The sequence below is a fragment of the Blastococcus capsensis genome (assembly GCF_030165005.1).
Taxonomy (GTDB): domain Bacteria; phylum Actinomycetota; class Actinomycetes; order Mycobacteriales; family Geodermatophilaceae; genus Blastococcus; species Blastococcus capsensis.
The window spans coordinates 455,558-506,955 of the sequence record NZ_JASNNW010000001.1 but is presented as its reverse complement, the minus strand read 5'-3'; the positions used below and the strand labels follow the sequence as shown (position 1 = coordinate 506,955).

General features: G+C 74.7%; 55 protein-coding genes (1 of these 55 cut by a window edge). 19 read left to right on the top strand and 36 right to left on the bottom strand.

Annotated elements, in window-relative coordinates:
- A partial coding sequence (locus QOZ86_RS02340) for a DUF222 domain-containing protein (RefSeq protein ID WP_284490333.1) occupies positions 1–1,284 on the bottom strand: 1,284 nt, incomplete at its 3' end.
- Between the two features lie 222 nt (positions 1,285–1,506).
- Here QOZ86_RS02340 and QOZ86_RS02335 point away from each other — a divergent pair.
- A complete protein-coding gene (locus QOZ86_RS02335; protein ID WP_284490332.1) occupies positions 1,507–2,025 on the top strand; it encodes a Fic family protein in 519 nt (172 codons plus the stop codon).
- A gap of 95 nt (positions 2,026–2,120) precedes the next feature.
- On the opposite strand, the gene QOZ86_RS02330 is transcribed toward QOZ86_RS02335, so the two are convergent.
- The 9 genes from QOZ86_RS02330 to QOZ86_RS02290 form a co-directional block, all read right to left on the bottom strand.
- Positions 2,121–3,293 carry an SRPBCC family protein gene (locus tag QOZ86_RS02330; protein WP_284490331.1) on the bottom strand — a complete coding sequence of 391 codons (1,173 nt, stop codon included), beginning with the start codon at positions 3,291–3,293 and terminating at the stop codon, positions 2,121–2,123.
- A gap of 156 nt (positions 3,294–3,449) precedes the next feature.
- Positions 3,450–4,307: an FAD binding domain-containing protein gene (locus QOZ86_RS02325; protein ID WP_284490330.1), complete on the bottom strand. Its 858-nt coding sequence runs from the start codon at positions 4,305–4,307 to the stop codon at positions 3,450–3,452.
- Positions 4,304–6,769 carry a xanthine dehydrogenase family protein molybdopterin-binding subunit gene (locus QOZ86_RS02320; protein ID WP_284490329.1) on the bottom strand — a complete coding sequence of 822 codons (2,466 nt, stop codon included), beginning with the start codon at positions 6,767–6,769 and terminating at the stop codon, positions 4,304–4,306. Before QOZ86_RS02320 ends, QOZ86_RS02325 begins: the two co-directional genes overlap by 4 nt.
- Positions 6,766–7,317 (bottom strand): (2Fe-2S)-binding protein, encoded by a 552-nt coding sequence (locus tag QOZ86_RS02315; RefSeq protein ID WP_284490328.1) that lies wholly within the window; start codon positions 7,315–7,317, stop codon positions 6,766–6,768. Before QOZ86_RS02315 ends, QOZ86_RS02320 begins: the two co-directional genes overlap by 4 nt.
- Positions 7,318–7,593: 276 nt before the next feature.
- On the bottom strand, positions 7,594–8,841 hold the full coding sequence (locus QOZ86_RS02310) for an MFS transporter (RefSeq protein ID WP_284490327.1): 1,248 nt from the start codon (positions 8,839–8,841) through the stop codon (positions 7,594–7,596).
- A gap of 192 nt (positions 8,842–9,033) precedes the next feature.
- Entirely contained in the window at positions 9,034–10,341 is a 1,308-nt protein-coding gene (locus QOZ86_RS02305) for a sigma-54-dependent transcriptional regulator family protein (RefSeq protein WP_284490326.1), read from the bottom strand.
- A gap of 68 nt (positions 10,342–10,409) precedes the next feature.
- Positions 10,410–11,675 (bottom strand): multidrug effflux MFS transporter, encoded by a 1,266-nt coding sequence (locus QOZ86_RS02300; RefSeq protein ID WP_284490325.1) that lies wholly within the window; start codon positions 11,673–11,675, stop codon positions 10,410–10,412.
- Between the two features lie 102 nt (positions 11,676–11,777).
- Positions 11,778–13,187, bottom strand: coding sequence for a mycofactocin biosynthesis glycosyltransferase MftF (mftF, locus tag QOZ86_RS02295; protein WP_284490324.1), 1,410 nt, complete (start codon positions 13,185–13,187; stop codon positions 11,778–11,780).
- Positions 13,184–13,738 (bottom strand): cysteine hydrolase family protein, encoded by a 555-nt coding sequence (locus QOZ86_RS02290; RefSeq protein ID WP_284490323.1) that lies wholly within the window; start codon positions 13,736–13,738, stop codon positions 13,184–13,186. The genes mftF and QOZ86_RS02290 overlap by 4 nt, the downstream gene beginning before the upstream one ends.
- Positions 13,739–13,874: 136 nt before the next feature.
- Here QOZ86_RS02290 and QOZ86_RS02285 point away from each other — a divergent pair, with 136 nt between their 5' ends.
- Positions 13,875–14,876, top strand: coding sequence for an iron-siderophore ABC transporter substrate-binding protein (locus QOZ86_RS02285; RefSeq protein ID WP_284490322.1), 1,002 nt, complete (start codon positions 13,875–13,877; stop codon positions 14,874–14,876).
- Here the strand turns inward: QOZ86_RS02285 and mftE are convergent, their stop codons facing one another.
- Positions 14,877–15,572 (bottom strand): mycofactocin biosynthesis peptidyl-dipeptidase MftE, encoded by a 696-nt coding sequence (mftE, locus tag QOZ86_RS02280; RefSeq protein ID WP_284490321.1) that lies wholly within the window; start codon positions 15,570–15,572, stop codon positions 14,877–14,879.
- A gap of 90 nt (positions 15,573–15,662) precedes the next feature.
- On the opposite strand from mftE, the gene QOZ86_RS02275 reads away from it, so the two are divergent.
- Together QOZ86_RS02275 and QOZ86_RS02270 are read left to right on the top strand one after the other, a co-directional pair.
- Complete coding sequence (locus tag QOZ86_RS02275) at positions 15,663–16,052, top strand: YchJ family protein (protein ID WP_284490320.1); 390 nt, start codon at positions 15,663–15,665, stop codon at positions 16,050–16,052.
- Positions 16,053–16,090: 38 nt separating this feature from the next.
- Positions 16,091–16,570 carry a pyridoxamine 5'-phosphate oxidase family protein gene (locus QOZ86_RS02270; RefSeq protein ID WP_284490319.1) on the top strand — a complete coding sequence of 160 codons (480 nt, stop codon included), beginning with the start codon at positions 16,091–16,093 and terminating at the stop codon, positions 16,568–16,570.
- 9 nt (positions 16,571–16,579) lie between these two features.
- On the opposite strand, the gene mftC is transcribed toward QOZ86_RS02270, so the two are convergent.
- From mftC to mftA, 3 genes are read right to left on the bottom strand one after another with little or no spacing between them, the layout of a single operon-like run.
- On the bottom strand, positions 16,580–17,806 hold the full coding sequence (gene mftC, locus QOZ86_RS02265) for a mycofactocin radical SAM maturase (RefSeq protein WP_284490318.1): 1,227 nt from the start codon (positions 17,804–17,806) through the stop codon (positions 16,580–16,582).
- Positions 17,803–18,120: a mycofactocin biosynthesis chaperone MftB gene (gene mftB, locus QOZ86_RS02260; protein ID WP_284490317.1), complete on the bottom strand. Its 318-nt coding sequence runs from the start codon at positions 18,118–18,120 to the stop codon at positions 17,803–17,805. Before mftB ends, mftC begins: the two co-directional genes overlap by 4 nt.
- A gap of 8 nt (positions 18,121–18,128) precedes the next feature.
- Positions 18,129–18,260, bottom strand: a complete 132-nt coding sequence (mftA, locus tag QOZ86_RS02255; RefSeq protein ID WP_284490316.1) for a mycofactocin precursor MftA — start codon at positions 18,258–18,260, stop codon at positions 18,129–18,131.
- A 117-nt stretch (positions 18,261–18,377) separates the two neighbouring features.
- Between mftA and QOZ86_RS02250 the strand changes: the two genes are divergently transcribed.
- Together QOZ86_RS02250 and mftD are read left to right on the top strand one after the other, a co-directional pair.
- The gene (locus QOZ86_RS02250; RefSeq protein ID WP_284490315.1) at positions 18,378–18,974 is read left to right on the top strand and encodes an acyl-CoA-like ligand-binding transcription factor; all 597 of its coding nucleotides are present in this window, start codon (positions 18,378–18,380) and stop codon (positions 18,972–18,974) included.
- Positions 18,975–19,105: 131 nt separating this feature from the next.
- A complete protein-coding gene (gene mftD, locus QOZ86_RS02245) occupies positions 19,106–20,338 on the top strand; it encodes a pre-mycofactocin synthase MftD (protein WP_284490314.1) in 1,233 nt (410 codons plus the stop codon).
- A gap of 22 nt (positions 20,339–20,360) precedes the next feature.
- Here the strand turns inward: mftD and QOZ86_RS02240 are convergent, their stop codons facing one another.
- On the bottom strand, positions 20,361–21,890 hold the full coding sequence (locus QOZ86_RS02240; protein WP_284490313.1) for a bifunctional 3-(3-hydroxy-phenyl)propionate/3-hydroxycinnamic acid hydroxylase: 1,530 nt from the start codon (positions 21,888–21,890) through the stop codon (positions 20,361–20,363).
- Positions 21,891–22,061: 171 nt separating this feature from the next.
- On the opposite strand from QOZ86_RS02240, the gene QOZ86_RS02235 reads away from it, so the two are divergent.
- Entirely contained in the window at positions 22,062–23,189 is a 1,128-nt protein-coding gene (locus QOZ86_RS02235; RefSeq protein WP_284490312.1) for an NDMA-dependent alcohol dehydrogenase, read from the top strand.
- A gap of 132 nt (positions 23,190–23,321) precedes the next feature.
- Here QOZ86_RS02235 and QOZ86_RS02230 read toward each other — a convergent pair whose 3' ends face one another.
- The 7 genes from QOZ86_RS02230 to QOZ86_RS02200 form a co-directional block, all read right to left on the bottom strand.
- Positions 23,322–25,205: an AAA family ATPase gene (locus QOZ86_RS02230; protein WP_284490311.1), complete on the bottom strand. Its 1,884-nt coding sequence runs from the start codon at positions 25,203–25,205 to the stop codon at positions 23,322–23,324.
- 138 nt (positions 25,206–25,343) lie between these two features.
- A complete protein-coding gene (locus QOZ86_RS02225) occupies positions 25,344–26,012 on the bottom strand; it encodes a lipoprotein (RefSeq protein WP_284490310.1) in 669 nt (222 codons plus the stop codon).
- A 200-nt stretch (positions 26,013–26,212) separates the two neighbouring features.
- Entirely contained in the window at positions 26,213–26,932 is a 720-nt protein-coding gene (locus tag QOZ86_RS02220) for a hypothetical protein (protein ID WP_284490309.1), read from the bottom strand.
- Between the two features lie 184 nt (positions 26,933–27,116).
- Complete coding sequence (locus tag QOZ86_RS02215) at positions 27,117–27,695, bottom strand: MOSC domain-containing protein (RefSeq protein ID WP_284490308.1); 579 nt, start codon at positions 27,693–27,695, stop codon at positions 27,117–27,119.
- 66 nt (positions 27,696–27,761) lie between these two features.
- Positions 27,762–28,883, bottom strand: a complete 1,122-nt coding sequence (locus QOZ86_RS02210) for an XdhC family protein (RefSeq protein ID WP_284490307.1) — start codon at positions 28,881–28,883, stop codon at positions 27,762–27,764.
- Between the two features lie 95 nt (positions 28,884–28,978).
- Positions 28,979–30,088 carry a vWA domain-containing protein gene (locus QOZ86_RS02205; RefSeq protein ID WP_284490306.1) on the bottom strand — a complete coding sequence of 370 codons (1,110 nt, stop codon included), beginning with the start codon at positions 30,086–30,088 and terminating at the stop codon, positions 28,979–28,981.
- Between the two features lie 79 nt (positions 30,089–30,167).
- The gene (locus QOZ86_RS02200) at positions 30,168–31,055 is read right to left on the bottom strand and encodes an AAA family ATPase (RefSeq protein WP_284490305.1); all 888 of its coding nucleotides are present in this window, start codon (positions 31,053–31,055) and stop codon (positions 30,168–30,170) included.
- 76 nt (positions 31,056–31,131) lie between these two features.
- Here QOZ86_RS02200 and QOZ86_RS02195 point away from each other — a divergent pair, with 76 nt between their 5' ends.
- On the top strand, positions 31,132–32,427 hold the full coding sequence (locus QOZ86_RS02195) for a M18 family aminopeptidase (protein ID WP_284490304.1): 1,296 nt from the start codon (positions 31,132–31,134) through the stop codon (positions 32,425–32,427).
- Positions 32,428–32,618: 191 nt separating this feature from the next.
- On the opposite strand, the gene QOZ86_RS02190 is transcribed toward QOZ86_RS02195, so the two are convergent.
- Positions 32,619–33,440: a DUF2382 domain-containing protein gene (locus QOZ86_RS02190; RefSeq protein WP_284490303.1), complete on the bottom strand. Its 822-nt coding sequence runs from the start codon at positions 33,438–33,440 to the stop codon at positions 32,619–32,621.
- A 350-nt stretch (positions 33,441–33,790) separates the two neighbouring features.
- Between QOZ86_RS02190 and QOZ86_RS02185 the strand changes: the two genes are divergently transcribed.
- A complete protein-coding gene (locus QOZ86_RS02185; RefSeq protein WP_284490302.1) occupies positions 33,791–34,600 on the top strand; it encodes a DUF3097 domain-containing protein in 810 nt (269 codons plus the stop codon).
- On the opposite strand, the gene QOZ86_RS02180 is transcribed toward QOZ86_RS02185, so the two are convergent.
- The 5 genes from QOZ86_RS02180 to QOZ86_RS02160 form a co-directional block, all read right to left on the bottom strand.
- On the bottom strand, positions 34,587–35,126 hold the full coding sequence (locus QOZ86_RS02180; RefSeq protein ID WP_284490301.1) for a hypothetical protein: 540 nt from the start codon (positions 35,124–35,126) through the stop codon (positions 34,587–34,589). The genes QOZ86_RS02185 and QOZ86_RS02180 overlap by 14 nt on opposite strands.
- Complete coding sequence (locus tag QOZ86_RS02175) at positions 35,108–35,701, bottom strand: hypothetical protein (RefSeq protein WP_284490300.1); 594 nt, start codon at positions 35,699–35,701, stop codon at positions 35,108–35,110. Before QOZ86_RS02175 ends, QOZ86_RS02180 begins: the two co-directional genes overlap by 19 nt.
- 108 nt (positions 35,702–35,809) lie before the next feature.
- Entirely contained in the window at positions 35,810–36,349 is a 540-nt protein-coding gene (locus tag QOZ86_RS02170; RefSeq protein WP_284490299.1) for a PRC-barrel domain-containing protein, read from the bottom strand.
- Between the two features lie 139 nt (positions 36,350–36,488).
- Entirely contained in the window at positions 36,489–37,340 is an 852-nt protein-coding gene (locus QOZ86_RS02165; protein WP_284490298.1) for an aldo/keto reductase, read from the bottom strand.
- Between the two features lie 63 nt (positions 37,341–37,403).
- Positions 37,404–38,654, bottom strand: coding sequence for an MFS transporter (locus QOZ86_RS02160; protein WP_284490297.1), 1,251 nt, complete (start codon positions 38,652–38,654; stop codon positions 37,404–37,406).
- Between the two features lie 136 nt (positions 38,655–38,790).
- On the opposite strand from QOZ86_RS02160, the gene moaA reads away from it, so the two are divergent.
- The 4 genes from moaA to QOZ86_RS02140 all read left to right on the top strand — a co-directional run bounded on the left by moaA (position 38,791) and on the right by QOZ86_RS02140 (position 40,967).
- Entirely contained in the window at positions 38,791–39,846 is a 1,056-nt protein-coding gene (gene moaA, locus QOZ86_RS02155) for a GTP 3',8-cyclase MoaA (protein ID WP_284490296.1), read from the top strand.
- Positions 39,843–40,091 (top strand): MoaD/ThiS family protein, encoded by a 249-nt coding sequence (locus QOZ86_RS02150; protein WP_284490295.1) that lies wholly within the window; start codon positions 39,843–39,845, stop codon positions 40,089–40,091. Before moaA ends, QOZ86_RS02150 begins: the two co-directional genes overlap by 4 nt.
- A gap of 141 nt (positions 40,092–40,232) precedes the next feature.
- Positions 40,233–40,427, top strand: a complete 195-nt coding sequence (locus QOZ86_RS02145) for a hypothetical protein (RefSeq protein WP_284490294.1) — start codon at positions 40,233–40,235, stop codon at positions 40,425–40,427.
- 72 nt (positions 40,428–40,499) lie between these two features.
- Positions 40,500–40,967 carry a GAF domain-containing protein gene (locus QOZ86_RS02140; protein WP_284490293.1) on the top strand — a complete coding sequence of 156 codons (468 nt, stop codon included), beginning with the start codon at positions 40,500–40,502 and terminating at the stop codon, positions 40,965–40,967.
- 83 nt (positions 40,968–41,050) lie between these two features.
- Here the strand turns inward: QOZ86_RS02140 and QOZ86_RS02135 are convergent, their stop codons facing one another.
- Complete coding sequence (locus QOZ86_RS02135) at positions 41,051–41,698, bottom strand: TetR/AcrR family transcriptional regulator (protein WP_284490292.1); 648 nt, start codon at positions 41,696–41,698, stop codon at positions 41,051–41,053.
- 57 nt (positions 41,699–41,755) lie between these two features.
- Here QOZ86_RS02135 and QOZ86_RS02130 point away from each other — a divergent pair, with 57 nt between their 5' ends.
- The gene (locus tag QOZ86_RS02130) at positions 41,756–42,256 is read left to right on the top strand and encodes a quercetin 2,3-dioxygenase (protein ID WP_284490291.1); all 501 of its coding nucleotides are present in this window, start codon (positions 41,756–41,758) and stop codon (positions 42,254–42,256) included.
- Positions 42,257–42,265: 9 nt separating this feature from the next.
- Here QOZ86_RS02130 and QOZ86_RS02125 read toward each other — a convergent pair whose 3' ends face one another.
- The 6 genes from QOZ86_RS02125 to QOZ86_RS02100 form a co-directional block, all read right to left on the bottom strand.
- Complete coding sequence (locus tag QOZ86_RS02125; protein ID WP_014378492.1) at positions 42,266–42,676, bottom strand: molybdenum cofactor biosynthesis protein MoaE; 411 nt, start codon at positions 42,674–42,676, stop codon at positions 42,266–42,268.
- Entirely contained in the window at positions 42,673–43,284 is a 612-nt protein-coding gene (locus QOZ86_RS02120; protein ID WP_284490290.1) for a nucleotidyltransferase family protein, read from the bottom strand. The genes QOZ86_RS02125 and QOZ86_RS02120 overlap by 4 nt, the downstream gene beginning before the upstream one ends.
- 65 nt (positions 43,285–43,349) lie before the next feature.
- Positions 43,350–44,396 carry an ABC transporter ATP-binding protein gene (locus QOZ86_RS02115; protein ID WP_284490289.1) on the bottom strand — a complete coding sequence of 349 codons (1,047 nt, stop codon included), beginning with the start codon at positions 44,394–44,396 and terminating at the stop codon, positions 43,350–43,352.
- 73 nt (positions 44,397–44,469) lie between these two features.
- The gene (locus QOZ86_RS02110; RefSeq protein ID WP_284490288.1) at positions 44,470–45,267 is read right to left on the bottom strand and encodes an ABC transporter permease; all 798 of its coding nucleotides are present in this window, start codon (positions 45,265–45,267) and stop codon (positions 44,470–44,472) included.
- Complete coding sequence (modA, locus tag QOZ86_RS02105; protein WP_284490287.1) at positions 45,264–46,010, bottom strand: molybdate ABC transporter substrate-binding protein; 747 nt, start codon at positions 46,008–46,010, stop codon at positions 45,264–45,266. Before modA ends, QOZ86_RS02110 begins: the two co-directional genes overlap by 4 nt.
- Complete coding sequence (locus QOZ86_RS02100; protein WP_284490286.1) at positions 46,007–46,399, bottom strand: TOBE domain-containing protein; 393 nt, start codon at positions 46,397–46,399, stop codon at positions 46,007–46,009. The genes modA and QOZ86_RS02100 overlap by 4 nt, the downstream gene beginning before the upstream one ends.
- 191 nt (positions 46,400–46,590) lie before the next feature.
- Between QOZ86_RS02100 and QOZ86_RS02095 the strand changes: the two genes are divergently transcribed.
- Together QOZ86_RS02095 and QOZ86_RS02090 are read left to right on the top strand one after the other, a co-directional pair.
- A complete protein-coding gene (locus QOZ86_RS02095) occupies positions 46,591–46,860 on the top strand; it encodes a hypothetical protein (RefSeq protein ID WP_284490285.1) in 270 nt (89 codons plus the stop codon).
- 178 nt (positions 46,861–47,038) lie between these two features.
- A complete protein-coding gene (locus QOZ86_RS02090) occupies positions 47,039–48,388 on the top strand; it encodes a phospholipid carrier-dependent glycosyltransferase (RefSeq protein WP_284490284.1) in 1,350 nt (449 codons plus the stop codon).
- Here the strand turns inward: QOZ86_RS02090 and QOZ86_RS02085 are convergent.
- A complete protein-coding gene (locus QOZ86_RS02085; RefSeq protein WP_284490283.1) occupies positions 48,326–49,570 on the bottom strand; it encodes a glycosyltransferase 87 family protein in 1,245 nt (414 codons plus the stop codon). The two genes, QOZ86_RS02090 and QOZ86_RS02085, sit on opposite strands and share 63 nt — an antisense overlap.
- Positions 49,571–49,683: 113 nt before the next feature.
- On the opposite strand from QOZ86_RS02085, the gene QOZ86_RS02080 reads away from it, so the two are divergent.
- The 3 genes in view from QOZ86_RS02080 to QOZ86_RS02070 are tightly spaced (at most 53 nt apart) and all read left to right on the top strand, a layout consistent with a single transcriptional unit that may run on beyond the window.
- Entirely contained in the window at positions 49,684–51,048 is a 1,365-nt protein-coding gene (locus QOZ86_RS02080) for a DUF2786 domain-containing protein (RefSeq protein ID WP_284490282.1), read from the top strand.
- Between the two features lie 53 nt (positions 51,049–51,101).
- On the top strand, positions 51,102–51,338 hold the full coding sequence (locus tag QOZ86_RS02075; protein ID WP_284490281.1) for an AbrB/MazE/SpoVT family DNA-binding domain-containing protein: 237 nt from the start codon (positions 51,102–51,104) through the stop codon (positions 51,336–51,338).
- Between the two features lie 8 nt (positions 51,339–51,346).
- Positions 51,347–51,398: the beginning of a type II toxin-antitoxin system VapC family toxin gene (locus QOZ86_RS02070; RefSeq protein WP_284490280.1), read on the top strand. 350 nt of this gene lie beyond the right edge of the window; 52 of the gene's 402 nt are visible here — the first part of the coding sequence; the start codon lies at positions 51,347–51,349; its stop codon lies off the right edge, out of view.

Genomic DNA, 51,398 nt, shown 5'->3' with positions numbered 1-51,398 from the left:
GGTGCGGTCGCGGACCTCCAGGAAGCGGTACTGGGCGGCCGAGGGGCGGTAGCGGTCCACCGCCGCGGGTGGGCCGAGCAGCGGGCAGCCGCATGCGGTGTCGGGGTGGTCGGGGCAGCCCCGTCGGGCCAGGCGCGCCAGCTCGCCGCGGCCGGTGACGGCCAGCAGCGCCCCGGTGGCATCGGTGATGGCGATGTCCAGGCTGCCGCCGGCCGGTGCCTGCAGGCCGCCGGGGCAGGATGCGTCGAGCTGGGCGAGCAGCTCGCGCAGGTGCGCGGCGGTGATCGGCTCTCCGTCGACCTCGCCGACCGGCGCAGGCGCGCCGGGCGGGGTGCCAGGTGCGGTGAAGGCGGCCGGTCTCGGGGCGCCGGAGGCCAGGAACCGGGCGGGGGTGAGCGCGTCGAGCGGGGCGAGCACGGTCAGGTGCGCGGTCACCGCCGGCCGGTCCTGCCAGGGGCGCAGGATCAGGTCTGCGGCGGCGCCGGCCCGCAGCATCCCGATCGGCCGGTCGTCACCGGCGGCCTTGGCGGCGCGGGCGTGGGCGTCGACCGCGTCCCGGCAGGCCCGGGCCTCCGGATGCGGCATCAAGGCGCGCAGCTCGCTCATCCCGTCCCCGACCGGGCGCACGGTCACATCCGCCCCGCGCCGTCGCTGCTCGCGGCGCCGGTCGGCCGCGGCGGCGTCCCGGGCCACCAGCTCGGCGCGCACCGCCTCGCGCAGCCGGCGCACCGACAGCTCGGCGGCACCGGGCAGCACCGCGGCCTCCATCCCGGCGATCACCGCCGGATCGGTCTCCCGCCCGGTGACGGCCACCTCGGCGGCGATCGCCCGGGCACGGGGCCAGTCCAGCCGCCCCAGGCACAGCTCCGCATAGGTGGCCGGCAGCACGGTGGTCAGCACCTCGGCGTGCTCCAGCAGGGTGACCGCCGCCGCCCTACTGCAGTTCTGCACCAACGCCAGCTCATCGGCCACGAACTCACTGACCCCCGCGGCGCCGACCGCACCCGCGCCCTCCCCACCGGGTAACGGGTCCGGCGGCGCCGGGCGGGCCGCGGCCAGGTCCATCACCAGCTCCGCCCGCAACGCCGCCAACTGCGCCTCGGCCACCACGATCTGCTGGAGCAGCGCCGCCGCCTCACCCGCGCTCCGCCGGGCCGGCAACCACGCCGACAACGGCTCGCCCAACCGCGGCAGCGGATCAGGATCGGCCAGCTCCCACTCCGAAGGCACGCCACCGACCGGCATCACGGTCACCCCGACCGCGAACCCGACACCCGACGACATGCCCCGACCATAGGGACGGGGTCTGACACTTTCCGCGCCCGACGAGGACGCCGGCGTCCGGTCAGATCGACCCCGACACATTCACCGGCCACAACAAGCGGCAGTGGGAGCGACAGCGCGACCTGCCCAATTTCATCTACACGAACGGCACAGAGTGGCGGCTCTGGCGGGACGGCGAACCAGTCGTGGCTCCGGTGCACCTCAGCGGAGGTCCGCTGGAGCGTGCGGGCGCTGCGCTCATCGCCCCCCGCGACACTCCCACGACCACCGGGGCCCGAGTTCGACACTCAGGTGAGGGACTGGCTCGACTGGGTCTGTCGCGACCACGGCGAGGAGATCGACCCGGTCGTGGCGGCGGCGATGGGGCACTACCAGTTCGAGACCCTGCATCCATTCAACGACGGCAACGGCCGCATCGGGCGGTTGTCCGTCGTCCTGCAACTGCTCCAGGCGGGCGTGCTCACTGAACCCAGCCTGACGGTGTCTCCGTGGTTCGAGGCACGCCGAGCCGACTACTACGACCGCCTGTACGCCGTGAGCGCCAACGGTGACTGGAACTCCTGGGTCCACTTCTTCGCGAGCGGGCTCGCAGCAGCCGCGACGTCCACCGCGACACAGCTGGAGGACCTCCTCACCCTCGTGGACTTCTCGCTGGCGCGACCGATCTTCACCGTTCGTCAGGTCGAACGCCGGTTGGGCGTCGGCTACGTGCGCCGAACAAGCTCGTTGCACAGCTCGTAGGGGCCGGAGCGCTGGCCCAGTACGACGAGAGCACCTACGACCGTAGGTTCGCTGCCCCTGACGTCCTCGCCGTGCTGCTCCGTCGACCCGGTGGGTCAGCGGCGGCGGCGCCGCCGCACGATCAGCGAGATGACCAGGACCACCGCGGCCACGCCCGCGGCCGGCGCGGCGTAGCGGGACAGCGCGGCGCCGCCGGCGACCTCGAGCAGGTCGATCGGCTCGGGCTCGGCCGGCTTCGGCTTCGGCGCGCCCGACGACGGCCCACCCGCCGACGGGCCGGTGCCCGGCACGCTGCGCAGCGGGGCGCCCGTGGCGGGCCGGTTCGGCGGGGCGGTGGGGCCCTTCGGCGGCGTGCTCGGCGCCTTCCCGGCGGGTGCGGTGTCGCGGGCAGCGGGAGGCGTGTCGGCGTGCTCCGCCTTGGCCGCGGTCACCTTCGCCGCGGTCTCCTTGGCCGGGGTCTCGGTGGTCGCCGACTCCTTGCCTGCGGCACCCTTGCCGGCCGTCGCCTTCTTGGCCGGCGTGGCCTTGGCTGCGGTCGCCTTCGCCGCGGTCGCCTTCGCCGGGGTCCCGGTGGTCGCCGACTCCTGCCCCGCGGCCGCGGTTCGATCCCGGTCGGCGCCGGAGACCTTGTCCGTGGCCGACGCGGCTGCCTTCTTGGTGGCGGCCGCCGCCTTCTTGACGGTCCTGCCCGTCGTGCTGTCGCCCGCGGCCTGCTCGGCCGACGCGGCGATCTCCTCGACCGCACCCGTGGCCGTCGCCGCCGCCTTCGCCGCCGGGCCGGCCTCCGCCGCGGCGGAGGCCCGGTCGGCGTCGCCCTGCGCGTCGCCCTCGCCGAGCTGGGCGGCGAGCTTGTCGGCGAACTGGCCGAGCAGCTTGTTCCCGACGTCGGTCATCACGCCCCGGCCGAACTGCGCCGGCCGGCCGGTGATGTTCAGGTCCGTGTGGACGTCGACCCGCGTGACCGCCCCCTCGGCCTCGAGCTGCGCGGTCACCGTCGCGGCCGCCGTCCCGTTGCCCCGCTGGTCCTTGCCCCGCGCGTCGATGACCGCCCGGTGCGCCGCCTCGTCCTTCTCGATGAACGACGCCTTGCCCTGGTAGGTCAGGTTGATCGGGCCGAGCTTCACCTTGACCCGGCCGGTGAAGTCGTCGCCGTCGACGGAATCCAGCGCCGCACCGGGCATGCACGGCGCGATCCGCTCGATGTCGAGCAGCACCCGCCAGGCCTCGTCGACGGGCACCGGGACGGTGAACGAGTTCTCCAGCTGCACTGCAGGACCTCCGAGGACGGCGGTGCGGGACGGGCGGTACCGGGTGCGGCCCCGTCCAGGGCACCGCCCCGAGCTTCGTGACGTACTGGAACGGCCCCCGTGCAGGGATCCAGCACGAGCCTGCGAGTGCTGGGGGCACGGGGGTCCTTCGTCAAGCTACAGCCCGGCGGCGGTGCTCACCGCGCGGCGCGTCAGGACCGTGGCCAGGTGCTGCCGGTAGTCGGCCTGCGCGTTGAGGTCGCTGCTGGGTTCGGTGCCCTCGGCGGCGTGCGCGGCAGCCGCCGCGACGGCCTCGGGGGTCGCCTCCGCGCCGGCCAGCGCCTCCTCGACCTGCCGGGCGCGCAACGGCGTCGGGCCCATGTTGGTCAGCCCGATCCGCGCCTCGGCGATCCGCCCGTCCTCGCGGCGGACCGCGGCGGCCACCGCGACGATCGACCAGGCCTGGGCGACCCGGTTGAACTTCGCGTAGTGCATGCCCCAGGACCCGGCGAGCTTGGGCAGCCGGACCTCGACGAGCAGCTCCCCCTCCTGCACCGCCGTCGTCAGGTAGTCGACGAAGAACTCCGACGCCCCGATCGTGCGCCGGCCCTCCGGGCCGGCGATGACGAAGTCGGCGTCCAGGGCCAGCGCCACCGCAGGCAGGTCACCGGCAGGGTCGGCGTGCACCAGCGCGCCGCCGAACGTGCCGCGGTGGCGCACCTGGCGGTCGGCCACCGTCGCGGTCGCCTCGGCGACCAGGGGCGCGTACTGCCGGATCAACGGATCGGCGAGAACGTCGGAGTGCGTGGTCATCGCGCCGACGACGATCGCGTCATCCTCTTCCCGCACGCCCCGCAGCTCCGCGACCCGGCCGAGGTCGACGACGGTCTCCGGCGCGGCCAGCCGCAGCCGCATCACCGGGATCAGCGACTGCCCGCCGGCCAGGACCTTCACGTCCTCGCCCCCCTCGGCGAGGGCCTGCAGCACCTCGTCGACAGTGGTGGGTCGGGCGTACTCGAACGGCGCGGGGATCACCGGGCACCTCCGGTCGTGGACGGGGCGTCCGAGGAGTCGACGGCCTGGGCGTTGGTGCGGGCGCTGGCGCGATCCCCGCCGTCCCCTCCGGCATGGATGGCGCGCCAGACGCGTTCGGGCGTCAGCGGCATGCGGATGTCGCTGACCCCGAGGTGCCGGACGGCGTCCAGGGCGGCGTTCACCACCGCCGGGGTCGAGGCGATGCAGCCGGCCTCGCCCACCCCCTTGGCGCCGATCGGGTTGCCCGGCGCGGTGTGCACGGTGTTGCCCGTGTCGAAGTGCGGCAGGTCGGAGGCCGCCGGCACCAGGTAGTCAACGAAGGTGCCGGTGGTGAGGTTGCCGTCGGCGTCGTAGACGGCCTCCTCGTAGAGCGCCTGCGCGATGCCCTGGGCCAGGCCGCCGTGCACCTGCCCCTCGACGATCAGCGGGTTCACGATCGTGCCGACGTCGTCGACGCAGGCGTACTTGCGGATCTTGACGAACCCGGTCTCGGTGTCGACCTCCATCGCGCACAGGTGCGTGCCGTGCGGGAAGGAGAAGTTCTCCGGGTCGAACGTCGCCTCGGCGTCGATCGATGGCTCGATGCCCTCCGGGTAGTTGTGCGCGGCGAAGATCGCCAGCGCGATCTCCTGGATGCCCAGGGAGGCCCCCGGCGTCCCCCGCACGGAGAACTTCCCGTCCGCGAAGTCGAGGTCGTCCTCGCTCGCCTCGAGCAGGTGGGCGGCGATCCTCCGCGCCTTGGCGATCACCTTGTCCGCCGCCTTGACCACCGCCGACCCGCCGACGACCAGCGACCGGGAGCCGTAGGTGTCCAGCCCACGCGAGGAGATGGCGGTGTCGCCGTGCAGCACCTCGACGTCCTCGAACGGGACGCCGAGGGAGTCGGCGACCAGCTGGCTCCACGCCGTCTCGTGACCCTGGCCGTGCGGCGTCGAGCCGGTCACGACCTCCACCTTGCCGGTGGGCAGCATCCGGATGGAGGCGTGCTCCCAGCCGCCGGCACCGAAGGAGAGCGAGCCGAGCACCCGCGAAGGGGCCAGACCGCACATCTCGGTGAAGGTGGAGATGCCGATGCCCAGCTGGACGGGGTCGTTCGACTCCCGCCGGCGGCGCTGCTCCTCGCGCAGCTCGTCGTAGCCGAGCAGCTCCAGCGCCTGCTGGGTCGCCGTCTCGTAGTCGCCGCTGTCGTACTGCAGCCCGGCGACCGTGGTGAACGGGAACTCCTCGGCCCGGATCCAGTTCTTCCGCCGCAGCTCGAGCGGGTCCATGCCCAGCTCGGCGGCGAGCTCGTCCATGATCCGCTCGATCGCGAACGTCGCCTCCGGGCGGCCGGCACCGCGGTAGGCGTCGGTCGGCACCTTGTTGGTGAAGATGCCGTCGCACTCGAACCGGTAGGCCGGGAACTTGTAGATGCCGTTGAACATGAACGCGCCGAGCACCGGGACACCCGGAGTGACCAGCCGCAGGTAGGCGCCCATGTCGGCCAGCAACCGGACCTTGAGACCCGTGACGTTGCCCTCGCGGTCGGCGGCGATGTCGATGAACTGGATCTGGTCGCGGCCGTGGTGGGCGGTCATCAGTGACTCGCTGCGCGTCTCCGTCCACTTGACCGGCTTGCCGAGCCGGCGGGCGACCAGGAGGCTGAGCACCTCCTCCGGCGTGGGCGTGATCTTGCCGCCGAACCCGCCGCCGACGTCGGGCGCGATGACCCGCAGCTTGTGCTCGGGCACGCCGGTCACCATCGCCAGCATCACGCGCAGGATGTGCGGGATCTGGGTGGCCGACCACATCGTGTAGTTGTCGCCCTGGGGCTGGACGACGACCGAGCGCGGCTCCATGAACGCCGGGATCAGCCGCTGCTGGACGAACCGGCGGCTGACGACGACGTCGGCGTCGGCGAACGCCTGCTCGGTGTCCGCCCCGGTGCCGGCCTCGCCGGCGTCGAAGACGAAGTGGTAGCTGGTGTTGGACTCGAGGTGGTCGTGGACGAGGTCGGCGCCGTCCTGCACCGCCTGCTCCATGTCGAGCACCACGGGCAACGGCTCGTAGTCGACGTCGGCGAGCTCGACCGCGTCCTGGGCGGCGGCCTTGCTGCGCGCGACGATCACCGCGACCGCCTCGCCGACGTGGTTGACCTGGTCGACGGCGATCGACGGGTGACCGGGGTTGACCATGTCCGGCGTCACCGGCCAGGCGCACGGCAGCGAGCCCTGCTCCTCGGCCAGGTCGCGGCCGGTGAGGACGGCGACGACGCCGGGCGCCTCCTGGGCCGCCGAGACGTCGACGTGCGCGATCCGGGCGTGCGCGACCGGGCTGCGGACGACGGCCAGGTGCAGCATGCCCGGCAGCACCATGTTGTCGGTCCAGGTCGTGCGGCCGGTGATCAGCCGGGCGTCCTCCTTGCGGCGGCGCGCCTTGCCGATCTCCTTCTCCGTCCCGGTCCGCTCCTCGACCGCGGTCATGCCTGCCCCACCACGTGCGGAGCGGCGGCGGTGTCCACCTCGGCCGGCGCGACGTGCCCGTTGGCGGATGGGCCGGAGCCATTGCCGCGCATGTCGGCGGCGGCGTGCCGCACGGCCCGGACGATGTTCTGGTAGCCGGTGCAGCGGCAGAGGTTGCCCTCGATGCCTTCGCGCACCTCGTCGTCACTGGGGTCGGGGTTCTCCCCCAGCAGGTCGATCGACGCCATGATCATGCCGGGGGTGCAGTAGCCGCACTGGAGCCCGTGCATCTCGTGGAATGCCTTCTGGACCGGGTGCAGTTCCCCGCCCTGGCCCACCCCCTCGATGGTGGTCACCTCCGCGCCGTCGGCCTGGACGGCGAAGACGGTGCAGCTCTTCACGGCCTCGCCGTCCACGTGCACGGTGCACGCGCCGCAGTTGCTCGTGTCGCAGCCGACGACCGTGCCGACCTTGCCGAGCTGCTCGCGCAGGTAGTGCACCAGCAGGGTCCGGGGCTCGACGTCGTCGTCGTACGACGCCCCGTCCACCCGCACGCTGATCCGGGTCATCAGTCCTCCGCTTCGTTGCAGGGGCCCCTCGTTGCAGGGGAACTGCGCCCACGGCCGACCGTGGACCCGGTGCGGAGTCTGACCCGAAAGGAGTGACTTAGGCCACGCTAACCTCGATGAACCGGCTGCTCAGCGTCGGATCTCGCGGTACAGGCGCGCCTGGCGACGTTGCAATCCCGTTGCAGCGAGATGCTGCGGAGCCGCGCCACGTCCGCGCGGCCAGTGCGCGCTCAGCGTGGTCATGCGGCGGCGGGAACCACGATCAGCACGCAGTGATCACACCCGGACGAGTCCGTCGGTGGCAACGACACCCGTGACCTCGGCGCGGAGCTCCCTGCGCCGCAGGACGGCGGAGATCGCGAGCGGGATCAGTCCGGCGGCCGCCAGCCCGGCGCCGACGGCACTGGGCGCCCGGTAGCCGAGGCCCGCGGCGATGACCAGCCCGCCGACCCAGGCGCCGAGGGCATTCGCCAGGTTGAGGGCCGAGTGGTTGAGCGCGGCCCCGAGCATCTGGGCCTCCCCCGCGGTCTCCATCAACCGCAGCTGCAGCAGGATCGCCAGGGTCGAGCCGCTGACCGAGACCAGGAAGACCCCGACCACCAGGCCGGGCACCCAGGACGCCACCACGGCGACTGCGGCGAGCAGCGCCATCAGCGCAACCAGCGCGCCGATCAACGAGCGGAACAGCGACCAGTCGCCCAGCCGCCCGGCCAGCGCCGTTCCGATGACCCCGCCGATCCCGTAGACCAGCAGGACCACGGGCAGGGCGCCCCGGGAGAGCTCCGCGACATCCGTGACGACCGGGGCGATGTAGCTGTACAGCGCGAACATGCCGCCGAAGCCGACGACGCCGACCGCCAGGGTGAGCAGCACCTGCGGCCGGCGTAGCGCACCCAGCTCGCCGCGGACCGTGGCGTCGGGCCGCCCCGGCGACGACGGGACGACGACCAGCACGGCCGCCACGGTGGCCGCGGCCAGGACGACGACCAGCCAGTACGCCGAGCGCCAGCCGGCCGCCTGCCCCAGCCACGTCGCGGCGGGGACACCGGCGACCAGCGCAACGGCCAGCCCGAGCATCACCGAGCTGACCGCGCGACCACGGAGCCGAGGCGCGACCAGCGAAGCGGCGACCAGCGAGGCCACGCCGAAGTAGGCGCCGTGCGGCAGACCGGCGAGGAACCGGGCACCCAGCAGCGTCGGGTACCCGGGCGCCAGCGCGGTGAGCACGTTGCCGACCAGGAAGGCCCCCATCAGGCCGACCAGCAGCGCACGCCGGGGCAGGCGGGCGCCCATCGCCGCGATCACCGGGGCGCCGACCACGACCCCGAGGGCATAGGCGGAGATGACGTGGCCGGCCGAGGGGATGTCGACTCCCACGCCCTCGGCGATGTCCGGCAGCACCCCCATGGTCACGAACTCGGTGGTGCCGATCGCGAACCCGCCGAGCGCCAGGGCCACGATGGCCACCACGACCCGGGCCGGGCTGAGGGGCGGGACGTCGGTCGTGGGGGGCAGCGCACTCACGGGACTGCCAAGAGCCCGTGGCGGACGGGCATTCCCGCCGACGGTGCGTCACCCGTCCGATCAGCGCGGGCAGGCAGCGTTGCATGCACCGAGATACGCATGAGCGCGGTGATACGGGCCGCGACAACCGCATCCATGCGCATATCGACGGTTCAGCGAGCGGCAACCGACCGGCGGGGTCGGCGGAGCCGGTCACCTGAGGTGGCCGGCGCCTCCGCGCAGCCGCTGCAGGTGCGCGGCGGCCGCCGCCCGGCGCGTCGAGCCCACCGGCAGCGTCTCCAGCAGCGCGTGCCACACCCCGGCGTCCCCCTGCGCACCCGGCAGCTGCGCGTAGCGCAGCAGGTGCTCGGGACGGCGGCCGGAGAGCACGGCGCGGCGCAGCTGCGCGGCGAGCCGGTCGCGTGCCAGCACCACCCCGGGCGCGAACGAGCCGGGCAGGACCGGCCCGCGGTAGCGCTCCAGCGCCGGTCCGACCTCACCGCGCGCGACCAGCCGGCGGACGAGTTCGGCGTCGGTGCCCAGCCGGCCGACCAGCCGGTACGGGCGGGAACCGAGCAGGTCGGCCCCGACCAGCCGGCGCAACCGGGAGAGCTCCGCGCGCACCGTGACCGTCGCAGCCGCGCCGGCGTGGCACTCCGCGGCCAGCTCCGCCGCGGTGCGGCCCCGCCCGGTGGCGCCGGCCTCGGCGAGCAGGAACAGCAGCTCCGAGTGGCGCACCGAGAGCTCCAGCGGGCCGCCGGGCAGGGAGAGCCGGGCCCGGTCGTGCCCCAGCACGTCCAGCCGCGCGAGAGCGCGGGCCGGCGACGCGCCGGCCGGCCGCTCCCGGTGCAGCCAGCGCAGCTCGGCCTCGACGGCGGCGACCGTGGCCCGCACCAGCGTGAGGACGTGCGGGCCGGCCACGGAGTCGCCCCCGGTGACGTCGATCGCACCGAGCAGCGCGCCGGTGACCGGGTCGTGCACCGGCGCGGCCGAGCAGCTCCAGGGCTGCACCTGGCGGCGGAAGTGCTCGCTGCCGTAGACCTGCACCGCGGAGTCGACGGCCAGCGCGGTGCCGGGCGCGTTCGTGCCCGCCACGTCCTCCGACCACCGGGCGCCCTCGACGAAGTTCATCCCCTCGGCGCGGGCGCGCAGCTGCCGGTCACCCTCCACCCACAGCATCCGCCCCCCGGCGTCGGTGACGGCGACGATCATCCGGCCCGCCTCGGCGTCCTGGACCAGCAGCCGGCGGATCACCGGCAGCACCGGGGCCAGCGGGTGCGCCGCGCGGTAGGCGAGCAGATCTGCGTCGAGCAGCTCCACCGGCGGCAGCCCGCCCTCGGGGTCCACCCCGCTGCCCAGGGAGCGGCGCCAGGACTCCACGACCACGCTGCGGACGGCGCCGTCGGCGGGCAGGTCGCTGGTGGTGACCAGGCGCTCGTGCGCCGCGCGCAGCCGTCGGGTGCGCGCGGCGGTGGGCGCGCCGTCCGGCAGCGCCAGCCAGGGGTTGACGGCGGTGGTCACCGGCCGGTCCGCGGAAGGGAGCTCATGTCCCCGCCATCGTGGCCGGTGGCGCGGCTTTCCACCAGAGATCAGCCGGCCGGCACCTCGTCGGCGGCCGGCAGCTGCCACGGCCGGACGACGGTGACCAGCACGACGATCGCCAGGGCCAGCGCGGTGACGACCACCAGGCCGATCGCGACGGCGTCGTTGCCGAGCAGCCCGACGACCGGCGAGACCAGGGCGCCGACGCCGAACTGGATGGCGCCCAGCAGCGCCGCGGCGCTGCCGGCGGCGTCGCCGTGCCGCGAGAGCGCCAGCGCGGGAGCGTTGGGAAGGGCCAGTCCGCAGGCGAACAGCACCGCCCACAGCGCGCCGGTGACGGCGACCAGGCCGCCGGTGCCGGTGCCCGCCAGCGCCACGAGCGCGGCGCCGGCCAGCGCGCCGATCACCGTGCCCGCCACGAGCAGCTGCTGGGGTGACCAGCGGCGGAGCAGCAGCGGGTTGAGCTGGGTGGCCGCGATCAGCCAGAAGGCGCCGGCACCGAACAGCAACCCGAACTGCTGCTCGTCGAGCCCGAACTGGCCCTGGTAGACGAAGGAGGAGCCCGACACGTAGCTGAACAGGCCGGCCATCGTCAGCCCCGCCACCAGGACCAGCCCCACGTAGGTGCGGTCGTGCAGGAGCCGGCCGTAGGTGCGCAGCGTGCCGCGCACGCCGCTGCTCCCCCGCCGCTCCGGCGGAAGGGTCTCCGGCAGCGTCTGCCACCCGACGGCCACCATTGCCGAGCCGTACGCGGCGAGCAGGACGAAGACGCCGCGCCAGTCGGTGAACCGCAGGATCTCCCCACCGATCGTCGGCGCGAGCACCGGCGCGGCGCCGAGCACGAGGAACAACCGGGAGAGCATCGTGGCCGCGGCCCGGCCGACGTACAGGTCGCGCACGACCGCGAGGGCGATCACCGACCCCGCGGCGGCGCCCACCCCCTGCAGCAGGCGCAGCGAGCCGAGGACGGCGATGTTCGGCGCGACCAGCACGAGCAGGGACGCCAGCACGTGCAGCGCGGTGCCGGCCAGCAGCGGCCGCCGGCGGCCGAACGCGTCGGACAGCGGGCCGATGACCAGCTGGCCGAGCGCGAGCCCGATCAGGGTGCCGGTCAGCGTGAGCTGCACCGTGGCCGAGGTGGTCAGCAGGTCGTCGGCGATGCGGGGCAGCGCCGGCAGGTACATGTCGATCGTCAGCGGGCCGAGGGCGACGAAGGCGCCCAGCGTCAGCGCGATCCGTGCGGCCCCGGGACGCGCGACGGCAGCGGCCGGAGCGACCGCGGGCGCGTCGGCGCGGTCGTGGAGGGCGGTCATGTGCTGGTCCTCGTCGAGCTGGGGAAGGAGCGGAACCGGTGGGGACCGCAGTACGGAGGCGACAAGCGCGCAGCCGCCCCGGGCATTCCGGACGACGGCGCCTCAGCGCGGTGGGCGGACCGGCAGGAGTGCCCGCAGGTCGCGGGCGCGCAGCGCACCGGCCCACAACCCGACCCCGTACGCCAGGTCGTCCAGCCGCCGCGCGAGGACGGAACGGACCGGTCCGACCACTGCCCGGTGCGGCCACCAGGCCAGCAGCCCGTCGGCCAGGGCCACGGCGAGCAGCCGGGAACGGGCCCGCCGGGAGACGACCGCCGCCGCGACCGCCACCGGCCAGTGGTGCCGGGTCGCCGACCGGGCCAGCCCCCGGCCCGCCGCCGCCATCCCGCGCACCGCCAGCGCCGCGGCGAGGCCGACCGGGGTCCGCTCCCCCGGCCTGGCCAGCCGGCGCGCCAGGCGGCCGGTGATGACCACGACGACGCCGCACGCGGCCCACCGCCCCCGGCGGCCGCCCGCCAGGAGCAGCGCCCACGCCGCGGCGGCCTCCGGTGCGATGACCAGCGGGGAGACCGCAGCCCCGTGCCGGGTGGCCAGCAGCGCGGCCCCGGTGCCGTAGAACGCGCGCCGGCCCAGCCACCGGGCCGTGCGCGCCGGGTGCTCGTGCGCCACCGCGGCGGCCGGCTCGTACCGCACCCGCCAACCCGCGCCGGCGAGCCGCCAGACGAGGTCGACGTCCTCCGCCACCCGCATGTCCTCGTCGAACCCCGCCCCCAGGGCGGAGCGACGCACCAGCAGCGCCGCGCTGGGCAGGTAGGACAGCCGGGACAGGGGACGGACCGCCGCCGGGGCGGTGCCCATGTCCAGGGCGCCTGCGACGTCCTCGTACGGGCTGGTCCAGCCGCGGGCGGCGCCGGCCAGCGGCACGATCCGCGGGCCGACGGCGGCGAGGCGGGGATCGGCCAGGTGCGGGCGCAGCCGGGCGAGCCAGCCGGGGAGCGGCACGCAGTCGGAGTCGAGGAAGGCGACGAGTCCGGTGCCGGCCGCGGCGAGACCGGCGTTGCGCGCGGCGGCGGGCCCGCGCGCGGTCGCGTGCCGCAGCACCCGGACGCCGTCGGGGGCGGTCACCGGCTCGGCCGAGCCGTCGTCGACCACGACGACCGGCAACGCGGCCGTTCCCGGATCGGCCCGCAGCGCCGCCAGCAGCCGGGCCAGCCCGTCCGGGCGGTCCTTGACCGGGACGACGACGGTGACGTCGCCCGTGCGCGGGTCCGGCGGCAGATCAGGGTGCGCGAGCCCCGCGTCCAGCAGCCGGCCGGCCAGCGCAGCGCTCGTCGCGTCGCGGGCCACGAGCCGCTCCCCGCGCAACAGGCCGGCCGCGCGCGGCGCAAGCCGCAGCAGCCGCAGCGGTGAGCCCCCGAGCAGGGTCGCGCCGGCGTCGCGGCGACGGACGCGCGGGTCCAGCCGGACGGCGAACCCGTCGGGCAGCCGGCCGGCCGGCGCCGCCGGGATCACCTGCCCGCCAGGACCTCGTCGGTGGTCGCAAACGTCACCAGCGGGGCGTACCCGCCCATCACCTGGAGCGCCCTCTCGTGCTCCTCGTCGCCGGCGCCCGCGCAGGCGTCGGTGACCACGCGCACGTGCACGCCGGCGTCCGCGGCCGGCAGCACGGTGGAGATGACGCAGCAGTCGGTGGCCACCCCGGCCACGGTGATCGGTCCCTCGCCGACGAGGCCGGCGAGCTGCGGACCCCACTTGCCGAAGGTGGTGGCGTCCACGACAGGATGCTCGCGCGGGTCCTCGACCAGCTGGTAGCACCGCGCGTCCGGGGGCTGCAGCGCGAAGTCGTACTGCTCGTAGTACTCCTTCCACGCACCGACGGGCTCGGCGGGCGCCAGGAAGCGGGTCCACACCACCCGGTCGCCGAACGCCTCGACCAGCCGGCGGATCCGCGGGCGGACCTCCTCGAACCGCGGCGCCGTCCAGGGCGAGTCCTCGTCGCCGAAGATCTGCTGCAGGTCGACGACGACCAGCCAGCCCTCCTGCTCTGCGGCGCCAGCGCCCATCGGCTCGCTCCCGTGCTCCCGTAGCGGTCGGACCGGTGGCCCCGGTCCCGGCAGACCCTAGCGGCGACGCCCGGCAGACCCGCGCCGTGCGCCTCTGTGATTAGGTGAGCCTTACCTGATCTACCGAGGAGTTCCCATGCTGTTCCGTCCTGCCCTCCGCGGCGCCGCCACCGTCGCGGCCGCCGCCCTCGCCGTCACCGGCTGCGCCTCGGCCGACGAACCCGCCGACTCCAGTGGCGAGACGACCGGGAACTCGTGGTCCTCGGCGTTCCCGGTGACGGTGGAGACCGCCTTCGGCGACGTCACCGTCGAGGAGGAGCCGACCCGGGTCGTGGCGCTCGGCTGGTCCGACGCCGAGACCGCCCTCGCACTCGGCGTCGAGCCGGTCGGCGCCAGCGACTGGCTCGGCGTCGGCGGCGACGACGGCCTCGGCGACTGGGTCGAGCAGGGGTACGACGAGGCGCCGGAGCTCATCGAAACCCTCGAGCCCAGCTACGAGGCGATCGCCGCGTTGGAGCCCGACCTCATCCTCGACACCCGCTCGGCCGGCACCGAGGAGCGCTACGAGCTGCTCAGCGCGATCGCCCCGACCATCGGCCAGCCCGAGGGCGTCGGGCCGTACCAGACGACCTGGCAGCAGCAGCTGGAGATGGTCGGCCAGGCGCTCGGCAAGACCGACGAGGCCGACGAACTGGCCGCCGAGGTCGAGCAGGCCTTCGCCGACGCCGCGGCCGAGCACCCGGAGTTCGACGGCACCGAGGTCGCCGTCGGCGCCTACACCTCCGAGGGCTTCGGCGCCTACGTCAGCGGGGACTCACGGGTCCAGTTCATGGAGCAGCTCGGCTTCGAGAACAAGCAGGCCATCGAGGACCTCGCCACCGAGAACTTCTTCATCCCGGTGAGCGAGGAGCAGCTGGACCTCCTCGACGCCGAGCTGACCGTGGTCTTCCCGATCTTCGTGGAGGCCGCCGAGTTCACCGGCAACCCGCTGTGGCAGGCGCTCCCGTCGGTGCAGGAGGGTCGCGCCGTCGTCCTCGACGACCTCACGGTGCTGAACGCCTTCTCCAGCGCCTCGGCACCCGGACTGCTGTACGCCATCGACCGGACCGTGCCGCAGTTCGCCGACGCGCTCGGCTGATCAGCCGCGCAGCCGCCCGGCCCCGTCGACGTCCCAGGTGCGGACGGCGGCGGCCAGCCGGGCGGTCAGCGCCCCCAGCAGGCCGGCTCCCTCGTCGGCGCTCGCGCCGGCCGGATCGCCGAGCACCCCGTTCGGGCTGACCGCCCGCACCCCGTCGGCCCGCAGCCGCGGCAGCAGCTCCCCGATCGGCGCGGTCTCGCCGGGCACGGCCCGGTCGCGGCGGACCGCACGCGGTTCCACGTGCAACATCAGCGACGTCTCCGTGCGCCCGGCGTGCGCGTCGGCGCCGGAGAACCCGCAGGGGAACCAGGCCACATCACGCCCCTCCGACCGCAGCCGCGGCACCGCCCCACGGAGCGCCTCGAGGTTGCCGCCGTGGCCGTTGACGATCAGCAACCGCCCCGCCCAGCGGCAGGCCGAGCGCCCGTACTCCACGAGCAGGCCGGCCAGCGCCTCCGTGCCGAGCGACACGGTGCCGGGGAAGTCCTCGTGCTCACCGCTGGCCCCGTACGCCAGCGCGGGAGCCAGCACGGCGTCGTCCACCAGCTCCACCGCCGCCTCGGCGGAAGCCGTGGCGATCACGGTGTCGGTGCCGAGCGGCAGGTGCGGACCGTGCTGCTCGACCGCGCCCAGGGGGACGACGAGCAACGGCCGGTCGGGCAGCTCCGGCCACGCGGCGCCGGCCAGGGAGGGCATCGCCGCAGCGTAGTAAGAGGACCGCCTGCCCCCCACCACTCGCAGGCTCGCGGCGGGACCCTGCAGGGGGCCACGGGCAGACTCGGCGGCATGACCCCTGCGACTCCCCCGCGTCGCTGCCCCTGCGGAACCGGCCTCCCCTACGACGAGTGCTGCCGACCCCGGCACGACGGATCGTCCCCGGCGGCGACCGCCGAGCAGCTCATGCGGTCGCGCTACAGCGCCTTCGCCGCCGGCGACGCCGGCTACCTGCTGGCCACCTGGCACTCCACCACCCGGCCACCGTCCGTGGAGCTCGATCCGGCGGTGCGCTGGACGGCACTCGACGTGCTCCGCACCGCCGGGGGCGGCTTGCTCGACCGCGAGGGCACGGTGGAGTTCCGGGCGCACTGGCAGGCGGGCGGGACGTCCGGCGACCAGCACGAGGCCAGCCGGTTCGTCCGGGAGGACGGCGCCTGGCGGTACCTCGACGCGCGGTGAGGTGTGTCGGGAACGTCCGCGACGGGCACCGGACGGCCATGAGCGCAGAGGACACCCGCAAGGTCGCCGAGCTGATCGAGGGGGAACGCTTCGGCTTCCTCACCACCATCGCCCCCGGTGGGAAGCTGACCAGCCGGCCGATGACGCTGCAGGAGGTCGAGTTCGACGGCGACCTGTGGTTCTTCGCCGAGCGCGGCTCGCACCCCGTGACGCACGTGACGGCGACCCCGCAGGTCAACGTGGGCATCGGCTCGGGCGGTACCTGGGTGTCGCTGACCGGTCAGGCCCGCGTGGTCGACGACCTGGCGAAGAAGAAGGAGCTGTGGAACGGCGGCGTCGAGGCGTGGTTCCCGAACGGCGCCGAGGACCCCGACGTCGTGCTGATCAAGGTGGAGGGCGACTCAGCGGAGTACTGGGACAGCCCCGGCGGCCGCCTGGCCACCGCGTTCAGCTTCGTCAAGGCCAAGGCGACCGGCGAGCGGATCGACGCCGGCGACAACGCCAAGGTCGACCTGTAGGCGGCCGGCTCAGCGCAGGTCGAGGCCGGCCAGCGGGGACTCGTCGCAGGCCTTCGCAGGCGGCAGTGCCGGCATGCCCAGCAGCGTGGGCTGCCCGCGCACCGGGCCGGTGTGCGAGTGGTCGACGTGGCTGCGCGGGGCGATCAGCTCGAGGTCGCGGGCGGCGAGCGCCGTCTCCCCGTAGCCCTGCACGCACTCGGGGTCCGGACCGTCCAGCGGCAGGCCGGTGAAGAACTTCGCCGCCATGCACCCGCCCCGGCAGGCGTCGAAGTGCGCGCACTTCGTGCAGGCGCCGCCGGTCTGCGGGCTGCGCAGGTCGGCGAACAGCTCCGAGGACTGCCACACCCGCTGGAAACCGCCCTCGTCGCGCACGTTGCCGGCCAGGAAGTTCTCGTGGATGGCGAACGGGCAGGCGTAGACGTCGCCCACCGGGTCGATCAGGCAGACCACCCGCCCGGCGCCGCACAGGTTCAGCCCCGGCAGCGCCTCGCCGAACGCCGAGAGGTGGAAGAAGGAGTCGCCGGTGAGGACGTCGTCCCCGTTGGCGAGCAGCCAGGTGTAGAGCTCGCGCTGCTGGGCCTGCGTCGGGTGCAGCTGGTCCCAGACGTCGGCCCCGCGGCCGGACGGGCGCAGCCGGGTGATGCGCAGCTGGGCGCCGAAGGAGTCGGTGAGCGCCTTGAACTGGTCCAGCTGGCCGGCGTTCTCCCGGGTGACGACGACGGAGACCTTGAAGTCCTCCATCCCGGCCTCGGCCAGGTTCTCCAGCGCGCGGGTAGCGGTGGCGAACGAGCCGGCGCCACGGACCCGGTCGTTGACCTCCGCGGTGGCGCCGTCCAGGGAGATCTGCACGTCGACGTAGTCGGTGGCCGCCAGCTGCGCCGCCCGCCTCTTGTCCAGCTTCACGCCGTTGGTGGAGAACTTGACGCCGACGTCGTGGCCGATGGCGTAGTCGAGCAGGTGCCAGAAGTCCGGCCGGACGGTGGGCTCGCCGCCGCCGACGTTGACGTAGAAGACCTGCATCCGCTGCAGCTCGTCGATCACCGCCTCCGCCTCGGCGGTGGAGAGCTCCCGCGGGTCGCGCCGTCCCGAGGAGGACAGGCAGTGCACGCACGCCAGGTTGCAGGCGTAGGTGAGCTCCCAGGTGAGGCAGATCGGGGCGTCCAGGCCGTACTCGAACTGGTCGATCAGCCGGCCGCCGGTGGGACGGGCGGGTCGCTCGGGCAGGACTGCTGTCACGGGGTGTCCCGCCTTTCGATCATCTGCGAGCGGGCGAGGTCGGCCAGCGCCTTCACGTAGGCACCGCGCTGGGCGTCGGGGACGCCGCAGGCGGTCAGCGTCGCCTCCGCGCTGGGGTGCTCGCCCAGCGCCTCGACGACGGCGACCAGCGTCTTCGACTTGAGGAAGGACAGCTTCCGGTTGCCGAAGTGGTAGACGAGCGCGCCGAACGGCTCCGGGCGCAGCGCGACGGAACGGGCCCGCCGCCAGCGGAGCTCGGCGTCGAACGCGGGTGCCGCCTGGACGGCCGGACCGGCTCCGTTCGTCGACGGCACGGCGTCGATCAGTACACCCCGCACATGCCGTCGATCGAGACCTCCTCGACGAGCGACTCCTCGACGAGTGCCTCGTCGGTGGCGGGCGCCTCGGGGGCGACCGGGAGGACGGCGCTGTCGGTCTGGGTGGGCTCGGGCATGAAGGCCTCCGTGAACGCGGTCACATGGACCAGCCGGACGTTAGTGACACCGGGTGTCAGGAGCAACACCGGGTCCGGGCGAGTCGGAAGGCACGGGCCGCCGGGCAGAATGCGCCCGTGACCGAGACGAGGACGGCGCCGGCCGCCGGTCCGCCCGGACGGGCCCGGGTGGAGCGGGCGGCGCTCGACCTGTTCCGGACCCGCGGGTTCGTGAACGTCACCAGCGACGAGGTCGCCGACTCCGCGGGCATCAGCCGGCGGACGTTCTTCCGCTACTTCCCCACCAAGGCCGATGCCGTCTGGGGCGACTTCACCACGCACGTCGCCCGGCTCGAGGAGCTGCTCTCCGCCGCCGACCCCGCCCAGCCGGTGCTGACCTCGGTGTGCGCCGCCTACGTGGACGTCAACGACTACCCCGACGGCGAGCTGCCGCTCCTGCGCGAGCGCATGCGGCTGATCCTCACCGAGCCGGCGCTCCTGGCACACAGCCAGGTGCGCTTCGCCGAGATCGACCGGGTGGTCGCCGAGCACGTCGCGGCCCGGACCGGCGGCTCCCCCACCGGCCTGCTGCCCCGGCTCGTCGCCGCCGGCACGCGCGCCGCTGCCACGACCGCGTTCGAGACCTGGCTGGGCGAGGAGGGCACACCGCTCACCGAGCACCTGCACCTGGCGTTCGCCGAGCTGTCCGGGGGGTTTCCCAGCCTGCGGCGCTGACCCGTCCGGGTGCTCGCGCGACGCTCTTGTGGCGGAGGTCTCCATCCGGACCGCTAGCCTGGCACTGAGTGCCACCGGTCGTCGGGACCGGTCCAGCGCCCGGGAACGCCCGGGCCATCGAGGAGGTCCGCATGGCCAACGCGTGGTTCGAGTCCGTCGCCGAGGCCCAGCGCCGGGCCAAGAAGCGGCTGCCCAAGGGCGTCTACGGGGCGCTGGTCGCCGGCTCCGAGCGGGGCCTGACCCTGGAGGACAACCTCGCCGCCTTCGCGGAGGTCGGCTTCTCCCCGCACACCGCCGGCCTGGCCAACGAGCGGAACATGGCCGTGACCGTCATGGGCCAGCCGATGTCCATGCCGATCCTGATCAGCCCGACCGGAGTGCAGGCGGTCCACCCCGACGGCGAGGTCGCCGTCGCCCGCGCGGCCGCCGCCCGCGGCGTGGCGATGGGGCTGTCGTCGTTCGCCAGCAAGCCCGTCGAGGAGGTCGTCGCGGCCAACCCGCAGACGTTCTTCCAGATGTACTGGGTCGGCACCCGCGAGGAGATGCTCGGCCGCATGGAGCGGGCGAAGCGGGCCGGCGCCGTCGGCCTGATCGCCACGCTCGACTGGTCGTTCGCCTACGGCCGCGACTGGGGCAGCCCGTTCATCCCGGAGAAGATCGACTTCCAGGCCGCCCGGAAGTACGCGCCGCAGGTGCTGGTCAAGCCCCGCTGGCTGCTGGACTTCGCGCGGACCGGTCAGATCCCCGACCTCACCGTGCCCAACATGGTGGCCGCACCGGGCGACCCGGCGCCCACGTTCTTCGGCGCCTACGGCATGTGGATGCAGTCGCCCATGCCCACCTGGGAGGACGTCGCCTGGCTGCGCGCGCAGTGGGACGGACCGTTCCTGCTCAAGGGCGTCATGCGGGTCGACGACGCCAAGCGCGCCGTCGACGCGGGCGCCACCGCGATCTCGGTGTCCAACCACGGCGGGAACAACCTCGACGGCACGCCCGCCTCGATCCGCGCCCTGCCGGCGGTCGCCGACGCGGTGGGCGACCAGATCGAGGTGCTGCTGGACGGCGGCGTCCGCCGGGGCGGCGACGTCGCCAAGGCCCTCGCCCTGGGCGCCAAGGCCGTGCTGATCGGCCGGGCCTACCTGTGGGGCCTCGCGGCCAACGGCCAGGCCGGCGTGGAGAACGTGCTGGACCTGCTCCGCGACGGGCTGGGCTCGGCCATGGTGGGCCTCGGCCGCCCGGACGTCGCCGACCTGTGCCGCGACGACCTCGTCGTCCCCCCGGGTTTCGAGCGGGCCCTCGGGGACACCGCCGTGGAGAACGCGCTCCTCGCCACCTCCCCCGCCCGGCGGCGCCGCGAGGCCTGACCCCGCGGGCAGGGCCCGAGGATCACCACTGACTCGTCTCCGGGCCAGCCGGAGAGGCCCGTTCCGTCCCCGGTGCACCCGTCCGGGTGCACCGGATCGGGCCGCGGCGGGGATCGGCCGCCCGCACCCGGGCGGACCGGACGATGCGGTCGGGGCGGATCCGCACGGCCGTGGCCGGGCCCAGCCAGCGGCGCAGCGTGCCGCCCGCGTCCTCGACCCGGACCGCCGTGCCGTCCGCGCGGCGCACCACCAGGTCCGCGGTCAGCTCCGCCTCCCCCTCGCCCAGCACCTCGTCCAGCCGGCACCACCGGCCGTCGACCAGCACCTCCGGCTGCGGCACCAGCGTGCCGGCCAGCCGCCGCCCGGCCCGGCCGCGGCGGTCCACCAGCGGCCCGCGGCGCAGGGCCGGCGTGCGGCTGCCGGTGGCCAGCCGGGCCACCGCCGGTACCCGGCGGACCGCGGCCAGCACGGCCCGGCGGGCGACGGCACCACTGCGCCCACCGCCGGTCATGAGCGCGCCCAGTAGCAGCGCCACCCGGATCAGCGCCCGCGCGTGCGGCTCCCGCTCGGCCTGGTAGGTGTCCAGCAGCTCGTCGGGCACCTCCCCGCGGAGGACGGCGGCCAGCTTCCAGACCAGCTGGTGCACGTCGCGCAGTCCGAGCCCCAGCCCCTGACCGACGAACGGCGGTGTGAGGTGCGCCGCGTCCCCGGCCAACAGCACCCGCCCGTCCCGCCACCGGTCGGCCACCTCCGCCCGGAACGTGTACTCCACGGTCCGCACGACCTCGACGTCGGCCGCGCGCGCGACCGGCGCCAGCAGCGACACCAGCCGCTCCGGGTCGGCCGGCTCCCCCGGCGCCAGCCGGAACTCCCAGCGGTACCGGTCGCCGGTCACCGGCATGAACGTCGCCGCACGGCGGGGATCGCAGACCTGGTGCACCCCCGGCCAGACCGGCAGCGGCTCCGGTGACCGGGCGTCCACGACCAGCCAGCGGTCCGCCGGGCCGAGCACGCGCATGCGGGCCCCGATCAGCTCCCGGACGGTGCTGTTGGCGCCGTCGCAACCGAGCACGGCGGCCGCGCGGACGGACCGGTCCGCACCGGAGCCCCGGTCGACGGCCGCGACGGCCACCCCGTCCCGGTCCTGCTCCAGCCCGGTCACCTCGACGCCCCGGTGCAGCGCGATGCCCGGCGTGGCCGCCACCGCGCCGGCGAGCACGTCCTCCAGGTCGGGCTGGTGCACGAACGAGCCCTGCGGCCAGCCGTTCGTGCCGGCGCCGGGCGCCCGCCGGAACTCGGCCAGTACCCGGTGAGCACCGTCGAGGAGCCGGAGACCCGCCATCGGGCGGCACATTTCCGCCAGCCCTTCGGCGACACCGGCGGCCTGCAGCACCCGGAAGACCTCGTCGTCCAGGTGCACCGCCCGCGGCAGGCCGTAGGGCACCAGGTGCCGCTCGAACACGACGACCCGCAACCCCCGCCCGGCGAGCAGCAGCGCCGCGGTCAGCCCCACCGGGCCGGCGCCCACCACGACCACCGGCTCGTCGGACATGCGCGGAGTCTCCACGACGCGGCCGCGCCGCCGTGCAGCACGTTGCAGCCGGCCCGGCCCTCCCTTGACGTGCCCGCCCTGGCTCCGCAGGCTGTGCCGCGGTGCACACGCCGCAGCGGCGTGTGGCTCGAGCACCCGCGGGCACGCGGGCCGACGGAAGGAACATCCCGGGTGAAGACCAAGGGCGCGATCCTGTGGGGCGTGGGCGAGGACTGGTCGGTCGAGGAGATCGAGCTGGGTGATCCGCGGGAGGGCGAGGTCCAGGTGCAGCTCGCCGCCTCGGGGCTGTGCCACAGCGACGAGCACCTGGTCACCGGCGGGACCCCGGTCGCCTCCTACCCGGTGATCGGCGGCCACGAGGGCGCCGGGATCGTCACCAAGGTGGGGCCGGGGGTGACCGGGCTCAAGGAGGGCGACCACGTCGTCACCGCGTTCATCCCCGCGTGCGGGGTCTGCCCGCCGTGCTCGCGCGGGCAGCAGAACCTGTGCGACCTCGGCGCGAACCTGCTGGCGGGCACGTCGATCTCCGACGGCACCTACCGGGTGCAGGCCCGCGGCAAGGACGTCATCCCGATGTGCCTGCTCGGCACGTTCTCCCCGTACATGACCGTGCACCAGGCATCGGTGGTCAAGATCGAGCCGGACATCCCGCTGGACATCGCCGCGCTCGTCGGCTGCGGCGTCACCACCGGCTGGGGCTCGGCCACGAAGGTCGCCGACGTCCGCCCCGGCGAGAACGTCGTGGTCATGGGCGTCGGCGGTGTCGGCATGAACGCCGTGCAGGGCGCGGCCGCGGCCGGCGCCAAGCGGGTCATGGTCATCGAGCCGGTGGCCCAGAAGCGCGAGTGGGCCATGGACATGGGCGCCACGCACACCTTCGCCGACATCGAGGAGGCGACCCCGGCGATCAACGAGCTCACCTGGGGCCGCATGGCGGAGAAGACGATCATCACCGTCGGCGACATCCAGGGCGAGGACGTCGCCGCCGCGCTCAGCGTCACCGGCAAGGGCGGTCGCGCCGTCGTCACCGGCATGGGCAACGCGCTGAACATCGACGTCAAGCTCAGCCTCTTCGAGCTGACCCTGCTGCAGAAGGACCTCCAGGGCGCCATCTTCGGCGGTCTGGCCCCGCGCAACGCCATCCCCGAGCTGCTCTCGCTCTACCAGGAGGGGCAGCTGAAGCTCGACGAGCTGGTGACCACCCGGTACTCCCTGGAGGAGATCAACCAGGGCTACCAGGACATGCGCGACGGCAAGAACATCCGCGGGATGATCGTCTACACCGACGCGGATCGCTGACAGCACCGTCGTCCTCCGGACGGCACCGCAGCCGGGAGCCGTCCCCGAGGTGCGTGGAGCTGTTGCCCACCCACCTCGGGGAGGCCTCCGGCCCCCCGCTCGGCGGGCGACATCCAGCTCAGGGAAGCCCCGTCACGCCAGCAGCCTGGTGAGCGCCGGGCCCAGAGCGGTCAGCGACCGCACGGGGGCCACCGATCCGCCCCCACGGGCGGCCAGCGACCGGGACGCCGCCAGCGCCTCGGCCTCGGCGGCGCCGTCGGGCAGCGGGCACAGCACGTCGAGCCGGTCGATGCCGGCCAGCGCCGAGCCCGCGGGGCCGCCGGTGGTCGCCAGGCAGTCCGACAGCAGGACGACGACCCGCTCGTCGGCGTGCGCCGCCGTCCGCAGCTGGGCCGCGGCCGCCCGGAGCGCCGCCGCCAGGTCGGTCGTGCCGTGGCCGCGCAGGCCCACCAGCGCCAGCACCAGGTCCTCCGGTGACCGGTGCCGGCCGTGCTGCTGCAGCACCTCCACCCGGTCGGCGAAGGCGAGCACGCTGGTCTGCAGCCGCTCCCCCGCCGCCAGGACCACCCCGGCCGCGGCCACCGCCGCGATCGCCACGCCCAGCCCGCCCATCGACCCCGACCGGTCCACGACGAGGCAGACCGCCCGGCGGGAACCGGTCCAGCGCCGGGTCACCACGTCCTCGGGCAGCGGCGGCCACGGCCCGGTCCAGCGGTCCAGCGTCCGGTCGAGGTCCAGCTCGCCGTCCCCGCCGCGGGCCGCGGCCAGCCGCCGGGTGCCCCGCGCGCGTGCGCTGCCCACCCTGCCGACCTGCACGAACACCCGCGCCGCCAGGCGACGAGCGGCCGCGCGCAGCTCCCGGTCGGTGGCCAGCGCCAGGTCGGCCAGCAGGGCCGCCGCCGCGTCCGGATCCGCGCCCATCAGCGCGGCGAACGCCTCCTCGTCGAGCTCGCCGACCTCGGGACTGACCTCGTCGAAGGAGGCGTGCCGCAGCTGCAGCTCCCGGCGGGCGGTCTGCCGCGGGCCGCGCCGGCCAGGCCGCTCGCGCCGCTGCGCACCGGCATCAGGGCCTGCCGCCTCAGGCGGCAGGCCCCCCGCTTTTCCCGGGCCGTCCCCGGAGGGCGCCGGAGGTGCGTCGGGCGGTCCGTCGGCCGGTGGCCCGGCGTCGGCCGGCCACACCTGGTCGAGGATCTCGTCCAGGACGCTCTCCGCGGTGCGCTCGACGCCCTCGGTCACCCGGATCCGCCCCGACAGAGCGGCGTGCAGGGCGTCCCGCGCCGCGGCCCGTGCGCCGTCGTCGTCCAGTCCCGCCATGCCGCGCAGCCGCACGAGTCCGCCGAGCAGGAGCACGAGGTCGATGGCGCCGCGCACCGACGACCCGGTGCGCAGGTCACGGTGGTCGCGGGTGGCCCGCACGAGCCGGACCGCCAGCGTCACGGGACGAGGCTCGGCCCCGGTCACCGCCGCGACGATCTCCTGCTCGGCGGCCTCGTCCTGGTAGCCGAGCACCACCCGGCACATCCGGTCGGCGATCGCCTGCCCGACCCGTGCGGTGCCGATCGCGTCGAACGGGTTCATCGCGGCGATCAGGCGGAACCCCGCCGTCGCCCGCACGGTGCCGAGGCGGGGAACGGCGATCTCGCCCTCGGTGAGCACCGTGATGAGGACGTTCAGCGTCTCCTCGGGGATGCGGTTGAGCTCCTCGAGGTAGAGCAGCCCGGAGCCGCGCATCGCGGTGAGCAGCGGCCCGTCGGTGAAGCTGCCAGGGACGTAGCCCTCGGCCATGACCGCGGCCGGGTCGTAGGAGCCCACCAGCCGGGCGGGGGTCAGCTCCGCGTTGCCCTCGACGAAGACGACGTCGTGCCCGGTCTCGTCGGCGACGGCACGCAGCAGAGTGGACTTGCCGGTGCCCGGGGGCCCTTCCAGGACCACGTGCCGGTTCGTCTCGAGCGCGACGGTGAGCACCTCCCGCTCGCGCTGCAGCCCGATCACCGGGCCGGGGGCCGTCGGGTCCACGCGCACGGGGTTCCTCTCGTCGCAGGTGTCGCGCGCAGTCTGCCCTGCCCGGCCCGGCCGGCTGCGGGGCCACCGGGCGGTGCGTCCGGCCGGGAGCGACCCCGGCCGGACGCTCGTCCTGCGCCCGACGGACGCGGATCAGGCGCCGCCCATCATCTCCATGAGGTCGATCGCGTCGGAGGGGGCGGAGATGTCCTCCTCCTCGCCGAACCGGCTGAAGGTGACGGTGCCGGAGGAGTCGCCCTCGTTGGTGATCCGGACGGGGTACGACGGCTCGTCGTTGGCGACGAACAGCTTGCTGCCGTCCTCCTGCTCGACGACGACGACCTCCTGGCCGTCGACCTCGTCCTCGGTGACCTCCTCCTGGACCTGGCTCTCCGGGTCGCGGAACTGCTCCACGAACCCGTCGAGGGAGAAGTCGTCGAACTCGGCCATGGCCTCGCCCGGGACGACCAACCACTGGCCATCGAACCCGGCGGCCATCTCCTCCGGCATGCCGAAGGAAGCCCAGAAGTCCGGCGGCGCCTGCAGGTACACCGAGCCGTCGAGGCCCAGCAGCTGGAGCTCGACGCCCTCGGTGGTGATGGAGCCGATCAGGTCCTCCCCCTGCACGTGCAGGTCGACCTCGGCCTCCTCGCCGCCCGACGTCACCTCGCCCGAGACGTGGAAGGAGCCGGCCTCCTCCAGGGCGTCGGCAGCGGCAGCGGCGACCTCGGGGCCGGTCTTGCCGTCGAGCGGGCCGCTGCTGCCGCAGGCGGTAAGGAGGAGTGCCGCGGCCGCGGCCACGGTGAGCTGGGGGATGCGCATGGAGTTCCTCCGGAGGGCTGGATCCCGGAACCCGCACGTCCGGCCGGGGAGATCGTGCGGGTCGGCTGGCCGAACGACCAGCAGCCGGTATCGCCCGGCGTGTCGGTGCCGTCAGGGCCCCGGCGCGGGCGGCGTCCGGCGGCACGACCGAGCGCAGGACGGCGTCGGCACCGCTGGACCGCGCATCGGCACCGGCCGGGTCAGCCGCCGAGGTCGTCCAGGTCCACCGGGCTCGCCGGCGCGGTGATCGCCGCCTCGGTGCCGAAGTCGCGGAACTCGACGGTGGCCGGGGCCTCGCCCTCGTCCTCGATCAGCAGCGGGTACGGGTTCTCCTCGTCGTCGGCGACGGTGAGCGTGCTGCCGTCCTCCTGGGTGACGACGACGACCGGCTCACCGTCGAGCTCGTCGGTGGTGACCTCGCCGGTGATCTGGTCGCCACCGGAGGCCCGCAGCTCGTCGACCAGGCCGGACAACGTCAGAGCGGTGAAGGAGCTCGCCGCCTCGGCCGGCATGAGCACCCACTGCGCCTCGAGCTGCCCGGTGAACTCCGCCGGCATCCCGAACGACGCCCAGAAGCCTGCCGGCGCCATCAGGTAGGCGCTGCCGTCGACGTAGATCAGCTCCACGGTCACGCCGTCCATGACGATCGAGCCCTGGGCGTCGTCGCCCTGCAGCTGCAGGTCGAGCTCCTGGGTGGAGCCGGCCTCCTCGATCGAACCGACGACGTGCGCGGCCCCGGCCCCCTCCAGGGCGGTGAACGCGGCATCGACGATCTCGGACGCCTCCATCTCGGCCAGCGAGCTACCGCTCTCCTCGCCGGCGGAGCTGGCCGCCGCCTCGGAGCCGGACTCCTCGGAACCGCCGCAGCCGGCGAGCAGCAGACCCGCTGTCCCCATCACGGCGAGACGCCGAATGCGCATGTGTCCCCTCGTCATCCGCGAGAGCCCCGTGGCCCCGCCCGGAACCATGGTGCAGGCCGGCCGGTGGCTCAGCGCGCACCGGGTACGGCATGCGGATCGTGGCCCGTCCAGCTGTGGCACACCGTGCTCCGATCGCAGCGTCCCCCGAGGGGGGCGGGAACACCACCGGTTCCGGCGCGCGGGTTCACCGCCGGAGCCTGCCGAGGGGACGGGCGGCACCGGCCGCCGTGGCGTCCAGCGGCAGGGCGCTGCGCAGGACGGCGGGGCCCAGCCGGAGCACGCCGTCGGAGAGCGCCGCGCAGCGGACCCCGCCCCGCCCGCGGAGCCCTCGATGGGCGCCCGGCGCGAGCACCGCGTCCATCCACGCGCATGGATTGGCCGGTCGCCCGCCCCGCAGCAGGACCGGCCCGGCGCCGGAGTCGAGGACGAACTCCTGCCCGCGCAGCGCCTCCACCTCGGCCCCGCGCAGCACCACGTTCCGCCGGGCGAGCAGCGGGTCGGACGGCGCGGTCCCCAGCTCCGTCGCGAGCGACTCCAGCGACTCCACCGCCAGCACCGTCACCTGGGCGTCGCGGTGCGCCGGCCTCCCGGCGTAGCGGTCGCCCACGATGCCGACCCCCGCCCGGATCTCCAGCCGGTCCCGCCGATCGGCCGCCTGGTCCGGCACCGTCGCCCCGGGGCGGCCGGCGTAGCGGTGCGCCGGGGAGGCCAGCAGCCCGACGATCTCGACGTCGTACACGTACGGCAGCTCCGAGTTGATCATCGGCAGGTGGCTGCCCGCCACGCCGACGGGGACAGCCGTTCGACGATGATCACCAAGGAGGGGTCCTCAGCGGTCGGCCGTGCGATGGATGGGGCCGTCGACGGCGGCCAGGCGCCGGCCGGTGCCGCCCCACCGGCCCTGGACGATCTCCGCCGCGATCGAGACCGCCGTCTCCTCCGGCGTGCGCGCCCCCAGGTCCAGCCCGATCGGCGAGGAGAGCCGGCCGAACTCCTCTTCCGTGAGCCCCGCCTCGCGCAGCCGGTCCAGGCGCTCGTCGTGCGTGCGGCGGGAGCCCATCGCACCCACGTAGGCGACCGGCGCCCGCAGCGCGATCTCCAGCAGCGGGACGTCGAACTTCGGGTCGTGGGTGAGCACGCACAGCACGGTGCGCTCGTCGATCCGCCCGCCGTCGAGCTCGGCCCGCAGGTAGCGGTGCGGCCACTCGACCACCACCTCGTGCGCCTCGGGGAACCGCTTCGGGGTCGCGAACACCGGGCGCGCGTCGCAGACGGTCACCCGGTAGCCCAGGAACGCCCCCACCCGGGCGACCGCGGCGGCGAAGTCGATCGCACCGAACACGACCATCCGCGCCGCCGGGGCGAAGGAGTTCACGAAGACGGTCAGGTCGTCGCCCCGCCGCTCCCCGTCGTGGCCCACGTGCAGCAGGGCGGTGCGGCCGGCGGCGAGCATGCCGCGGGCGTCGTCGGCGACGGCGTCGTCCAGGCGCTGCGAGCCGAGCGTCCCCGACGCACGGTCGGGCCACAGGACCAGCCGCCGGCCCAGCCGGTCGTCGGGCCCGCCCACCACGGTGACGACGGCGACCGGCTCGTGCCGGCCCACCGACGCAGCGACCTCACCGAGCTCCGGGAACGACTCGCGCGAGACCGACTCCACGAACACGTCGAGGATGCCGCCACAGGTCAGCCCGACGGCGAGGGCGTCGTCGTCGCTGACGCCGTAGCGCCGCAGCGTGGGCTCGCCGGTCTCGACGACGTCCTTGGCCTCCTCGTAGACCGCGCCCTCCACGCAGCCGCCGGAGACGCTGCCCACCGCGGTGCCGTCCGGACCGACCAGCATCGAGGCACCCGCAGGGCGGGGCGCCGAGCGCCAGGTCCCCACCACCGTGCCCATGCCGACGGTCTCCCCCGCCTGCCACCAGCCGACCAGATCCTCGAGCACGTCACGCATCGTCAGGATCCTTCCGTCGGCACGGCGGCCTCCCTGCAGGGGCCCGGCGCGAGCATGCGAGCGGTGGGTGGCAGGGGGGGCCTTCGAGGGGTCCTTCAGGCACGCGAGATCACTCCAGACAGCTCCTCGAAGGCGGCCATGCTGTGCCCGGCGACGAAGTGGTCCACCGACGGCAGCGCCGCCTGCATCCCGCCGGTGAGCGGCTCGTAGCCGCTCCGGCCCTTGTGCGGGTTCACCCAGACGACGGCGTGCGCCAGCCGGCGCAGCCGCGCCATCTGCGCGGCCAGCAGGTCGGTGCCGCCGCGCTCCCAGCCGTCGCTGCAGACGACGACCACCGCGCCCCGCGCCGTGCCGCGCTGCCCCCACCGGTCGAGGAAGGCCTTGAGCACCTCACCGAGCCGGGTGCCGCCGGACCAGTCCGGGATCGCCTGGCCCCCGGCGGCCAGCGCCCGGTCGGGGTCGCGCAGCCGCAGCTCGCGGGTGACGCGGGTCAGCCGGGTGCCGATGGTGAACACCTCGGTCGACACCGGACGCGCCCGCACCGCGGCGTGCGCGAACCGCAGCAGCGCATCGGCGTAGGGCGTCATCGACCCCGAGACGTCGATCAGCAGCACCACCCGCCGGGGCCGGGGGCGCGCCCGGCGGTGCAGCAGCCGGCTCACCTCGCCGCCGTCCCGCAGCGCGCGCCGCACCGTGCGGCCCGGGTGGATCGCGCCGTGGACGGCCGGCCGCCGGCGCCGGGCCGGGCGCATCGGCGACGCCGGCACGAGCAGCGCGAACAGCTGTCGCAGGTGCGCACGCTCGGCGTCGGTCAGCCCGGCGACGTCCCGGTGGCGCAGCACCTCGTCGGCGCTGGCCTGCGCCGCCAGGTCGGGGGCGTCGCCGTCGTCGTCGCCCTCGCCGGTCCCGGCATCCAGCGGCGCGCTCGCGGCCAGCCGGACCTCCGGCTGCGCGGCGGTGCGGGGTATCCGGGCGCGCTGCCCGGAGAACCACGCCAGGAACGCGACGTCGTAGCGGTCCAGGTCGTCCGGCCCGGCGCAGAGGGTCAGCCGGCCCGCCCAGTAGACCGCCGCCGGGTCCAGCACGTCGAGGTGCCCGAGGGCGGAGAGCATCGCCGACACCCGGTCGGGAGAGGCGCCGACGCCGGCGTGCCGGAGCGTGCGCGCGAAGCCCAGCACGGTGTCGACGACGTCCCTCCCTGGCACCCGGGCATAGGAGGCTTTACCTACGTCCGGACCCCCGTTGTGGGGGGTAAAGCTTCCTATGCCTGGGGCGGTGCCGGGGTCAGCCACCGAAAAGCGCCTCCGGTCGCAGCGAGCGCACCCGCTCGGTGTCCTCCCGGTACTTGAGCACCGCGCCCAGCGTGCGCGCCGCGAGGTCCGGGTCGAGCTCGCGGGCGCCCAGGGTGTGCAGCGCCGTCGCCCAGTCCATGGATTCGGCGACCCCGGGCGGCTTGAGCAGGTCGAGGGTGCGCAGCGTCGCGGTCGCCCGGGCCACCTGGTGCGCGAGCTGCTCGGTGACCTCGGGCAGCCGGCGGCGCAGGATCGCCACCTCGCGGTCGAAGTCCGGGTGGGCCAGCCAGTGGTAGAGGCAGCGGCGCTTGAGCGCGTCGTGCACCTCGCGGGTGCGGTTGGAGGTGAGCACCACCAGCGGCGGCGTCCGGGCCCGCACCGTGCCGAGCTCGGGGATGGAGATGGTGAAGTCGCTCAGCACCTCCAGCAGGAACGCCTCGAACTCGTCGTCGGCGCGGTCGACCTCGTCGATCAGCAGCACGCTCGGGGAATCCTCCAGCGCCTGCAGCAGCGGCCGGGCCAGCAGGAACCGGCGGTCGTAGAGGGAGGCCTCCAGCCGCGCGGGGTCGTCGGCGGCGTGCGCGGCCTCCGCGGCGCGCAGGTGCAGCAGCTGGCGGCCGAAGTCCCAGTCGTAGAGCGCCTGGCTGGCCTCCAGCCCCTCGTAGCACTGCAGCCGGTAGATCGGCCGGCCGGTGAGCTGCGCCAGCGCCTGGGCCAGCGCCGTCTTCCCGACGCCGGCCTCGCCCTCCAGGAACAGCGGTCGGTGCATGACCAGGGCCAGGTAGGCGGCGGTGGCCAGGCCCTCGTCGGGCAGGTACCCGGTCGCGTCGAGCGCGGCGGCCAGCTCGCCAGGGCTGCCGGGGACCGTGGGCTCGCTCACACCGCGAGCATCCCACCTGCAGGCTTCCCCCCGCGCCCGCCCCCGCGCCGCCGGACGCGTCGGGCACGATGGCCGCATGCCGAAGCCGGATGCCGCCCCGACCGACGAGCTCGCCCTCGGCGACGACCTGCGGGCGTTCGTCGACGCCTCCCCGTCCCCCGCGCACGCGGTCGCCGAGCTGGTCCGGCGGCTCACCGCGGCCGGATTCACCGAGCTGGCCGAGGGCGACGCCTGGGCGCCGTCCCCCGGTGGGCGGCACTTCGTGGTCCGGCACGGCAGCCTGGTCGCCTTCCGGATGGGCAGCGCCCCGCTGGCCGAGGCCGGGATGCGGCTGGTGGGCGCGCACACCGACTCCCCCACGTTCAAGGTGCGGCCGCGCTCCGACGTCCGGCAGGCGGGGTACCGCCTCGTCGGCGTCGAGCCCTACGGCGGCGGCCTGTGGCACACCTGGCTGGACCGCGAGCTGACCGTGGCCGGGCGGCTGGTGCTGCGTGGTGGCGCGACCGCCCTCGTGCGGCTGCCCGGCGCCCCGCTGCGGCTGCCCTCGCTGGCGATCCACCTCGACCGCTCGGTGCGGGAGGGCCTGACCCTGGACCCGCAGCGGCACCTGGTGCCGGTCTGGTCACACGACCTGGCCGAGGAGCCGGGGCTGATGGCCGCGCTGGCCGACACGGCCGACGTCGCCACCGACGACGTCGTCGGTCACGACCTGGTGCTGGCCGACACCCAGCCGGCCGCGCGCACCGGCGCCGACGGCACCTGGGTGGCCGCGCCCCGGCTGGACGACCTGGCCTGCTGCCACTCCGGGCTGCTCGCCCTGCTGGCGGCGCCCGCCGGCGAGCGGACCCAGGTGCTGGTCTGCAACGACCACGAGGAGGTGGGCAGCGGCTCGATGGCCGGTGCGCGCGGCAGCTTCCTCGAGGACGTCGTCCGGCGGCTGGCCGCGGCCACCGACCCGGCCGACCCGCAGGCGGCGCACCGGGCCCTCGCCCGCTCCGTGCTCGTCTCGGCCGACATGGCGCACGCCGTGCACCCGACCCGCGCCGACCGGCACGAGCCGGCCCACCAGCCCCAGCTCGGGGGCGGGCCCGTGCTCAAGCTCAACGCCAACCAGGCCTACGCGACCGACGCCGCCACCGGTGGCTGGTTCACCGAGCGGTGCGCGGAGGCGTCGGTCCCGGTGCAGTCGTTCGTCACCCGAGCCGATCTCCCGTGCGGCAGCACCATCGGCCCGCTGACGGCGACCCGGCTGGGGATCGCGACGGTCGACATCGGGGCGCCCATGCTGGCCATGCACTCCTGCCGGGAGCTCGCCTCCGCGCTCGACGTCCCGCTCATGGTGGGTGCGCTCGCGGCCTGCCTCGGCGACTGAACCACCCCCGGGACGACGGCGGCGGGGGGGGGGGGGGGGCGCCCCCCCCGGGGGGGCGGCGGGGCGGGGGGGGGGGGCGGGCCCGGGGCCGGCCTGGGCGTGTCACCCCCCCCGGGGACGACGGCGGCGGCCGCCCGAGGAGTACTCCTCGGGCGGCCGCCGTCGTCAGTTCCGGCCGGAGCCGGGGGCGATCACATGCGACGGGTGTCGTCGCCGCCCTCGGTCTCGATCTCTTCCTTGCGCACATCGGCCGAGACCTGCTCCTGGTCGGTGACCGTGGTCTTGTCGAGGCGGACGCGCTCGACCGGCACGGCCTCCTTCTCCACCACGGGGCGCTCGGCGTGGAGGGTGACCTCGTGCTCCTCCTCGCTGATCGCCGGGCCGTCGAGGGCGTTGCCGACGTTGGCGTCGGTGATCGGCTCGCGCTCGACACGCACCTCTTCCCGCGTCACGGGCACGGTCTCGGTGACGTTCTCGCTCACGACGTACTTGCGCAGCCGGGCGCGGCCGGTCTCCTCGGACCGGGTGCCGACGTTGAGCCGCTCCTCGGAGCGGGTCATGGCGTTGTCGGTGGTCGGGCCGGAGGTGTCGTGGCCGACGGTGCCGGTGGTCTCGGTCATGCGCGCGGTGTCGGTGGTCTCGGTCATGCGGGCGGCGTCGGTGGTCTCGGTCCTGCCCGCGGTCGTCTCGGTCGCCATGCCGGTGCCCAGGCCGTAGTAGCGGTAGAGCTCCTGCTCCTCCGCCGGGGACAGGTGACCGTCGGTGTCGATCTTCGGGGCGTCCTTGACCCGGTCCTTGGTCACGGCGACGCGGACGCCGTCGTTGGTCAGGTCCGCGTCCCGGATCGGGACGAAGGACTCCTTGGTGCCGAACAGGCCGGTGCGAACCGTCACCCACTCGGGCTGGCCGGTCTCGTCGTCCAGGTAGACCTCGGAGGCCGACCCGATCTTCTGGCCCTCGGTGTCGTAGACGTCCTGGCCGATCACGCGGCTGATGGTCTCGGTGCCGATCATGGTCGTTGTCGCTCCTATCTGCGCTCGGGGTTGCGTTCGTCACGGAGATGGGTGACCGCAATGGGCGACGACAAACGACACGCCGTCGATCGTCACGTCGGTGCAACGGAGCCCGACCACCGCCCGCAGACCCGCCTCGCCGCCGGGCGGTCGGTGTAGCCGCAGGTCAGGGCGGCGTAGATGGCGAGCGACCGGGTCATCGGCCGAGAGGATCGGCGGCGGTACCGATCGTCACACTGCGGATTTTCGCCCTGGCCGGGCGTGTCGGCGCCTCCCGTGCCGGCCCGCCGCCGGGCGCGGCCCGGCGCGTCGTCCTGGAACAGCGGGTGCGTCGTGCTCAGCATGGAGGCATGCCACCCCGTTCGCCGTACGACGACCTGGTCCACCCCCGCACCGTCAAGAAGCCGAGCCCGCAGGTGGAGGCGGAGCGCGACCTGGTGGTGGAGGACCCGAGCTCGGGGTTCGTCGGCGCCGTGGTGCGCTGCGAGAAGGACGTCGTCCACCTCGAGGACCGCCGCGGCCGCGTCCGCGCCTACCCCCTCGGGCCCGGGTTCTGGGTGGAGGGCCGGCCGGTGGTCCTGGTGCGGCCGAGGCCGGCCGCGCCCGCCGGCCCGGCCCGCAGTGCGTCCGGCTCGACCTACGTGGCCGGCGCCCGCGCCCGTGTGGCGCGCGAAGGGCGCATCTACGTCGAGGGCAAGCACGACGCCGAGCTCGTCGAGAAGGTGTGGGGCCACGACCTGCGGATCGAGGGCGTCGTGGTGGAGCCGCTGCACGGCGTCGACGACCTGCCGGGCATCGTCCGCGAGTTCCGGCCGTCGTCGGGCCGTCGCCTCGGCGTGCTCGTCGACCACCTGGTGACCGGGTCCAAGGAGACGCGGATCGCCCAGCAGGTCACCGGCGAGCACGCCCTCGTCGTCGGCCACCCGTTCATCGACATCTGGCAGGCGGTGAAGCCCTCGGTGGTCGGGATCAAGGCCTGGCCGACCGTGCCGAAGGGCGAGGACTGGAAGGGCGGCGTCTGCAAGCGGCTGGGCTGGGAGGACGACACCGGCTACGTGTGGGCCCAGCGCATCCTCGCCCGCGTGCGCACCTGGACCGACCTCGAGCCGGCGCTCATCGGCCGGGTCGAGGAGCTCATCGACTTCGTCACGACGGACTGAGCCTTCCCGGGAATGACTCGCCCGCCTCCCGGGCACTGTGCTCTGGAACACAGTCCAGCACGGGGAAGAGAAGGGTGAGAACGGCCATGCGGCCTCTGACGCACGACGATCCCCACGCCATCCCTCGCAACGGCACCGACGCGCCGTGGCCGGACCTCCCCGCCGCTCCCGGCGCCGGCCCCCGGGAGGCTGCTCCCGCCCCGGAGGTCTCGCAGGCACCGCAGGACCGGCAGGACTCCCCTGCGACGGCGGCGCAGCCGGCGACGTAGGGAGCGTCGGCCCAGTCGGCGACGCGCGACACCATCGGCAGGCGGGAGCGGACGGTGATCCCGGTGACCGCCACGGCCAGGACGGGCACGGCCACCGCGATGCCGGCGAGCAGCGGCCACGGGACGTCGATCAGCGGCCGCGCCCCCGCCCCGTAGTCGGTGCTGGTCAACGGATAGGCCACGGCGACGCCCGGCGCGAAGCCGACCAGCAGGCCGAACAGGGCGCCCCCCATCCCGATCACCGCGGCCGACCCCATGGGCGATGAACCGTCGGTCGCGCGGCGCCGCCCCGATCGCGGCGAGCGTCGCCAGGTCGGGCCGGGCGTCGGCCAGCGCGAGCCGGTCGCGGCAGCGCGGGCACCCGGAGCAGCTCGGTGGCGGACACGTCGATCTCGGTGGCGGGCAGCGCCACGCGGCCGAGCTCCACTTCGCGCGTCCCGTTCCACGTGGAACCGGCGAGCGTCACCTGCCCCGCGTCGTCGACGGCTCCCGAGCCGAAGACGACCGCCCGTCCCGCCCGCAGAGCGGCGCCCACGTGATCCCGCCACCGGGCGTCGCTGGCCGCGGCCGCCGTCGCGATGTCCGCCACGACGACCTCACTCCCGTAGGTGGGCTGAGCCGAGCCGACGTCACCCGCGAACCAACCGCACTCCGGAAGCTCGCCGGTGCAGCCGGCCCGGACGGTTCCCAGCGACCGCGGCTCCTCCGGGGTCGACGCGACGGTCTGCACCGGGCCGACCGGACGCCCGGGCAGCTGCTCACCCGCGACCCGCTCCGCCGCGGCCCAGCCGGCCGGCCCGCTCTGGTACATGGAGATGGTCGCCGATTTCATCGGCGCCTGCGGCAGGTAGTCCCGCCGTGCCTGGCTAGCCGTGGGAGGCAAGGACCGCGGGCGGCGCGGGGGCCGACGACACCCCGCGCCGCCCGGAGACCGGGGTGGTCAGCGCTCGCCGTAGCGGCGCAGCAGCGGTTTCTCGGTCTGCGGCGCAGCCACGTTGCGCTGAGCCTCCGGCGGGTCCAGCGGACCTGCCACCTGGTCGTCGTCGCGGCTGACCACCTCGTCGTCGCGCCTGACCACCACGTCGTCGGTCACGTCCAGCCGCACGGCGTCGACCGGGTGCGCGGGCTCGGTGACCGTGCGGGGGGCCGACACCTCGACCTCGTCGTCCCGCTCCAACCCGTAGTACCGGTAGAGCTCCCGCTCCTCGGCCGGCGAGAGCCGGCCGTCCGGATCGATCTTCGGGGCGTCCTTCACGACGTCTTTGGCGACCGGGACCCGCAGCCCGTCGGTGGTGAGCTCGGCGTCCCGCAGCGGGACGAAGGTCTCCTTGGTGCCGAAGAGACCGGTCTTTATCGTCACCCATTCGGGCAGGCCGGTCTGGTCGTCCAGGTAGACCTCGGAGGTCTCGCCGATCCGGCTGCCGGTGGCGTCGTAGACGTCGCGATGGCCCAGTTCCGCGATGCTGGCGGCGTCGATCATCGTCGTTCTCCTCTGCAGGCTTCGGCGTTGCGCCGGACCCTGCATGAGGTGTCCGGCAGGGGCGCCGGGAAACGATCCGGCGCCCGCCGTAAGGAGTCCGTAAGAGGATCGCCATGCGGCCGACGCCGGGGGCGTCAGCTCAGCGGGGGATCCAGTTGAAGTCGTCCGGGTCGGGGCCGGTGCGCTCACCGCGGTCGAGCGCGGTGATCGCACCCATCTGCTGCGTGTCGAGCTCGAAGTCGAAGATCGCGAAGTTCTCCTCGACCCGGCTGCGGGTGACCGACTTGGGGAAGACGACGTCACCGCGCTGGATGTGCCAGCGCAGCGTCACCTGGGCGGCGGTCTTCCCGAGCTGCTCGGCGATCCCGGCGATCACCGCGTCCTCGGTGACCTTGCCCTTGGCGATCGGCGCCCAGGCCTCGGTCACGATCTCGTGGTCGGCGCCGAAAGCCCGCACGTCCTCCTGGGTCAGGTAGGGGTGGACCTCGATCTGGTTGACCGCCGGCCTCGTCTCCGAAGACGCGAACAGGTTCCGCAGGTGGTGCGGGTTGAAGTTGGAGACGCCGATGGCCTTGGCCCGGCCGCTCGCGTAGATCTCCTCGAGCACCTTCCACCGCGCCACGTAGTCGCTGGCGGCCGGCAGCGGCCAGTGGACGAGGAAGAGGTCCAGGTAGTCGAAGCCCGAGGCCTTCAGGCTCTGGTCGAACGAGCGCAGGATGTCGTCACGCTCGAGCCGGTTGTTGTTGAGCTTGCTCGTGACGAATACCTCGCCGCGGTCCAGGCCCGACTCCCGCACCGCCTGCCCGACCTCGGCCTCGTTGCCGTACATCTGGGCGGTGTCGATGTGCCGGTACCCGATCTCCAGGGCCGTCCGGGTTGCCTCGACCGTCTGGTCCGGCGGGATCTGGAAGACGCCGAAGCCCAGCTGGGGGATCTCGACACCGTTGTTCAGGGCGATGGTGGGCACTCCGGGGGCGGGCGTTGCAGCCACGGGCATTCCTTCCGCTCGGGGGGCGCCGCGCGATCGGTTGCGCGCGACCGGCCTCCCGTCCGCCTACCCGTCGATCGGTCGCTCAACCCGGACGACGCCCAGGGCGCCGGTGTCCGGCCGCGGTCGGAGCGCCCGGCTCCCGACGAGGGCCAGCAGGGCCGCGGCGGCCGCGGCCCCGGCGGGCACGGCGAACGCCGCCTCGGCGCCCCAGGCGTCCACGGCGGCGCCCGCCAGCGCCGACCCCACCGTGACGCCCAGCGTCAGGCCCGAGATGGTCCAGGCCAGCGACTCGGTGAGCATCCCGGGGGCGACGCGGGACTCCACGAGCGAGGTGCCCGAGACCAGCACCGGCGCGATCGTCAGCCCGGCGAGGAACCCGCAGCCGATGAGCGCCGGCAGCGAACCGACGCCCCACAGCAGCTGCGCGGCCAGCCCGAAGGCCACCGTCGTTCCCACGAACCGGGCGGCCAGCGTGCCGGGCAGCCGGACCAGCCCGTAGACCAGCCCGGCGACCAGGCTCCCGCCGGCGAAGACGGCCAGCACCGCGCCGGAGAGCGCCTGGGCGCCCTCCGCCTCGGCGAAGCCCACCACCACGACGTCGATCGCACCGAACACCGTGCCCACGCCCAGGTACGTGACGACGACGACCAGCAGCGTGGGCGTGAGCGCCGCCCACCACCGGACGGGCGTGTCGGCCCGCAGCGGGTGCCCCGGCGGATCGGTGTCGCGCAGCGCCGCCAGCCACAGGCCTCCGACCGCGCCGAGGACCACGCCGGTGAGGAAGCCGACCGGGGGTGCGACCAGGGTCGCGAGCAGGGTCACCAGCACCGGGCCGACGACGAACACCACCTCGTCGGCGACCGCCTCGAAGGCGAAGGCGGTCTGCCGGCCGGCGGGGTCCAGCACCGCCGACCAGCGGGCCCGTACCAGCGAACCGATGTTCGGGCTGCTGCCCCCGACGGCGGCGGCGAGCAGGAACCAGCTCCAGCGCGGCCCGCCGGCGACGACCGCCGCGACGAAGGCCACGCCGGTGACCAGGAACGCGGCCATCGCCACGCGCAGCACCGGCCCCTGGCCCTGCCGGTCCATGGCCCGGGCCCACTGCGGCCCGGCCAGGCCGTAGCTGAGCGCCAGCGTGCCGGAGACGGCGCCGGCGAGGCCGTAGCTGCCGGTCTCCTGCTCGACCAGCAGCACCGCACCCAGGCCGAGCATGGGTGCCGGGAGCCGCCCGACCCAGCCCGCCAGCGAGAAGGCGGCCGCGCCGGGGACGGCGAACAGGCGGCGGTAGGGGCTGAAGACGGTTCCGGCGGACACGGCTCTCTCGCGCTTCCTGGCCACGGGCGAGTGCGGGACGACCTCCGCCGGTCTCTCGGGTGGCGACCGCGACGGTAGCAACGCCGCTGCGCTCCACGGGCCCGCGCCTGTCGCGGGGCGCGGCTACATTCGGGCCATGACCAGCGCCTCGCTCCCCGAGCCCACGGTCCGGAGCGACCCGGCCGCGCCCGCCCCGGGCAGCGGCGGCCTGGTCGACCGGTACGGCCGCACCGCCACCGACCTGCGGGTCTCGCTGACCGACCGCTGCAACCTCCGCTGCACGTACTGCATGCCGCCCGAGGGGCTGGACTGGTTGCCCAAGGTCGAGGTGCTCACCGACGAGGAGATCGTCCGGCTGGTGCGCATCGGCGTCGAGCAGCTGGGCATCCGCGAGGTCCGCTTCACCGGCGGCGAGCCGCTGCTGCGCCCGGGTCTGGTGGGCATCGTCGCCGCGGTGACGGCGCTGCACCCCCGCCCGGAGGTCAGCCTCACCACCAACGCCATCGGCCTGGCCCGGGTGGCGCCGGCGCTGGCCGCGTCGGGGCTGGACCGGATCAACGTCAGCCTCGACACCGTCGACCGGAACCGGTTCAAGCAGCTCACCCACCGCGACCGGCTGGACGACGTCCTCGCCGGCCTGGCCGCGGCCCGCGGCGCCGGGCTCACCCCGGTCAAGGTCAACGCCGTCCTGATGCGCGGCCTGAACGAGCAGGACGCGGTCCCGCTGCTGGACTACTGCCTCGAGCAGGGTTACCAGCTGCGGTTCATCGAGCAGATGCCGCTGGACGCCCACCACGCGTGGACCCGCGGCGAGATGGTCACCGCGGAGGACATCCTGGCGCGGCTGTCGGCGGCGCACACGCTCACCCCGGACACCGAGGAGCGGGGCTCCGCGCCGGCCGAGCGCTGGCTGGTCGACGGCGGCCCGGCCACCGTGGGCGTCATCGCCTCGGTCACCCGCTCGTTCTGCGGCACCTGCGACCGGACCCGGCTCACCGCCGACGGGCAGATCCGCAACTGCCTGTTCGCCCGCGAGGAGTCGGACCTGCGGACGGCGATGCGCGAGGGCGCCACCGACGCCGAGCTGGCCGACCGCTGGCGGATCGCCACCCTCGGCAAGCTGCCGGGCCACGGGATCGACGACCCGAGTTTCCTGCAGCCGAACCGGCCGATGTCGGCGATCGGGGGGTGAGCGTGCCGGTCACCGTGCGCTACTTCGCCGGGGCCCGCGCCGCTTCCGGCGTGGACACCGAGACCCGCGACGCGACGTCCCTCGACCAGCTGGTCGGGCAGATCGTCGCCGACCACGGCGAACGGCTCGAGCGGGTGCTCACCGCCTGCTCGTTCCTGGTCGACGGCACCCAGACCCGCGACCGGGCGACGGCGCTGGCACCGGGTTCGGTGGTGGACGTGCTGCCGCCGTTCGCCGGAGGCTGACAGGCCCGGGAGCATCGCAGCGAGCGCCAGCGAGCGAGGAGCGGACCGGGCCGCGGAAGCCGACCCGAGTGCCCGGAGGCTGACAGGCCCGGGAGCCGAACCGTCTGGCCGGGGATCGATCCGCCCGCGAGAATGGGGGACATGAGCATCTTCGACAAGGCGAAGGCCAAGGCCGAGGAGCTGTACGGCCGCGCCGAACAGCTGTACGGCGAGTCGCACGGCGACGCGGCCGCCCAGGTGGACGGCGAGGCGCACCGGCTGGAGGCCGAGGCCCATGAGGCGGAGCTCCAGCGCGCCGGGGAACAGGACGACGACGGGCTCGCCGGCGCCCGCTGACGCCTCGACGGCGATTGGTCAGGAGCTGCGCAGGGAATACCGACCGGCATGGTTCCGGCACGGATCGCCGACGTGGCACCGTGGAGCGACTGGGACGCCGCGGCCCGGGGCACCCTCCGCTTCCTGCACGACTACCTGGGCTGGGACGTGTGGCTGGTCACCCACGTGGAGAGTGACGTGCAACGGGTGGTGCACGCCCACCCCGACGGCGCGGTGCGGCCGGGTACCGAGCTGGCGTGGGAGCGCAGCTTCTGCCGGCAGATGATCGAGGGCCGGGCGCCGCGGGTGGCCACCGTCACTGCCGCCGTCCCGGAGTACGCCAGCCGCACCACCGGGCTGATCCAGGACGTCGCCGCCTACATCGGCGTGCCGCTCGTCACCCGCGACGGACAGCTGCACGGCACGCTGTGCGCCGTGGCCTTCCGTGCCAGGCCGCGCAGTGCAGCCCGTGACCTCGCCCTGGTGGAGACGACGGCGCGCATGCTGAGCACCCTCCTCGCGACCTCCGACGACCGGCAGCAGGGCACCGGTGCGAGCTGAGCAGGTGACCAGGTCACGGTTCCGCGTGGACGTCGACGTACCGGCTCTTCCGGTACGGGAGTGCGCCGGCTGAGCCGGCCGCGTCAGCGGTCGAGCAGTGCGCGCTGCATCTGGTCGGCGAGCCAGCCGCGGTAGTCGTCGGGCGACCAGTCGCGGGAGCCGACGAGCGCCGCGTGGTGCGCCGGGTCGTTGAGCAGCCAGAGCACATCCACCGCGCGCTCGAAGGACAGGCCCGCGCGCAGGGCGCCGGTCGTGACCAGGTGCTCCAGGACCATTCGCGCCCCCCGCACCCGGTTGTGCTGCAGGGTCTGCCAGAGCTCGGCCACCTCGGGCGCGGTGTCGGCGGCGCGCCGTACCGCCTCGAACGCGGCCGCGGCACGCTCGGCAATGAGGGTGCACACGCCGGCGTAGGCGTCCAGGACGGCGGCCGGCTCACGAGCCGCCCAGACCGGGCGGAACCAGGGGCGGTCGGCCACCGGGACCGGCTCGTCGTCGCCGGCCAAGGCCTCGTCGAGGACCCGCTGGAGCAGGGCGGGCTTGGAGCCGAACGCCGCGAACACCGTGGGGCGGGCCACGCCGGCCGCCCGGGCGACGTCGGCCAGCGACGTGGCGGCGTAGCCGCGCGTCGTGAACAGCTCCGCAGCGGCCGCGGTGACCGCGCGACGGGTTCGCCGAGCGCTCTCCTCGCGGACAGGGGACCGGTAGGCGCGGGGGCCCTTGACTGCACTCACTCGAGTGACCATACTGCCATCTATTCGATAGACAGTGTCCACCCGAATGGAGCCGTCATGCCCGATCCGCTCCCTACGAGCCCTCTGCTCCTGCGCGCCGGCGAGGGCAGAGCGTTGTGGTTCCTGGGGAACCTGGTCACCGTCAAGGCGGGCGGGCCGCAGACCGACGGCGGGGTCACCGTCGTGGAGTTCCTGAACCCGCCCGGCTTCGCTCCGCCGTTGCACCGGCACCTGGACGAGACGGAGATGTTCCAGGTCCTCGAGGGCTCGGCCACCTTCACCTGCGGGACCGAGTCGTTCACCGCCACCCCCGGGGACTTCGTGCTGCTGCCGGCGGGCGTGCCGCACACGTTCGTCGTCGCGCCGGACGGGCCGCTGCGGACCCTGCAGATCACCACCCCGGCCGGGTTCGAGCGGTTCGCCGCCGCGGTCGGCGCGCCGGCCACCGAGCGGCGGCTGCCCGACCCCGCGCCGGTCGACCCGGCGGCCCTGGCCCACGCGGGCGAGCTCCACGGCGTGGAGATCCTGGGGCCCCCACCCGTGCCGGCGGGCCCGTGAACCGGTAGCTCAGGGGCAGGCGACCCATTCCTCCTCGCCGTCGGTGAACACCTGCCGCTTCCAGATCGGCAGCCGCTTCTTCACCTCGTCGACGAGCTCGGCGCAGGCGGTGAACGCCTCGCCGCGGTGGGAGGTGCTGACCGCGCAGGCCAGGGCGACGTCGCCGATGCCGAGCAGGCCGATGCGGTGGCTGACGGCAACGGCGTGCACGCCGGGACGGGCCGCGAACTCCTCGGCCAGCTCGGTGATCACGTCGGCCGCGCTCGGGTGCCCGACGTACTCCAGCTCGGTCACCGAGCGGCCGCCGTCGTGGTCGCGGACGACACCGGCGAAGGAGACGACCGCGCCGGCCGCCTTGTCGGCGACCGCGTCCTCGTGCTCGGCGACGGACAGCGGCGCATCGACGACCCGGGCGATCACGGGCCCGAAGGTACCCCGGGCGGCGGGACGTCGAGGTCGGCCGGATCGGCCAGGCCGGTGCAGTCGACCTCGACGACGTCGTGCGCGGCGAGATACCGGCGCGCGCCCTCGTCGCCGGTCGCCGTCTCGATGACCCCGGCCCAGTGCTCGCGGCCCAGCAGCACCGGATGCGCACGGACGCCGTCGTAGGTGGCGACGGCGAGCGCGTCCGGGGATGCGTGCTCGGCCATCCGCCGCAGCGCGCCGGCCGTCATGCCGGGCATGTCGACCAGCGTGACCAGGGCGGCGTCCATCGCTCCCCCACCCCGCCGCCCCGCCGCCAACGGCCAGCCGCGCAGCCCGTCCAGCCCGGCGCGCAGCGAGGAGGCCATGCCGGTCTCCCAGTCCTTGTTCGCCAGCACGGTGGCCCCGGTGAGGTCAGCCGCCCGCCAGACGTCCACCGCCTGGGCGCCCAGGACGACGAGCACCGGGTCGCACACCTCGTGCGCCGTCGCCACCGCCCGCTCGACCAGCAGGCTGCCCTCGTACTGCACCAGCGCCTTTGGCATCCCGTAGCGGCGGCCGCCCCCGGCGGCGAGGACGACGGCGGCGAGGATCGGTGAACTCACTCCCCCACCCTCCCAGCCCCCGCCGCGCGATGAGCAGCTTCCCTGATCCTCGCGGCTCCGAGGCGTCAGCGGGCGTAGACGGCGACCTCGGAGGCCTTGACGCTCGCCCACACCTCGGCGCCTGGAGCCAGCCCCATCTCGGCGAAGGAGGCGGCGGTGACGTCGGCGACCAGCGGCACCTGACCGGCCAGCTCGCAGCGCACCGTGGCGCCGTGCGGGGTGGCCGCCACCACCCGGGCCGGCCACACGTTGCGCGGGCTGCCCGCGGGCCGGGTGGGGTAGAGCGCCACGGACTCCGGCCGGACGGCGGCGAACACCGGGCCGGACGTCTCCTCGGCCACGGCCACCGTGCCACCGCCGTCGAGCCGCACCAGCATGCCCGCGCCGGTGCCGGGCAGCAGCGCCAGGCCGACCAGCCGGGCCACGTAGTCGGTGCGGGGGCGGCGGCTCACCTCGACCGGCGTGCCGGTCTGCACGACGCGCCCCTCCTCCACGACGACGACGCGGTCGGCCAGCGCCAGCGCGTCCACCGGGTCGTGCGTGACCAGGACCGTGCTCCCGGCGAACCCGGCGAGGTGCCGGCGCAGCTCGGCCCGCACGGCCAGCCGGGTGCGCGCGTCCAGTGCCGAGAGCGGCTCGTCGAGCAGCAGCAGCGACGGGTCGCCGGCCAGCGCCCGGGCCAGGGCCGCACGCTGCGCCTGTCCGCCGGAGAGCTCCGCCGGGCGCCGGTCCCCGAGCTCCTCCAGCCCGACGCGCGCCAGCCAGCCGGCTGCTCTCTCCCGGGCGGCGCCCCGGCGCATGCCACGGGTGCGCAGCCCGAAGGCGACGTTGTCGGCCACGCTCAGGTGCGGGAACAGCAACGCGTCCTGGAACACCATGCCCAGCTCCCGGCGGTGCGCGGGGACGAAGGTGGCGCCGTCGTCCCAGATCTCGCCGTCCACGACGACCCGGCCCCGGTCGGGCCGCAGCAATCCGGCCAGGATGCGGACGAACGTCGACTTCCCGGCCCCGTTGGGGCCGAGGAGGGCCAGCACCTCCCCGTCGGCGACGGTCACCTCGACCTGGAGCCGGAGGCTGCCCCGGACGGCGTCGACCGACGCCGCGACGCTCACGGGCCCTCCTCGCTGGCGCTCGTCGGCCGCGTTCGCGGCGCTGCTGTGCCCACTGGTGAGCTCGCAAGCTCGCTCACGCCGCCCCCCGGCCGAGCCAGCGGTCCCGGAGCAGCAGCAGGGTGGCCAGCGATACGGCCAGCAGGACGACGGAGAGCACGACCGCGGCCTCGGGATCGCGCTGCAGCGCCAGGTAGACCGCCAGCGGCATCGTCTGGGTGGTGCCCGGGAAGTTGCCGGCGAAGGTGATGGTGGCGCCGAACTCACCCAGCGCCCGCGCCCAGCAGAGCACCGCACCGGCCGCCACGCCGGGAGCCACGAGCGGGAGCGTCACCCGCCGGAAGGTCGTCCAGCGGCCGGCGCCCAGCGTGGCGGCGACGTCCTCGAAACGGGCGTCGGCGGCGCGCAGGGCGCCCTCGACGCTGATCACCAGGAACGGCATGGCCACGAACGTCTCGGCGATGACCACGGCCGCCGTCGTGAACGGGATCGTGATGCCGAAGGCGTCGTCCAGCCAGGAGCCGACGATCCCCTGCCGCCCGAGCACGAGGAACAGCGCGACGCCGCCCACGACCGGCGGAAGAACCAGCGGCACGGTGACCAGCGCCCGCAGCACCGACACCCCGCGGGCACGGGACCGGGCCAGCACCCAGGCCAGCGGGACGCCGAGCAGCAGCGACAGCGCGGTGGCCAGCGTGGCCGACAGCAGCGATAGCCGGAGCGCCTCGCCGACGCCGGGAGCGGCGAGCTGGTTGCCCAGCTGCGACCACGGCGTGCGCACCAGCAGCCCGACGAGCGGCAGCAGCAGGAAAGCCACCCCGAGGGCGGCGGGCAGCAGGAGCGGCGCCGGCACCCGGCTGGTCTCGCGGTTCACGGGGCGCGGAACCCCGCCCGGGCCAGGACCTCCCGCCCCTCGTCGGACAGCAGCAGGTCGACGAACGCCCGGGCCGCGGCGGGGTTCGGGGCGTCGTCGAGGACGGCGACCGGGTAGTCGTTGACCACCGAGTCCGCCTCGGGCACCTCGACGCCGTCGACCCGGTCCGGGCGGGCGGCGACGTCAGTGGCGTAGACCAGCGCCGCGTCGACCTCCCCCAGCCCCACCTTGTTCAGCGCCGCCCGCACGTCCTCCTCGTAGGTGTCCGGCCGGGCCTGGACGCCGGCCACCTCGAGAAGTTCCCCCGCCGCTGCGCCGCAGGGCACCTCGGGTGCGCAGACGGCGAGGGTCAGCTCCTCCCGGGCGAGATCTGCCAGCCCCGTGATCCCCGCCGGGTTGCCCTCGGGCACCGCGATCGTCAGGACGTTGCCGGCGAAGGTCTCCGGCTCCGCGGCCAGTCCCGCCCCGGTGACCACGGCCATCTGCTCCTCGGCGGCGGAGGCGAAGACGTCGGCCGGTGCGCCCTGGGTGATCGCCACCGCCAGGCCGTCGCTGCCGCCATAGCTGATCCGGAGGTCGACGCCAGGGTGCTCCTCGCGGAACCGCTCGGCCAGCCGGTCGAAGACGTCGGTCAGGGAGGCCGCGGCGAGGACGGTGAGCGTGCCACCGTCCTCGTCCGCGCCCTCTCCGCTGCAGCCGGCGACGAGGGCCAGCACGGCGAGCACCGGGAGCGCCCGCCTCACGGCACGTCCACGCTGACCTGGGTGGCCTTGACCGTGGCCACCGCCCGCACCCCCGGCTCCAGCCCGAGCTCGTCGGCGGCCTCGCGGGACATCAGCGAGACCAGCCGGAACGGGCCGGCCTGCAGCTCCACCTGGGCCATCACGGTGTCGCGGACCACGCGGGTGACGATCCCGGTGAGCCGGTTGCGGGCCGACGACGGCGTCGTCCCGGGCTCCGGAGGGTCGCGCAGCTCCGTCGCGAGCCGGGCCAGCTGGACGCCGTCGACGACCGCCGGCCCGCCGCTCTCGCGGGAGGCGGCCAGCCGCCCCGCGTCGATCCAGCGGCGCACCGTGTCGTCGCTCACGCCGAGCAGCGCGGCCGCTTCGGCGATCCGGTAATCGGGAGGCACGGATGCACCGTAGTTCCGCAGGCGCGGTTGTGTCGCCCCTGGCGATCCGCAGATGCGGGACAGCCGGTCGGCAGACCGACGGCTGCCCAACACCGTCGTGACCAATTCGTGACAGGGCCGGGCCGTGTAGCCGGGCCCCCAGCGGACATGGGAAGAGTTCCGCCGACGACCGAACGTGACAGGGGTACGACATGAACAAGCTCACCCGCGGCATCGCCGCAGCCTCCTTCTCCGGCTTCCTCGCCCTCGGCCTCGCGGCCTGCGGGGAGGAGGAGGGCACGGTCGAGGTCACCGAGACCGAGGAGATCACCGAGACCGAGGAGCTCGACACCGAGGTCACCGAGACCCTCGAGCCGACCGAGACCGAGACCGAGACCGAGGAGGAGGTCGTCGAGACCGAGACCGAGGTCGACACCGAGACCGAGACCGAGTTCGACACCGAGACCGAGACGAACAACTGACTCGGTGAGCACGGCCGCCGCGACGGCGGAGCAGCGGAGGGGGGGGGGGGGGGCCGCGGGGGGCGCCCCCCGGGGGGGGGGGTGGGGCCCGGAGACGGCGGGGGGGAGCACGGCCGCCGCGCCGGCGGTGCAGCGGATCGCGGGCGGCGCCTCCTGGCGCCGCCCGCGATCGGCTCAGGTGGTACCGCTGCTCCTGCTGGGCGTGGCCGCGGCCGTGCGGCTGTGGGATCTCGGCGACCCCGACCGGCTGTTCTTCGACGAGAAGTACTACGCCCGCGACGGGCTGGACTACGTCACGCGCGGCGTGGAGGAGGAGCGACCGGCCCACCCGCCTCTGGGCAAGTGGGTCATCGCCCTCGGCATCCAGGTCTTCGGCTACACGCCGTTCGGCTGGCGGATCGGCGTCGCCGTGGCCGGGTCGCTGACCGTCCTGCTGGTCCACCTGTGCGGCCTGCGGCTGTTCCGGCGCACCGCGCCGGCCGCCCTCGCGGCGCTCCTGGTGGCGCTGGACGGGCTGGCGGTGACGACCAGCCGCATGGCCATGCTGGACGCCACGCTGGGGCTGTTCGTCGTCCTCGCGTTCTGGCTCGTCCTGCTCGACCGGGACGCCCGGCGGCACGCGCGCGGGCCCGACGAGCCGCTGAGCCGGTCCCTCCTGGGCTCCCGGTACCGGTGGCTGGCGGGGCTGGCACTGGGGCTGGCGGTCGCGACCAAGTGGTCGGGGCTGCTGGCCATCGCCGCCGCGGGCCTGCTGGTGCTGGGCACGGAGCTGGCCGCCCGCGGCGAGGGCCTGCGGCGGGGCACGCGCCGGGCGGCCGTCGTCGCCGCCGGGGGCGCGCTGAGCCTCGTCGCCCTCCCCGCCGCCGTCTACGCGGCCGCCCACGCCGGCTGGTTCGCCAACTACGCGGACAGCTACGCCGGGTCACGCGCCTGCGAGGCCGGCGACTGCGCGGCCGGCCCCGGGGACCGGCTGGAGACGTGGTGGGAGAACCAGGTCGACCTCGTCCGCTACCACCAGGAGCTCGAGGCGACCCACCCCTACCGCTCCGACCCCGCCGGCTGGGCGTGGCTGGAGCGGCCGGTGCTGGTCTACGCCGAGAGCTGCACGTCGGCGCAGCAGGACGCGGGGGAGTGCGAGATCCCGCCTGGAACGGTCGCACGGATCACGCTGGTCGGGAGCCCCGCGCTCTGGTGGCCCGCCCTGATCGCCTACCCCGTCCTGCTGTGGCGGGCCGCCGTCCGCCGGGACGGGGTCGCGGCCACGATCCTCGTCCCCCTCGCCCTGCTCTGGCTGCCCTGGCTGGCCGCCGGCAAGCCCGGCTACTTCTTCTACCTGGTCCCGGCGGTGCCGTTTCTCGCCCTGGGCCTCGTGCGAGCCGTCCAGGTGGGGCCGCGACCCCGCTTCGTCGGGGGCGCGCTGGCCGTGCTGGCGGTGGCCGCCTTCGCGTTCTTCGCACCGATCTGGTTAGGGATCCCGCTGGATCGGGACTCGCTCGACCTCCGGTACTGGCTGCCGTCCTGGCGGTGATCCCACCGGGCGGCGCAGCACCTCGACGGCCACCCACACCAGGGCGGCGGCGCGCAGGGCCACGGCCGCACCCATCACCGGATAGGGCAGCCCGTCGCCGTAGCCGGCCCGGCCGGCGAGGAAGGGGAACTCCACCGCGTGCACCAGGACGTCGCTCAGCACCACGGCGACGAACGGAGCCACCCGCGGCAGCACCAGGGCCATGAGCGGCACCAGCCACAGGGTGTACTGCGGGGAGTAGACCTTGTTGGCCAGCACGAAGCAGACCAGCACCGGCAGCAGCAGCTGCCACCAGTCCTCGGGACGACGGCGGCGCACCCCGAGCGCGACGACCACGACGGCGCCCGAGGCGAACACCAGCAGGCTGACGACGCCGAGCGCCGCCGGGCGGGGTTGCGGGCCACCGAGCTGCCCGACCAGGTACCAGACGCTGTCGACGTGCACGGCCCGGCCGCGGCTCAGCTCGTAGAAGCGGTCCCAGGCCCCGGGGGCCATCAGGTAGCCGGGCACGTGCACCGCCACGAAGACCAGCGTCGCGGCGCCGCCGTGCAGCAGTGCGGCCCACGGCCGGCGCCGGGCCAGGAGCGCCAGGACGACCAGCGGGACGAGGAAGCCCGGGAACACCTTCGCCGCCGCGCCCAGGCCGGCGAGGAGGCCCGAGGCCGTGTGGTGACCCCGCTGGTGGAGCAGCAGCGCCCCGAGCAGCAGGACGATCGGCAGGGTGTCCCAGTTGTAGAAGGCGTAGAGGAAGAGCGCCGGTGCGGCGGCCCACCACAGCAGCCGGGCCGGCGCCAGGCCCAGCCGCCGCAGCAGGGCCAGGGCCCCGAGCACCTCGACCACCACGAGCAGGCCGTTCACGGCGAAGAACGTGGTGACCGTGGCGGCGCCCGGGAGGGCGCGCGCGAGGACTGCGGCGAGCCAGATGCGGACGGCGAGCACCGGCGGGTACTCCAGCGGGTCGGCCCCGTAGGGCCCCGCGCCCTCGTCGAGCCCGCGGGCGAACCACAGCGGAGCGACGTCGGAGTAGCAGTATCCGTAGTACTGCTCCCCGTCGGCCCAGCCGCCGGGCAGGCAGCGGGCCCTCGCCCACCAGCCGCCGGCCAGGACGAGCAGCGCGACGATCATCGCCACCACCTGATCGGTGCGCCCCCCGTGGACGAGGAGCCGCCGGCGACCGGTCACCGACCCCTCCTCGTCCTCGGCAGCGTGGACAGACCCGTACGGGTCGCCGTACTCCGTCCACAGGTTCGCACCACGGTTCGCCTGGCACCTCGCCGGTCGGGAAGCATGGCCGCATGGCCAAGACGGCGGCGCAGCGACGGGCGGCTCGCAAGCGCAAGGAACAGGAGCGGGCCGGGCCGAGGCCCGCGCAGGCGGCGCAGGGTGCGGATCAACCGGAGCTGCTGTGGACGCAGCACGTCTCGGCGGCGCAGAACACGGAACGCCGGGTCGCCCGGTTGCTCGCCCAGGGGGCGGAGGCGCCCGACGAAGAAGGGCTCACCCGGGTCTGTGCGGACCTGGCCGCCCTCGATTCCGAGGTGGACAGCCATGGTCACCTGACGCGCCTGCTCATGACGCTGCTGGACTCGCTGTGGGAGCACGGCTGGCAACCGGCGGACGTCGCGCACGTCGTGCGCCGGCAGGGCCGCCCCCGCATGACCCGGCTTGCCCTGGCCGCGATCGCCCGCCAGGCACAGCTCGCCGACGTGGCTTCGCTCGCCCCGGAGGAATGGCGGGCGCAACTGCTCGGGCTCGAGCTCCCCGACGATCCTCCGGCGGCGCTGATATCCGCCTGGGGGAGAGGCGAGCGACTTGCGGCTGCCGACGCTTGGGCCGAGGCCCTACGAATGCTGCGGTTGCTGGCCGGGCGCGGGGAGCTGCCGCGGCTGTGCCCACCGCCGTCGCAGTGGCGGCACGTGGCCGGCCTGCGGACGGCGCCCGGGGTCCGGTCCGGGGCGCACCATGCCGACCCGCGGGTGCTCGGCCGGATCCGGGGGCTGCTGGCGAAGGCGGAGGGCACCGACTACCCGGAAGAGGCGGACGCGCTCACCGCGAAGGCGCAGGAGCTGATGACCCGCTACGCGGTGGACGAGGCGGTGCTGGACGCCGAACGTGGCGGTTCGCTGACCGACGAGGTCAGCTCCCGGCGAGTACACCTGGAGAACCCCTATCCCGAGGCCAAGCTGCGGCTGCTGGACGCGGTCGGATCGGCGAACGGCGTGCGGGTCATCTACCTCGAGTCGCTCGGCATCGCGACGGTGGTCGGGCTGCCGGTCGATCTCGACCTCATCGACGTGCTCTTCACCTCGCTGCTCGTCCAGGCGACCCGGGCACTCGGCGCAGCCGGCAGGGCCGGTGGCCCGGGCACGCGCGCGCCGTCCTTCCGGCGCTCGTTCCTGATCTCCTACGCGGCGCGGATCCGGGAGCGGCTGGAGGAGGCGCGGAACGAGGCGACCCAGGCGGCGGAGTCAAGTCGAGGCGCGGCACTCGTGCCGATCATGCGGGAGCGACGGGAGGCGGTGGACGAGGTCTTCGACGAGTTGTTCCCGACCACCTATGCCATCACGACCAGGGCCTGGAACGCTCGCGGCTGGCACGCCGGCAGGCTCGCCGCCGACGCGGCGGATCTGGGATCCGGCCGGGATGCGGTCCCGCAGTGAGCGCTGTGTTCGGACCACCCCGCGCTGGGGATCTCACTGGTAGCGTCTTCCCAGTGGAGGCAACGGTCGACTCGGTCGGGCGCATCGTCGTCCCCAAGCCCCTCCGGGATGCGCTGGGATTGCGCGCTGGGTCCACCGTCGACATCTCGCGCTACGGGTCAGGCCTGACGCTGGTCCCGACCGGACGCACCGCCCGCCTGGTCGAGGAGGAGGGCGCGCTCGTCGCCACGGGCGACACCACCATCGACGACGACGACGTCTTCCACCTGATCGACTCCGGCCGGCGGTGAGCTCGGTCGTGGCGGTCGACACGAGCGTCGCCGTCCCGTTGCTGGTCCGGAGGCATGCCG

What these genes read in the sequence shown, in the direction of transcription:
- QOZ86_RS02320 (WP_284490329.1), bottom strand. Translation starts at nt 6,769, where the DNA reads ATGACCGCGGTCGAGGAGCGGACCGGGACGGAGAAGGAGATCGGCAAG.
- QOZ86_RS02315 (WP_284490328.1), bottom strand. Translation starts at nt 7,317, where the DNA reads ATGACCCGGATCAGCGTGCGGGTGGACGGGGCGTCGTACGACGACGAC.
- QOZ86_RS02300 (WP_284490325.1), bottom strand. Translation starts at nt 11,675, where the DNA reads ATGACCGCCCTCCACGACCGCGCCGACGCGCCCGCGGTCGCTCCGGCC.
- QOZ86_RS02290 (WP_284490323.1), bottom strand. Translation starts at nt 13,738, where the DNA reads ATGGGCGCTGGCGCCGCAGAGCAGGAGGGCTGGCTGGTCGTCGTCGAC.
- QOZ86_RS02285 (WP_284490322.1), top strand. Translation starts at nt 13,875, where the DNA reads ATGCTGTTCCGTCCTGCCCTCCGCGGCGCCGCCACCGTCGCGGCCGCC.
- mftE (WP_284490321.1), bottom strand. Translation starts at nt 15,572, where the DNA reads ATGCCCTCCCTGGCCGGCGCCGCGTGGCCGGAGCTGCCCGACCGGCCG.
- QOZ86_RS02275 (WP_284490320.1), top strand. Translation starts at nt 15,663, where the DNA reads ATGACCCCTGCGACTCCCCCGCGTCGCTGCCCCTGCGGAACCGGCCTC.
- QOZ86_RS02270 (WP_284490319.1), top strand. Translation starts at nt 16,091, where the DNA reads ATGAGCGCAGAGGACACCCGCAAGGTCGCCGAGCTGATCGAGGGGGAA.
- mftA (WP_284490316.1), bottom strand. Translation starts at nt 18,260, where the DNA reads ATGCCCGAGCCCACCCAGACCGACAGCGCCGTCCTCCCGGTCGCCCCC.
- mftD (WP_284490314.1), top strand. Translation starts at nt 19,106, where the DNA reads ATGGCCAACGCGTGGTTCGAGTCCGTCGCCGAGGCCCAGCGCCGGGCC.
- QOZ86_RS02240 (WP_284490313.1), bottom strand. Translation starts at nt 21,890, where the DNA reads ATGTCCGACGAGCCGGTGGTCGTGGTGGGCGCCGGCCCGGTGGGGCTG.
- QOZ86_RS02225 (WP_284490310.1), bottom strand. Translation starts at nt 26,012, where the DNA reads ATGCGCATCCCCCAGCTCACCGTGGCCGCGGCCGCGGCACTCCTCCTT.
- QOZ86_RS02220 (WP_284490309.1), bottom strand. Translation starts at nt 26,932, where the DNA reads ATGCGCATTCGGCGTCTCGCCGTGATGGGGACAGCGGGTCTGCTGCTC.
- QOZ86_RS02215 (WP_284490308.1), bottom strand. Translation starts at nt 27,695, where the DNA reads ATGATCAACTCGGAGCTGCCGTACGTGTACGACGTCGAGATCGTCGGG.
- QOZ86_RS02210 (WP_284490307.1), bottom strand. Translation starts at nt 28,883, where the DNA reads ATGCGTGACGTGCTCGAGGATCTGGTCGGCTGGTGGCAGGCGGGGGAG.
- QOZ86_RS02195 (WP_284490304.1), top strand. Translation starts at nt 31,132, where the DNA reads ATGCCGAAGCCGGATGCCGCCCCGACCGACGAGCTCGCCCTCGGCGAC.
- QOZ86_RS02190 (WP_284490303.1), bottom strand. Translation starts at nt 33,440, where the DNA reads ATGATCGGCACCGAGACCATCAGCCGCGTGATCGGCCAGGACGTCTAC.
- QOZ86_RS02185 (WP_284490302.1), top strand. Translation starts at nt 33,791, where the DNA reads ATGCCACCCCGTTCGCCGTACGACGACCTGGTCCACCCCCGCACCGTC.
- QOZ86_RS02180 (WP_284490301.1), bottom strand. Translation starts at nt 35,126, where the DNA reads ATGGGGTCGGCCGCGGTGATCGGGATGGGGGGCGCCCTGTTCGGCCTG.
- QOZ86_RS02175 (WP_284490300.1), bottom strand. Translation starts at nt 35,701, where the DNA reads ATGAAATCGGCGACCATCTCCATGTACCAGAGCGGGCCGGCCGGCTGG.
- QOZ86_RS02170 (WP_284490299.1), bottom strand. Translation starts at nt 36,349, where the DNA reads ATGATCGACGCCGCCAGCATCGCGGAACTGGGCCATCGCGACGTCTAC.
- moaA (WP_284490296.1), top strand. Translation starts at nt 38,791, where the DNA reads ATGACCAGCGCCTCGCTCCCCGAGCCCACGGTCCGGAGCGACCCGGCC.
- QOZ86_RS02145 (WP_284490294.1), top strand. Translation starts at nt 40,233, where the DNA reads ATGAGCATCTTCGACAAGGCGAAGGCCAAGGCCGAGGAGCTGTACGGC.
- QOZ86_RS02130 (WP_284490291.1), top strand. Translation starts at nt 41,756, where the DNA reads ATGCCCGATCCGCTCCCTACGAGCCCTCTGCTCCTGCGCGCCGGCGAG.
- QOZ86_RS02095 (WP_284490285.1), top strand. Translation starts at nt 46,591, where the DNA reads ATGAACAAGCTCACCCGCGGCATCGCCGCAGCCTCCTTCTCCGGCTTC.
- QOZ86_RS02080 (WP_284490282.1), top strand. Translation starts at nt 49,684, where the DNA reads ATGGCCAAGACGGCGGCGCAGCGACGGGCGGCTCGCAAGCGCAAGGAA.